Genomic DNA, 57,671 nt, shown 5'->3' with positions numbered 1-57,671 from the left:
GTAAATAAACTATCTACGGTAAAAGAGAATGTAAAATCCTGTACTTATGCCCCTATGTTATCTAGTGCAATCTTTATATTTAGATTAAGGTAACATGAGAGACATTATTTTTTTATGAAAACAATGTTAAGAATTGTCTGGTATTCTGACGATTTCTAGTTGATTTAGATTGATTTAGATTGTTTCAAAGGCTTTACAATTCCTTTAATTGACCTAAACGCATTCCCACACCCCAACATTCTGTAACTAATTGATGCCAAGGTGTTACGGTTGCCATATCAATTCCCACTTGTTTACCTGTGACTGTAAACAATATCTTGGCTGTGTTGAGTTCATTTTGTGCATTTTCAACTCGTTTTAGTAAGTTAAATTGCTCTTCTTCACTCATAAAAGGGATCTTCTCATTTTCCAGAATTTGGTGATATCGCTCAAACCAATATTGAAAATCCTCTAACAGCGGTTGTAAGACGGCTTCCAGTAAATCAGCATTTGGTAGATTTGATTCCTCCATATATGAGAAGCATATTTCCTAATTTTTTTTATATTAACGTTATTTACGATTCTTAACAATCAGTTCATAACTTCCTATCTGAAAAAATCTGTAACAATAGCGTACAGATCACAATTATATAAATTTGGCAATGGTGTTGTAAAGCCCCTTGGGAGTAACTCTAGATACCTCTAAAGGAAGAAATCAACCTGACAAAAAAAATCATCTGTCCCAAAGAGAGGACTAGAGTCCTGACTAGGAGCTAAGTGCAGTTTTTTGCTAAATTTAGGAGAAACCATGGCCAGTAGACTATTATTTATTTTGTAAAGATATTTTTTGTCAATTCTATTTTTTTTAACACTTCGCCAAAAGTTTAACAGCCAATGTCGCCAAATCAAGAAACCCCAGCAGCCGAAAAAATCTATTTACCCCGTACCAGCGAGTCAGAAACATTAAAGAAGATTCGCCACACAGCTTCCCATATAATGGCCATGGCAGTACAAAAGCTGTTTCCCAAAGCGCAAGTCACAATTGGTCCTTGGATTGAAAATGGGTTTTATTATGATTTTGATAGCCCAGAACCCTTCAGCGATAAGGATTTAAAAACCATTCAAAAAGAAATGGTCAAAATTATTAATCGTAAATTACCACTAATTCGGGAAGAAGTTAGCCGCGAGGAAGCACAAAAGCGCATTGAAGCTATTAAAGAACCCTATAAGCTAGAGATTCTGGCCGATATCAAACAAGAACCCATCACAATTTACCATTTAGGAGACCAATGGTGGGATTTGTGCGCTGGTCCTCATGTAGAAAATACCAGCGAAATTAATCCCAAAGCTATAGAATTAGAAAGCGTTGCAGGTGCTTATTGGCGCGGTGATGAGAAAAAAGCTCAATTACAGCGCATTTATGCCACTGCTTGGGAAACTCCCGAACAACTGGCCGAGTACAAACGTCGCAAAGAAGAAGCTTTACGCCGTGATCATCGTAAAATAGGGAAAGAACTAGGATTATTTGTCTTTTCTGATTTAGTTGGACCTGGTTTACCTTTGTGGACTCCCAAGGGGACTTTATTAAGGACAATTTTAGAAGACTTCCTCAAAAAAGAACAGTTAAAACGGGGTTATTTACCTGTTGTTACTCCCCACATTGCCAGAGTTGATTTATTTAAAACATCGGGACACTGGCAGAAATACAAGGAAGATATGTTTCCGTTAATGGCTGAAGATGAGGAAGCGAAAGCCATAGAACAGGGTTTTGTTCTCAAACCAATGAACTGCCCTTTTCATATCCAAATATACAAAAGTGAATTACGCTCTTACCGGGAATTACCAATGCGGTTGGCAGAATTTGGCACAGTTTACCGTTATGAGAAATCGGGAGAATTGGGTGGTTTAACCAGAGTACGCGGTTTTACTGTTGATGATTCTCATTTATTTGTAACTCCCGAACAGCTAGATAGCGAATTTCTCAATGTTGTGGACTTGATTTTGAGCGTTTTCAAAAGTCTGCAATTAAAGAATTTTAAAGCTAGATTGAGTTTTCGTGACCCAGCCAGTGATAAATATATTGGTGGTGATGAAGTTTGGGATCAAGCAGAAGGGGCAATTCGTCGCGCTGTGCAACAATTAGGAATGGACTATTTTGAAGGAATTGGTGAAGCGGCTTTCTATGGTCCAAAACTCGATTTTATCTTCAGTGATGCTTTAGAACGGGAATGGCAATTGGGAACTGTGCAAGTAGATTATAATTTACCTGAGCGGTTTGATTTAGAGTATGTCGCTGAAGATGGTTCGCGTAAACGCCCAGTGATGATTCACCGCGCTCCCTTTGGTTCGTTAGAGCGGTTAATAGGGATCTTGATTGAAGAGTACGCAGGTGATTTCCCGTTATGGTTAGCACCTGTGCAAATTAGGTTATTACCCGTAGGTGATTTGCAGTTAGATTTTAGTAAAGAGGTGGCTGGGAAGATGGTTGCATTCGGTATTCGTGCGGAAGTGGACACCAGTGGCGATCGCTTGGGTAAGTTAATTCGCAACGCAGAGAAGGATAAAATCCCCGTCATGGCTGTAATAGGTGCGAAGGAAGTGGAAACCAACAGCTTGAGTATTCGTACCCGGGCTTCTGGGGAATTGGGAGCGATATCTGTAGATGAGGTTGTGAGTAAAATCACAGAAGCAATTACTAACTTTAGTAACTTCTAAAAAAGTAGGCTGGGTAAATTTGTCGTTCCCAGTCTAGAGACTGGGAATACAATATCAGAAGTAGTCAAAGTCGTCCAAGTAGGTCGGGTAGAACGAAGTGAAACCCAACACCAGGTGAATTTCTCAATCATACTGCATATTAGCATCAGTGCGATCGCCTGATCTTGTAGGGTGCGTTAATGAAATGTAACGCACCTTATGTATGTTTATTTACTGATTTTCGGTGCGTTACGCTGTCGCTAACGCACCCTACATTTTTGTCGTGGTTGATAGCCTTTCCCTTGTTTCCTCACAAATCGATAAACCTAATTCTGTATAAACTGGGTTTTGTTACTATAATTTATCTTTCTAAATCTTTAATTGCCTTTTGAACCTTTCATCTGAGATATTATGCTATTAACAGTGGTTAAATAAGTTTAATTTATGTATGCCAGCTAAAGATTTATTTCATAATACAGTTAAAACAGCCCTGACAAAAGATGGATGGACAATAGATGTTTATGATGAGTTTTTTAGTCGGAAGTTTATTCAAAGAATAGTTGGCGAATATGACCTAAAATTACTGATTTTTAACCCAGATCAAGAGGAGATTGTGATATGGAGAGACTAAATTACAAAGAAATAGTCCAAACAATTCTGGAAGGTCACGCAAGAAATCGCCCAAATAATCAAACAGAAGTCAAATTGATATTTGATACGGATCGTGATCATTATCAAGTTATTAATATTGGTTGGCAAGAACTAACGCGAATATTTGGTTGTATTATTTACGTAGAAATTAAAGATGGCAAAATTTGGATTGAACGCGATGGCACAGAAATCGGAGTAGCTAATGAATTAGTAGAAGCTGGAGTTCCTAAACAAGATATAGTTTTGGGTTTTAAAGCTCCATACAAACGGAAATTTACCGATTTTGCTGCTAGTTGAAGCATATATAATTCTGCTAAAATACGGTAATTAGAGAAGTTACGCTATCGCTAACTTTTTTAATTACGGAAGAAAAGGCGATCGCGCCAGCATTACACACAAATGGTATAATTTTAAACTATTATCTAGACAAACCAATTTTTTAAACTTTTCAATCCTCATCATAAGATATTTTTAAGTAAATATTTTCTTATACTCACCTTGGGTAAAAACTTATAAAGAAATTGTTAAAAAGTTTAGTACAATAATCTGATTAGACAAATAAGTATATTTTCCTATTGACATGATAGCGGATCAATTTCCTTGGCTTACCGCAATTGTCCTATTTCCACTCCTGGCTTCCTTTCTTATCCCCCTATTCCCTGATAAGGACGGCAAAGTTGTCCGTTGGTACGCGCTAGGTGTAGGTATAGCAGACTTTGTTTTGATGTGTTTAGCTTTTTGGCAGCATTATGATGCCAGTAGTGCTAGTTTTCAACTCGTAGAAAATTACGTTTGGATGCCCCAATTAGGCTTAAATTGGTCGGTTTCCGTTGATGGTATTTCCGCTCCCTTGGTGCTTTTAGCAGGTTTTGTTACCACCCTTGCCATTTTTTCCGCTTGGCAAGTTGATCGCAGACCCAAGCTCTTTTACTTTCTCATACTTGTGTTATATTCTGCACAAGTTGGAGTATTTGTCGCCCAAGACTTGCTATTATTTTTCATTATGTGGGAAGTGGAACTCATTCCCGTATATCTACTAGTCTGTATTTGGGGTGGACAAAGACGACGCTACGCAGCTACTAAATTTCTTATTTACACCGCAGCAGCCTCTATATTTATCTTGGTAGCAGCGCTCGGACTGGGTTTATATGGCGGTGGAAATGTCACATTTGATATCGCTCAACTCGCACACAAAGAATATCCCCTCACCTTCCAACTAGTACTATACGCGGGTTTATTAATTGCCTTTGGGGTAAAATTGGCAATTTTTCCCCTACATACTTGGCTACCTGATGCTCACGGTGAAGCTTCTTCTCCAGTATCTATGATTTTAGCCGGTGTACTCTTAAAAATGGGCGGATATGGACTAATTCGCCTCAATCTTGACATACTTTCCGACGCTCATGTTTACTTTGCTCCTATTCTCGTTATTCTCGGTGTTGTCAACATTATCTATGGTGCTTTAAATTCCTTCGCTCAAACGAACATGAAACGTCGTTTGGCCTATTCCTCAATCTCTCACATGGGTTTTGTCCTCATAGGAATTGCATCTTTTACCGATTTGGGTATCAATGGCGCAATGTTACAAATGATATCCCATGGTTTAATTGCTTCTGTCTTATTCTTTCTCGCAGGTGTCACCTATGATCGCTCTCATACTATGATGATGGCAGAAATGGGTGGTATTGGTCAAGCAATGCCAAAAGTATTTGCTCTATTTACAATGGGAGCTATGGCTTCTTTAGCTTTACCAGGAATGAGTGGTTTTGTTGGTGAACTTTCCGTATTTGTGGGTATCACTACTAGTGATGTTTACACTACCACTTTTTGCACTGTGACGGTTTTTCTCGCTGCTGTAGGGGTTATCCTCACACCCATTTATCTCCTTTCCATGCTACGTCAAGTATTTTACGGTTCTGGTGCAGACCTGATCTGTGATATTAACAATGCAAGTATTCAAAATCAAGAAGATGAAGGGACTGCTTGTTTTGGTACAGATTGTCTTTTACCAACGGAAACTGTGTATACTGATGCTAGGCCACGAGAGATTTTCATTGCTGCTTCTTTTCTAGTGTTAATTATTGGCATTGGTTTTTATCCTAAAATTGCCATGCAAATGTATGATGCAACAACTGTAGCTGTGAATACTCATGTTCGCCAATCTTATACTATTATCTCCCAAACTAATCCCCGTGTTTATGCTGGTGGTTTGTTAAATCCCCAAGTTAATAATACTGAGTTAACTCCTGTTTTGGGAATTTTACAACAATCTTAGGCTACATCAGGGCTTTTTTTCTCACGCCAAGACGCTCTAGACGCAGAGAGTTTTATGTTGATGGTTTTGTCAAATTTTGGTGGTTTTATCGTTACGATAAATATATCGTTAATGATTGTAGCACCATGACGGCTAATTTAACTAATGGTTTAACCTCTGTTTTTCGTCTTTCTCCTCTGATTCGGATCACTTTGTTAAGTTTATATTTAGCGTTAACGGTTCCTTTACCGTTTTTAGCTCAGTTAACAGCCGCAACTATTCCTCCCTGGTTATTATGGATAGGAATTGGTTGCGGTTTTATTTTGTTATATGCTGTTTTGACTGAAAGGGTGATTTTAGATGAGGAAGGGATTAAGGTTACTTACTCGGTTTGGTTTTCTCAGTTTTTTCGTCGCGGTTGGAGTTTATCATGGTCGGAAGTAAAAGAGTTAAAGCCACGAACGACTGGACAAGGTGGTTTAGTATATTATTTTATTACTCAGGATGGTAAGGCTTATTTATTACCTATGCGAATGTCTGGATTTTCTAAGTTTATCAATATTGTCGCCGCAAAAACTGGTATTGATACTCAAGATGTTCGTCCTTTATCACAGCCTTGGATGTATTTAATTTTGTTAGCTTTGACTTTATTATTGCTGTTAGTAGATATTTGGACTATTCAAGCTGCATTAGTTATGGGTCATGGGTAATAAGTATTTGGGTGATTAAATTTCAATAAATTATTTGGCATTGTATATCTGATTTGATGCTTTAATTTAGCAATGCCAATAATTTAATTCTGTAATTATCTCAATTTGACCAAGAAAGGTTACAATATAAATTGTAAATTTTTACATTAAGAATGTATTAGGTTACATTAAGAATGTATTAAATTACATTAAAATCTTAATTACTTACATTAAAAATGTAGTTTATTATTATGCTTATACTAAAATCTGTTAGTTTATCTAGACGTTTACAGAATCAACATCAATATCCGATTTTACAGAATATTTCTTTTAGAGTATCACCAGGCGATCGCTTCGCTATTGTTGGTCCATCTGGTGCTGGTAAAACTTCTTTATTACGTCTGATTAATCGGCTAAATGAACCTACTAGCGGGAAAATATATTTTAAAAATCAGGAATATGACAAAATTCCTGTAATTCAACTTCGTCAACAGATAATGCTTGTGCAACAAGAATCTAAACTGTTGGGGATGACAGTGGGAGAAAATTTAGCTTATCCTTTAATTTTGCGTGGTTTACCTAAACCAACTATTCAGGAAAAAGTCAGTTATTGGCGGGAAAAACTGCAAATTCCTGAACAATGGTTAGGACGGACAGAAGTACAACTTTCTGGAGGACAAAAACAGTTAATTGCGATCGCTCGCGCTTTAGTTACCGAACCGCAAATTTTACTATTAGATGAGCCTACGTCGGCCTTAGACACTCCTGCAATTACTAATTTAATTAATATCCTCACTCAATCAAATCAAGCCCATTCTTCGGCAATTTTGATGGTAAATCGGCAAAGGGATTTAGTGCAGGAGTTTTGTACTCATGTTTTACATCTTCAGCAAGGTCAATTAGTGGTTAATCAACCTGCGGCTGAAGTAGATTGGGAAAACTTAGCAGTCACCCTGACAGCAGCAGAAAGCCAAGAATTAGAAGAATGGACAATTAGTTATTAATCAGTGGTCATTTTATCTGTTAAGAGTTCCCTGGAATTAAGAACTTTGAGCGGTTAATACGGGAAGTTGATTAGTAAATCTTTCTCTTGGTAATTTCGCTTGTTGTTGAGCGATATTAGCATTCAAAATTTCCATGTTAAATCGGTATCCAACATTACGAATAGTTTGGATTAAACTGGGTTGACGAGGATCAAGTTCCACCTTCTTCCGCAGCGATAAAACATGAGTATCAATGGTACGCGGGTTATCAATAGCGTCAGGCCAAGCACGACGCAATAATTCTGATCTACTTAAAGGCACTCCTCCAGCTTGTGCTAAGACGTACAATAAACTAAATTCCTGGGGGGTCAAGTCAATAAATTCCCCTTGGAAACGAACCCGACGCTGGACTAAATCAATTTGCAAACTGCCATAATCTAAATAAGCTGGTGCATTAGGTGTGCGGTGACGACGAAGAATGGCCTCAACCCTAGCCAAAAATTCCTGCATTCCAAAGGGTTTGCTTAAATAATCATCTGCTCCTGCTTTTAAACCGGCAACAATATCGGCTTCATTGGTACGAGCAGATAACATCAAAATTAAAGGCTGTTGTTGACGATGTAACCAGCGGCACAACTCCATACCATCGCCATCGGATAAATCCGCATCTAAAATGATTAGAGTTGGTTGATGGCTTTGAAATACTTCTTTTGCTTGATAAATACTGGCAGCTTGATGAACTCGGTATTCTAGTTGTTGCAAGTGCCAACCCAATAACGATCTCAGATGGGGATTCCCCTCAACAATTTCAATACAAACCGAACCCACAGTGGCAAAACCCCTTAGCGTTGATGAATCTCAAATTAACAATCTCGTGGTCAAGGTTTTGTAGTTTTTGTTACCTCAATGAAGATATTCTTCACATTTCCCTCAAGAAAACCTTGCAAAAAATTTATTTTTTACTTTATTTGCAATAAAGCAGGTGGCTTTATTAAATTATTATTACATTTACATTCTCTAAACTCAAATTGCTATTTGTCTAGGGTGGTTTAGTAATTTCTGGTAACTGGTATAAAATTGTTTACTTGCCAACCTCTACCTATGATTAAACTTTAATTTGAGTCATTTGTCCTACTCCTAAAGAGATATGATAAACTCAGATAACAATCATTTATCAAAGGGAGTAGGATAAAATTCACACCTGATTATGACTCTTAGTTAAACAAGACTTGTTTTCTATCCATGAGGTGGCTAAGAATTTATAAAACTTGATTATACAGGTTTGGACTATGGCTAAATTTGTATTCCTCAAGAAAGACGCACAAAAATTGGAGCAATATCAATTAGCCTCTGTGATTATCAATACCAGGTTAACACGACGCTAGATTGCTAAATCTAACTTTTGACAAAGAATCGTAAAAACACACTACAAAATCACCTTATGTCCAGTTTTTTGGCCTAGGATCTAATTAAGTTTTTAGCTGCTGAGGGGTTTGATCCAAAGTCAAAATATTACTTATGAGTTAATACATAAGCAGGAAGTGATACTTCATTGAGCGTGAATCATCATCTACAATTCTCATTCCCAAGAGACTAATACAGCAGTTATGCTCCAAGACACACAAACCATCCGCTACTACCAAAGACTTACCGACGCCTTCGTCGAATTATGGAATCGCGGTTATCGTATGGATGATATGCGGATGTATTTGGATGGATACCTAGCCGCACTCAGACATAGTAATATCATTGAACCCTACTGGATTCATCGCTTAGAAGAGGAAGCCAGCCGCTACTTGCATGATGTATCTAATTTTACAATGGTTCAACCGGAACCAGAAAGACAACATCGCTACTACTAAAGGTAGATTCTGATTTGATCAAGTAGCTACCATCTGACGACAGCGACTGTAGTACAATTTTTGATACTCCCCTCAGTTTGATGCTGCTGAGGGGAATTTTGCTGTTGTTGGTTACAAGTGATGGTAATTAATTGGGATATTGAGATAATTTCTCGAGAGATATTTTTTCTTGATGATATAGTTCTTGAATCTTTTTTGTGGCAGGTTCTAAAATCTCCTTTCCCCTTCTGATTTGAATATCTAATTTATTTTGATTTTGATCAAAAATCACAAATAGTGATATATTTCTGGCAATAGTTTGTTTACTACCTCGCAATTTAAAATCAGTGACAAATTTACCTGCTGTGGGGACATGAAGAGCTAAATCGGAAGATTGAATAATTTCCTGAATATCCGCAAGTTGTAAATTAGAAAGTGCTGGAGTTTCTTGTTGAATATTGATAAACTTAATTAAATCTAGTTGGTTTTGGTTAATTATTATATGATCTAATTGTTCATATTGAAATGTAATTGTTCCTAGTAAATTATCAGTAATGGCATAAATTTGGACGGAATATGGAGGTTTAGGAACAGAACCTTGTTTATAGAATAAACTTCCTTCTGGGGTGACAGTAATTTGCGGTGTATTTGCTAGAGTTTGTAAAGATTGAAGATTAGCAATGGTACTTTTAACAAATACAGAATCAAGTCCTAAAATAGATGCTAATTCATTAGCTGTAGGGGGGGGATTAAATTCCATACCAGCGCGAATAATAAACTCTTCTAAAACATTAAATTTCCGAGGTTCTTTAATAGTTAATTCTAGGAAATTTTGCGTTACATGATAGTAAAATTGACGTGCTAATAAAACCGATGAATAAGGGTTTTCAGCTTCAATTTTATCAACTAAATATTTCAAATTATTATCAATTATTTTAACTACAGAAGCAGGAAACATCAATAAAACCTCCATGATGATTAACAATGTTTGCAACCTCAGAATACATATTACCTACTGTACCAGATTTACCTGTAAATAAATCGTGACAACCGACAATAATTAACAATTCTTGAGCGCGAGAAAAAGCCACATTCACCCGTTCTGGTTTATTTGCAAATCCCACATCTCCTTGATGATTATTCCTGACCATACTCACAATTACCACTGGTCTTTCCATACCTTGAAATCTATCAACTGTACCCGTTCTAATTTGTAAAGAGGGAAAAAATTCAGATTGCAAACGTTCATCAATTTTTCTTAATTGAGCGCCATAAAATGTAATTACAGCTATTTCTTTTTTTGGTTCTCCATTCGCAACTTTATGAAACCAAACCTGCTCAAATTGGTGACAAATATTTTCAATTACATCAATTTCTTTAGTATTCACAAATGAAGTGCCATTGCGTTCTTCTTGAAATTCATTTTCTCTAGGCATTTTTACCCAACATAAATGATGATCAGGTTGAATGATTTTCCCTGCTAAATTATGAGCGCGTTTCCTATCAGGTTCTAAAATGCCACATTCTAATTTACCATGATAAAATTGATTAATTGCTCCCATGATCATGGGGTGCATTCGATATTGAGTATTCAGCATTTTCTTGATACTTTTATCAGCAATTTCAAACTGACTTTTAAATAATGATTCTTCTAAAAATTGCAATTCTTCTCTAGAATTACCCATGGATTGCGCCACTTCTGCCACTGTGCTAGTATCAAGCATAGGAGGTAATTGCCGATGATCTCCTACCATGACTAATTTTTTACCTTTCAACGCGGGAATTAGTAACTCTGGGGGAGTGCATTTACTAACTTCATCTATAATTACAACATCAAAAGATTGAAATTCTTCGGAGAAACTATAATTTGCAGCTTGAACACAAGTAATACCGACAACGTTAGCATTATCTAAATAAATTCGTCTTAAATCATTACTATCTTGTTCGGAAGGTTGACGTAATTTTGTAATCCAATCTTGAACAAAATTTTGATATTTATCTAGATAATTTTCTTCGTTTTGGAGTTGTTGTTTCCATGATTTTAATTTATTTATGACCTTGGTTAAAAACTCTAAATTAAATAAATCATGGTGAGATAATTCTGGCTTAAATTTATCTGGTATAATTTGCCAAGTTGACTCCCACCAATTCCGTTCTATAATTAAATTGTCTGATAATTGTAATTGTAATTTGTCTTCTAGATCAGATATTTCTATTTGTAATTGTTCAAGTTGCTCTTGATAAACATCAGTTTGTTCTTGCAAATTTATAAATTGCTGATTTAAAGCGTCTTTAATTGTTTCTAAAATGGTAAAGGGTGCTAATGATGAAATCAGAGTTTCTAATTCATAAATACGATTTTCCCAAAACTTAACTTGTTGAGAAAATTCCTGTGGTTGTTCCCAAATATTTGCTTGTTTAGTTAGATACTTTTCTGTGAAATTCCTTAATTGATGAGGTATATTTTGCTGTTTATGAATTGCTTGTAAATTATTAATAACTGCTGCAAGTTTTAAATTAGCAGCTTGTTTACTCTTTTCTAACTGAGTTTTAGCTTCAGATATTTGTTGGGAAGAAATTACATTTTCTGGAAGTTCTTGAAATTGCTGTTTTAAAATTTGCAATTGTTGTTGAGCTTCGGTTTTGACTTTTAAAACACATTGACGCGCATTAATTAAGATCATCTCTAGTAGTTCTTGGGTAATGCGGTTAAGAGTAGCTTCAATATTATTCCATTCAAAGGACTTACCATAAGTTTTTTCCAATCTAATTAAAAAAACTTGAATATTTTCAATTAGCAATTTCCTCTGTTTAGGGTTAAGAATTTGATAATTTTTTAACTCTTGATAGGTTTTTTGCCACTGAGTCTGATCACTTTTTGATAATACTATGGGAATTTGATTAAAACTTTGTTGTAAAAAATAACTAAAATTATGCTGTTTACCTTTTCTATCAGTAAAATTTCCCTCTATTTCATAAGCTATGGCTTTTGTTAATACTCCCCAAGCTGGTAAACTGATTTTATAATTTTTGGGAACAATAGGTAATTTTAAGTTTTGAGCAAACATCAATAAACCTAATGGTAAATTTACCATATTTTCTGTTAAAAGTAAATCAGATTGTTGACATTCTTTCAAAACTTGATATAAATTATTATAACCTGTAGATTTCCATTCTACAACTGCTTCAACAATATAATCAATTTCCCGTTGACGATTTTCCCAGATTTGGATTGTTGGTTGTATATTATTGTGAATACTAAATTTTTGCAAATCTGTTTCTAATTTCTGTAAAGATACAGAATTTTGTTGAAAAATATCAACTAATTCCGCTACTTCCGCAATAGCTAAAGCGAGATTATTAATATCTTTTAATCCAGCTTTAAATTCAGAAAGTTGAGTTATAATGGTTTCCTGTAACCAAACTGCTAAACCAAATACACCAAAATCAGGACGGACAAAACCAAGTTCCTCAATACATTTAATAGCTTGAATTACATTTTCTCGGAAAATCTCTACTTGTTTGTTATTTTCTGTATAGGGTTGAATATGGGTTAAGAAATCCTTGATTTCTAGAGATTCCCAGTCTATATTTTGGGAATTTTTTAGTATATTCCCTAAACCAGTAATTAAGGATGCAATTTCATTTTTATTTAATAAAATTTGATCATATTTAGTTTTTTGGTTTTGATAAATTGTCTTTAAATTCTCTTTTTCTGCTTTCAGTTCATTTTGTTGCTGATTAAACTGTTCTTCAAATATATAATAGTTTGTAAATCGTGGTAATAATGGTAATAATTGAGTTAAAATTGTAATATTTCCCTGACGTTGACTGAGATTATTTTCGCAGTCAGTAGCGGTATTTTGTAACCATGTACTAATTACTTGATCTTCTAAAAATGGCTGTCCTTCTTCTCCAACTTTTTCGGCTCTTCCCTTTCTAATAGCACGAATAAGGGGATTATGAACTAAGCGACTGAGGGCGTTATCAACCGCTAAATTCGCTTGTGAGGTAATTAATGTCCGTCCCCCGCGTAATGCTACCTGATAGCAAATTTCTGCAATTACTGTTGTTTTTCCTGTACCGGGTGGTCCTTGAATTAAAACTAAATCTTCTGCGGAAAGTACCTTTTCCACTGCGGTTTTTTGTCCAGCATTAGCAGAAGACAACAATAAATCTTGTGATTTCAGTTTCACTCTTTTTGTAATAGTTCTCGCTTGAGAAGCGTCAAATAGAAAATTACCTAAATAGGGGTTTTGAGTCCTTCCTTGTCTTAACTGTTCTAAAGCTTTTTCTTTACGTTCGATTTGTTTGATGTCTCCAGCAGCATCAAAAAATATGTAACCATTATTGGGAAGTTGATAATTACCTTTGGCTATATATTCAATTAATTCTCTTTCTAGTCGAATATTAATAAGATTATGTTTTTGATCAATTTTTTCAATAGTTCCTAATTGACGACTGTTACGGCGATTTTTTTCTGTGGGGACAGAATCTAAAAATTTAACTTCCTGATTTTTGGCTTTTTTGACCCGTTCCCAAAAGTTTTCTAAACCTAAAAAATGTTCTTCAGAACCATCTAAAGTAGCCGAATTAATTTTAATTTCTAAAGTGATTTGTCGAGAATTTGAGCGGTTATTATTTTTATTGATAAAAAATACGCAAAATTGACGAGATTTAGCAATATTTTCTTCAACCTTTAAAAAAGCTTTCCATGCTTGAAGTTGATCTTCTGTAGGAACATGATTTCCGCAAATTGGTATATTTTTTATTTTTGCCAATAATGGTGTGGGAATATCAAGACGCTCTTGATAATTAGGAATTAAACATAACCAATAAAGTACAGCATAACCGTCAACAATTCCCCGCAATTCTGGTAATAAATAAGCTGATAAAATTTTAAAACCTCCAGATCCGTCTTGACGAACAGCAGCTTTAAATCCTAAAGTCTTTCCTAATTTTTTCAGTCTTTTTGGTAATTGAAAATTATCTTGGTCTGTGGCTATAATTAATTCCCAAATTTCTTCTCCTGGTTCTTTTCCAGTCCCTTGACGACGAATATAAAAACAACCAGGTTGTTTACCAACTAAATCAAATAATAATTCATTTGCACGTTCTCGCCGTTCTCGAAAATCAGGATATAATTGTACAGATGATTGACCCTCAAAATGGCGAATTAAATTATCAACCGCTGTACCTATGAATGTATAACCACAGTCTTCTATATTTGTTTTATTATTCATAGTTTTCATCAAAAATGTGGTAATTTAGGCATAAATAATTTTCAACTTATGAGCATTAATTTAAAATTGCAAATCTAATAAAAATAAGGTGTCGGGTTGCGTTCCTTAACCCAACCTACACCTAATAGTTGATATTAAGAAGCCAGGGCTACTTCTACCATTTGTTGTAATTCACCTTTGTTGTACATTTCGATCAAAATATCAGAACCGCCAACGAATTGGCCATTAATATATACTTGGGGGATTGTTGGCCAGTTGGAATATTCTTTGATTCCTTGACGAATGTCTTGATCTGCAAGTACGTCAAGAGTTTCAAAGGGAACTCCTAATGTATTGAGAATTTGCACAACGTTATTAGAGAAACCACATTGGGGCATTAATTTGTTACCCTTCATGAAAACCATAATTTTGTTTTCTTCTACCAAAGTATCAATTCTTTCTTTAAGTTCTGGGGTCATGATTAGTTATTTCCTGCGTTGTTAAAAGTTAAAAGTCAAAATTCAAGGCAATTTTAGATTTTGTTCAAGGCAAAATCCTAAATCTCAAATTAGTTTACTACTTGCCAAGCTTCGGGAGTGTAGGTTTTCAGAGCTAAAGCATGAATAGCTTCGCTGGACATGGCTTGTTTCAATGCGCCATAAACTAGCTGGTGTTGTTGCACTAGTCCCTTATCTACAAACTGCGATGAAACTACTGTCACCTGATAGTGATCACCACCACCCGTCAAGTCTTGTACTTGCACTTGGGCATCTGGCAGTTGTGCCTTGATCATTCCCTCTACCTGTTGCGGACTCATCATCGCAATTCCTGAAAAAACTTTACTTCTCTATTATTAACAGATATCTAACTCTTGGTTGTTGCTAATTAACTTATGCTGATTATTTTTTGTTTGGACGAGAATAGGGTGCATCCACAAAACCTAATTCAAATAATTGTTGATAAGCTTTTCCCCCCAGTTCCCTCGTGGGGTTTTGACTTTTAATGATTTGCACTAGCAAAGGTATGGCTAGTTCTGGCTGATTTTGCGCTCGATATACTAAGGCTAACTGGTAGCTGGCTTCATCTCGCTTTTGGGCAGTTGCTAAGGCTTTTTGGCGCTGGGAATCGGATAAACGAATGTCAATACCTCCAAAACTAGAATTTAATTCTTGATAAAAGCTGGATAACTGATTATAAACCTGGCGTGCTTCTTGGAGTTTTTTGGCTGCTAAAGCGTAGTTTTGACTAGAAATCGCTTGATCTGCTTCTTTCATTAAGCGATCGCCTGCCGCTATACTCAAGATATTATTACCCTGTCCAGCGGGACTGAGGGTGTTAGTCTTATCCCCAGTCGTCGGTTTAGTTTCACTAACAGGATTAATAGGAACTGAGGGCTTTTTTACCTGAGCTTCAGCAGATGATGATATGCCTAAGAACGCTATAAATGATAAGCAGCTAAAGCGAATTAATAGATCCGTAGCAACATTCATGAGGTTAATTAGTAAAATAATTATGGAAAAAATTTGAAAAACTTGATGTATTTTAACTCTCTTTGTACCGATGATAAAGTCAAGTGACTGAAAAAATTTCTCTGGCAAAGGACTAAACAGGCAAGAGCCAAGAGGCCAATTAATTTTCAACTAATCCCAATTTTTTATGAGTGATAATATTAATTCTCCAGATTTTCTCGAACCAGATGTCACAAATAGCGACGAAGCATTAATTTTACAACGCAGTGGCGAAGAATTGATACTAGAAAAAACATTATATCGCTTCACTATCCGTCCTAATGCTAACTTTACACGTGAGCAAGTATCACAAATACGTGGATGTGTATGGCGGCGCAGTATATCCCAGGCAAAGTTAGAACTGTATACGGTTTTTCCTGAGCAGCTAGAAACAGTAATGTCTCAAGTACGTGCTGATAAAAATGTAGACTTTGTGAGTCATGTTTATAAACTTGAAAATAATCCCGGTAGTTTGGTTTATCTAAGTGATCAAATCACAATTCAATTTGCTACTTGGGTAGATATGAATAAAATTAATATTATTGCCAATAGATTTAATTTAGTTCAAGATCAACCAGTTGTAGGAATGTCGAATACTTTTATTTTTCTGGTGAGTAAACAAGCTAAACAAAACCCAATTAAAATCACGAATCAATTACAAAAACTGTCAGAAGTTTTAGCCGCAGAACCAAATATTATCATTCAACAAGAACCTCATTATCGGCCCAAAGATTCCCTTTATCCTCAACAGTGGTATCTCAATCACAATGGGGGGAATCAATTGGTAGCTGGTTCTCACATTTCCGTAGAACAAGCTTGGGATACTACTCGCGGTGTTCGTTCTATTATCGTCGCTGTAGTAGATGATTCCTTTGACTTGAATCACCCAGATTTTCAAGGTAATGGTAAAATTGTTGCTCCTAGAGATTTAAAAGAAAATGATTTTTTACCCTTACCAGGAGAAAAAGAAACTAGTCATGGTACTGCTTGCGCGGGACTAGCTGTAGCAGAAGAAAATGGCACGGGAATTGTCGGAGTTGCTCCTGGTTGTGCAATGATGCCCATTCGGACTACCGGTTTTTTAGATGATCAATCAATTGAGGATGTTTTTAATTGGACGGTGGAAAAGGGAGCAAGTGTAATTTCTTGTAGTTGGGGAGCTTCTGCTGTTTATTTTCCCCTTTCTATCCGTCAAAGGGCAGCTATTAGTCATGCTGCTACCAATGGACGCAATGGTAAAGGATGTGTAATTGTTTTTGCAGCCGGAAATACTAACCGTCCGATTAATGGGACTATCAATGAACAAAATTGGCCGAAAAATATTGTGAAAGGTAACACAAATTGGTTAAGCGGTTTTGCAGTTCATCCTGATGTAATTACCGTGTCGGCTTCCACTAGTTTGAATAAAAAAGCTGCTTATAGTAATTGGGGAGATAATATTTCTGTTTGCGCTCCTAGTAATAATGCTCCTCCGGGAATGTGGTTTCAAGAAACCGGTTTTGTTTATACACAACCGGCAATTGTCTCTTCTCTGTTTGGGTTGGGAATCTTGACTGCAGATCAATTAGGAGCAGCAGGTTATGATGCTGGAAACTTTACTAATAACTTTGGTGGTACTTCTAGCGCCACTCCCATAGTCGCAGGAGTAGCAGCTTTAGTATTATCAGCTAATCCTGATTTAACGGCTCAACAAGTTAAACAGATTCTTCAAGATACTGCTGATAAAATTATTGATAATAGCCCTGATCCTCAATTGAATATTGATGGGGGTACTTATGATAGTAATGGTCATAGTCAATGGTTTGGTTATGGGAAAGTCAATGCAGCTAAGGCTGTGAGACTAGCAAAACAAATGGGTGTCGTTGCCCAAATTACTAATGAACAAACACAGGTAAAAAATACTCAAGTTGTGAATATTCCTGATAATGATCAAGAGGGAATTAAAAGTGCGATCGCTATTAATGAAGCTGCTAATATTGGTGATATCCAAGTTACGGTTAATATCACCCATGATTTTTTAGGAGATTTAGAAATTTATTTAATTGCTCCTAACAATCAGCGGATTTTATTGCAAAGTCGCACATTAGGCCGTCGTAACCAATTACAAAATACTTACACAGTGCGATCACATCCAGCCCTGAAACAATTACTTTCCCTACCCGCACAAGGTAACTGGGAATTACAAGTTATTGACTACGCTGCCCTGGATGTGGGCAAACTTAATCACTGGGAATTGGTAATTGGATTGGACACGGGAAGTAGTTGATGTATAGCAGGGGGAGGGAGGAGAAGCAGGGGAGGAATTTTCTGGTTCTATGTTCCTTCTGACTCCTGACTCCTGACTTAATTGTTTTAATTGATGGGTTAAATCTGCTGTGAGCCTTTTAGCTTCCAGCTTGAAATTTCCATTTAGATAATCTGTGACTTTGATAGGTTCATCAATGCGAATGTTGACATCTGCACCCCAGTGAGGATAGGATTCGCTGTATTGGATGCTAACAGGTATAACTTTAATCCCCAGCCCTGGGTATTTAGATTCAGCATTTAAGGCTAAACGGGCTATTCCTGGCTTCAGCAGGTGAACTTGACCATCACGATGGATATCACCTTCAGGATAAATAACTAACATTTCCCCTTGTTGCATTAACTCTATTGTATGACGGAGAGTAGCGATCGCTGGACGTTGAGTATTGACCGGGAAACCGCCCATTCTGAGAATAAACCAACCTTGTAACCCCTGACATTCATCAATTGTCACCATAAATCGCATATCTCTACCTGTGAGATGACGACCAGCAGCGTAGGGTAAAACTAATGAATCCCAGCGAGAACGATGGGTAGGAGCAAGAATTACCGGACCACTTTTGGGGATATTTTCTAGTCCAGTAATTTTAATCTGCCTAAAGAAAGATGGCAGAATGATATAACGTCCAATAAAATACCCTAAAGGAATTAACCAAGGGGAAATCCCTGGTATACTGTGAGCTATCAAAGGCCTCCGAGCGGAGTTGAGGTGAGAACTTACAGACTTATTTATGGTTTGTGAATGACGGGTAGTAGAAGCAGAGTCTGATTTAATCATTACGGTGGCTAGTTTTTAGAAGAATAAAAAATTACACAAATTGCTTATGTCCACCGTATATTTTCTTGGGTAGTTTTTGTTTTCCCATCTGGACAGTTTTATCTGTGTCTGTTATTTTTGCTGACGTTGGGTAGCAAACCAATTTTGTAATTGTTCTCGACAGTCTGATTCCAGAATACCTCCTAGCACTTTTAGACGGTGATTAGACGCAGGGTGATCAGGGATGTTGAGAACAGTCCGAATTGCGCCAGTTTTGGTATCGTCCACTCCATAGATCAATTTTCCCAATCGTGCATGAACTATAGCACCGGCACACATCGGACAGGGTTCTAGAGTGACATATAATGTACATTGATGCAAGCGCCAACTTTGTAAAATTTGACTAGCAGCGCGAATCGCCATAATTTCCGCGTGTGCGGTAGGGTCTTGATCCCGTTCTTTCCGGTTTTCTCCTACAGCAATCAGGTGGTTATTTGTGTTAACAATTACAGCACCAACGGGAACTTCACCCGCATCACCCGCTGCTCGTGCTAATTCTAGGGCGTGATTCATCCATTTTCTATGTATTAAATATTCTGGTAATTCCAGCATATATTTATATTTATTATTGATTTATATTTATTATTGTGGTCAGTTATTATTGATTTCAATTAGGTGCGTTACGAAGACAGCTAACGCACCCTACTATTTAAGGTAAATTACTCGGATCAATCCCCTGGGATTTTAAGTACGCTATTAGCCGTTCTTTCTCTTGACGTTCTTGTTCAGCCCGTTGACGTTCTTGTTCAGCCCGTTGACGTTCTTCTACAATCTTTTCTACAGACCAAGGTAGTAAATTACCTGCTTCATTCCACCACCTTAACCAATATCCAGTTCTAGCTTCTTTTTCCCCCCACCAAGTTCCCAAAAATAAGCCCATTGCGTCAATCCAATGTAGACCATTTTCATCGGGTTGTTTTAACTCGTAGCGACCATTCTCCAGTTGATATAATTCCAATAAACCGCCATCTGGATCAAAAATTACATAGATGGGAACTTGCAAAATTTGCTCGTAAAAAAACCATTTTCCCGGTGGATATGTGCGTTTAAAAGAATATTCTCCACCTTCCTGATCTGATAAAAATTCTATAACTATAGCGGGAATATCTCCTTCTAAATTCGGTGTGTAGCTTTTGCGTTCAGGTAAAATTTCTTTGACTGCGGGAATATATAACCAATCAGGTGCTTTAGCAATAAATTTACCGTCTAATGTCGCACATAAACCAAAATTCGAGGCTATCAACATCTGCGGTTGAATAAAACCCCCAATTTCTAAACTTTCTCGCAAAGCACCAGCCAAAAGTGGCTGTCCTGTATTTTCCACCGGTTCGTCCTCTAACTGAAAATCATCGGGTAAGGCTTCCCAAGAGATTACCAGTTCAGTGGGAGATTTGATTTCACTGATTTGGGTGATCATAATCACTGCCTCTGGTTGATTTGTTTTTATTTTATCTGATACAATATTAGAACAGCTAAAAATCAGGCGATCGCTATGATTATGATATAGCTATAAACTGTACTACATTTAAGTATAATTCTAGCGGTACTACATTTAAGTATAATTCTAGCGGGCAAGATGCCCGCACTACAACATCTAGTTAAATTTGGGTGATTTGGTTTATTTAAACCAAGTCATCATCAGTGTAAATAAAGAAGATCATCCAGTTGACCTTTCGTATCTAGACGATACAGATCATCACAACCGCCAATGTGTTGATTATTAATAAATATTTGGGGAACGCTGCGGCGATTATTAGCGCGTATGGACATACTTTCCCTGGCTATTTCATCACCGTCAATTTTGTATTCTGTAAAATTAACACCTTTCCACCATAGTAGCATTTTCGCACGGATGCAGTAGGGGCAAGTTTGCCAAGTATAAATCTCTACATTGGCTTTGACGCGCTCTGGATGACGACCGAGAAAGGAATTGAGAAAATTTAGCATATTGTTAATTGGGAAGTTTGGTTTTAATTAAATGTGATCCTCGATAGATCTTTGATATATCTTGTGCTTTTTTGACGTTTTTGTGCAAAACTTAGATTAGATCGGGATTAAATATCGCTCATTGCTTACTTATGAAGTCTAGGAAATTATTTACTATTGGACCTATTATATCTGGTATTGTCACACTGAAGTTAATATTTTCTCTAACTGCTTGTAGTGATCAACCGCAAACGCCAGGGGGTAAGGTTAATACTCCCCAAGGACAGGTTACTCGCGTGATCGGTCATCGCATTAAAAGCCGTGGTCAGCTTGTTTGTGGAATTAGCGGTGAATTACCGGGATTTAGTTTTGTGGGGACTGACGGTAAATATAGCGGTATTGATGTTGATATTTGTCGGGCTGTAGCAGCGGCGATATTTGATAATCCAGACGCAGTAGAATACCGTCCCCTTAACGCTAAAGAGAGATTTACAGCTTTACAAACTGGAGAAGTAGACATTTTGAGTCGCAATACCAGCTGGACTTTTAGCCGTGGGACTGCTCAGGGTTTAGAGTTTGCACCTGTGGTATTTTATGATGGTCAGGCGGTTATGGTGCGCAAAAATAGGAATATTAAATCTATTAAAGACCTGAAAGACAAAGCTATTTGTGTCCAAACAGGGACGACAACCGAACAGAATTTAGCAGACCAAATGCGGAAACGGGATTTGACTTATAAACCCGTTGTTTTTGAGGATGTAAATGTTACCTTTGCTACTTATGTAGAAGGACGTTGTGATGCTGTCACCACAGACCGTTCTGGTTTGGTTTCCCGGTACGCAACCCTACCGAAACCGGAAGATAACATCATTTTAGATGATATTCTTTCTTCTGAACCCCTGGCGCCAGCAGTTGCTAAGGGTGATACTCAATGGAGTGATATAGTTAAGTGGACTGTTTATGCTTTGATCAAAGGTGAAGAATTGGGAATTAATTCTCAAAATTTATCACAGTTTGCAAATAGTAAAGATCCCGATATTAAACGTTTTTTAGGAACAGAAGGAAACTTGGGAGCAGGAATTGGTTTAACAAATGATTTCGCAGCCAGAATTATTAAACACGTTGGTAATTATGGCGAAATTTATGAACGCAATTTGGGAACCAAGACAAAACTAAATCTCCCTCGTGGTCAAAATCAATTAGCGACAAAAGGAGGATTACTCTATTCCCCACCCTTCCGGTAATACTATAATACTAAATTAAAATAATGACTAATTCTAAACCTCCTTTATGGCGTGATCATCGTTTTTGGCAAAATGCTATTCAGTTAATTTTTGTATTTTTAGCAGTATTTATAGTCGTGATATTGTGGAGTAATGTCAGACGGAATTTACAGCAATTAGGAATTCAATTTGGATTTAATTTTCTCAAGCAACAAGCATCTTTTGATATTGGTGAAACTATCGTTAATTATCAACCAACGGATACTTATAATTATGCTTTATTAGTGGGATTAATTAATTCTTTACGAATAGCAATAATGAGTATCTTACTAACTACAATTGTGGGAATTACTGCGGGAATTTCTAGACTATCAGATAATTGGTTAGTCAGGAAGATTAGTTTTGTTTATGTGGAGATTTTTCGGAATACACCATTATTATTACAATTGCTATTTTGGTATTTTGCAATTTTCTTGAGTTTCCCCAAAGCCGAAAATAAAATTTCTGTTTTCGGTTTCGCTAACTTTAGTCAAAATGGCATTGAATTTCCTTGGTTTACCTTGTCTCCAGAGTTTTCTAGTTTGTTATTAGGGTTAACTTTTTACACGGGTGCGTTTATTGCGGAAATTGTGCGGGGGGGAATTAAATCAGTTCCTCAAGGACAATGGGAAGCAGCAACATCTCTGGGTTTAAAGCCAGGTTTAGCAATGCAATTGGTAATTTTTCCCCAAGCTTTAAGGGTGATTATTCCCCCATTAACTAGTCAATATCTCAGTTTAACAAAAAATTCCAGTTTAGCGATCGCTATCGGTTATCCTGATATTTATTTTGTTGCTTCTACTACTTTTAACCAAACTGGAAAAGCCGTGGAGGTAATGCTATTGATTATGATTACTTATCTGATTTTGAGTTTAGTTATTTCTCTAATTATGAATTTATTTAATCGTTCTGTTCAAATTCAGGAAAGATAAAAAATAGCAATTTTATTTGATTTGTGAACAGGATTTATTTTTTATCGAACCACAGAGGCACAGAGGCCACAGAGGAAGAGAGGAAGAGATTTTATGTTTATGGTACGCTATAGGAAAATATTTTATTTAGGATCTCTATGATGATTAAGTTTATTTGGTTAAGAGAAAATCTGTTTAATAATTGGTACAATTGTTTATTAACTGTTGTTTGTTCGATTTTTCTATTTTGGCTATTTCAAGGATTTGCAATTTGGTTAATTACTAAGGCACAATGGCAAGTAGTTGCAGTTAATTTACATTTATTTTTGGTGGGAAGGTTTCCCCAGAATTTATATTGGCGAATTTGGCTGGTTTTGGGAATATCTACAACTTTAACCGCAATTACTGGGGGTGCTTTTACTAAAGAAGCAATATTCACAAAACGTAATTCTCTAATTTTTGGTTTTATTGTTGGGGTTTTATTATTAATTTTACCTCTACCATTAACTAGTCGTTTGTCTTTATTATTAATTACAGGTTTAATAATTTTAGGTGTGATAATTGGTCAAAAATTTGCTCAAATTATCACACCTTGGCTTTCCCTAATGTGGTTATTATCCTTTCCGATAATTATCTGGTTAATTGGTGGTGGTTTAGGGTTACAAGCTGTATCTACAAATTTATGGAATGGTTTATTACTAACCCTATTAATAGCAATAATTAGTATTGTGCTTTCCTTCCCCATAGGAGTTTTACTCGCATTAGGAAGAACAAGTAATTTACCTGTAGTGCGGTGGTTTTCTATTCTTTATATTGAAATTGTCAGAGGATTACCATTAATTGGTATTTTGTTTTTAGCCCAAGTTATGTTACCTTTATTCTTACCAGCAGATTTGCGTTTAGATAGATTATTCAGAAGTATTGTGGGACTAATATTATTTAGTGGAGCATACATGGCCGAAAACGTGCGTGGAGGACTACAATCAATTTCCAGGGGACAAATAGAAGCAGGAAAAGCATTAGGATTAAATACACCCTTATTACTCACATTAGTAATATTACCTCAAGCATTACGCGCAGTTATTCCTGCAATTGTGGGTCAATTTATTGGCTTATTTAAAGATACATCTCTTTTATCATTAGTGGGATTAGTGGAATTAACAGGAATGGCACGTTCTATATTAGCACAACCGCAATTTTTAGGAAGATATGCAGAAGTATATTTATTTATTGGTTTAATTTATTGGCTATTTTGTTATTCAATGTCCTTAGCTGCTAAAAAATTAGAAAACCAATTAAATAACTAATTTTAATGAAACTTAATAAAACATCTATTCCTTTCTGACTCTGAGTCCTCTGTGCCTCTGTGGTTGGTTAAAAAAAATTCAAAAAAAAGTAAAATATGACAGAAAAAAACCCGATAATAATTGCCGAAAATACCCATAAATGGTATGGTAAATTTCATGTTCTCCAAAGAGTAAGCTGAACGCTTCTTCCTCTTTTACTCTGAGTCCTCTGTGCCTCTGTGGTTAGTTAAAAAAGATTCAAATTCAAAAAAGAGTAAAATATGACAGAAATAAAACCGATAATAATTGCCGAAAATGTCCATAAATGGTATGGTAAATTTCATGTTCTCCAAGGTATAAGTTTAAGTGTAGAAAGAGGAGAGGTAGTTGTTTTAATGGGTCCTTCTGGTTCAGGGAAATCAACTTTTATTCGTACGTTTAATGCTTTAGAAGCATATCAAAAAGGAATTATTAGTATTGACGGAATTATCCTCAGTCATGATTTAAGAAACATTGAAACAATTCGTCGAGAAGTGGGAATGGTATTTCAGCAATTTAACTTATTCCCCCATTTAACAGTTTTACAAAATATCACTTTAGCGCCAATATATGTCCGCAAAATATCCAAAGTAAAAGCGGAAGAATTAGCAATGCAATTATTAGAAAGAGTGGGAATTTTAGCACAAGCACAAAAATATCCCGGACAATTATCTGGTGGACAACAACAGCGAGTGGCTATAGCGCGTGCATTAGCAATGCAACCTAAGATTATGCTATTTGATGAACCGACATCAGCATTAGATCCAGAAATGGTGAGAGAAGTTTTAGATGTCATGGGAAATCTCGCTAGTGAGGGAATGACAATGGTAGTTGTTACCCATGAAGTGGGATTTGCGCGAGAAGTTGCTGATAGAGTGGTACTAATGGATAGCGGTTTATTAGTTGAATCTTCTACCCCCGACACTTTTTTTACTAATCCCAAAGAAGAGAGAACTAAGAAATTTTTATCACAAATTCTCTAAATTATCTCTACATTAATGAATGTGTTGGGTTTTGTTCTTCAACCCAACCTACACAATTTCAGGGTTAAATTTTTAATTCCCCAAAGAAGTCGACAAAATAATTAATTCTCCTTGTTCACCACCTGCGGCTAATAATTGTCCTTGGGAATGCCAAGATAGAGTAGAAAAACCTGCTTCTGTATCGGTAAAAATCTGTGATACTTCCCTATTTTCATCCCATAAACATAACCAACCGTCAGCACCAGCGGAAGCGAGAATCAAGCTTTGGGGTGCAAAAGATATTGCTTGAATAATATCTACGTGATTGGTTAATACTTGGGCTTCCCAACCCACAGATTCATCTACGGACTTCTCCCATACTACTATGCCTTCAACGCTGGAAGCAGCCAAAATTGGCGCACCTGTGGGGGTTTTGAGGTCTGACCAAGCTAGTTGACGAATTTTACCGGGAAAGCCGCGCATGACCCAAGGATCAGGATTTTCCCATTGTAAAACGGTGAGAGTGCGATCCATATTTCCAGAGGCTAAATATTCACCATCACCTGACCAAATTGTTGTTATACTAGCGGTAGGCATGGAAAGGATAAATGGTTCTGCATTCCAATCTTGAGTAGACCAAATTTTTACACCTTTATAACCATTAATAGCCAAATATTTGCCATCTTTACGCCAGTCAATTCCTAAAATAGAGGAATCATTAAAGTTAAGAGTGACAACGACTTCTGATGTGTCTGCATCCCAAATTTGCACATAACGTCCTAAACTAAAAGCTAGTTGATTATTGGTATAACTCCATGCTAATTGATCAACCCAAACAGGTGCATTTTCTAAAGTTGTAATTAATTGATTTTCGCACCAAATTTTTACTTTTCCATCTTGTCCGCTAATGGCTATATATTTACCATCATGGGAAAATGCTAGACAATTTACTGCTTGATTTGTAGCTGTTTGTAAGGTAATTAATTGGTGATTTTCCCATAAAACAATTTCACCAGCAGCGGAACTAGCAGCCAGTATTTCTACTTGAGAAGACCAAGCTAAAGCGGTGACATAATCTGTAAGTTTTGTGGAATAGTGTTGAGTAAATTCTGGAGATTTGCTGGTTGTTAGGTTCATATTTGTTATCTTTTATTGATCAGAAATACTAGGCGAATAGAAGTAGCTACTACACCATCAAAGTCCACCGAGGTGGACTAAGTTTACTAGATTCACAACCCACTTATGTGGGTTTTGTCTGTGTAGCTGTGAATTTTATTCACCTAACTCATACAAGCAAAGAAATCTTTTTTTAACTGTGCTTCATCTAAATTTCTCCCAATAAATACAAGTTCATTTTTGCGAGGTTCATTTGCTTTCCAAGGTCTATCTGCTTTACCTTCAAATATCATGTGTACTCCCTGAAAAACAAAGCGGTTATCTTCATTTTCAATATTCAAAATTCCCTTCATTCTGAAAATGTCTGTTCCTTGATTTCTGAGTAATTCTGATAGCCAAGCATTTAATTTTTCACCATTGATAGTCCCTGGTGATACTATAGAAACTGAATAAACACTTTCATCATGAATATGAGCATCTTCTCCTAAGAAATTAGGATCAATTTCTAAAGCATGATCTAAATCAAATGCTTTTACTCCTAATAAAGCTGACATTGCTAATTGAGAATTATGAGTGCGGTAAATTTTTGCCATTGCATTCATTGACCGAATCCGGGTTTCTAATTCATCTAAAACTTCTGCTGTAACTAAATCGGTTTTATTCAATAAAATCACATCAGCAAAAGCAATTTGTTCCTGGGCTTCGTCTGCTTCCCAATGTTGCCAAATATGCTTGGAATCAACAACTGTAACCACTGCATCTAATGACAATTGACTTTGCAAATCTTCGTCTACAAAAAAGGTTTGAATTACAGGTGCAGGATCAGCTAATCCAGTGGTTTCAATTACTAGATGATCAAATTTATCTCGGCGTTTCATCAAGTTGCCAATAATGCGAATTAAATCACCTCTAACTGTACAACAAATACAGCCATTATTCATTTCAAATATTTCTTCATCCGCATCAATTACCAATTGATTATCAATACCTACTTCTCCAAATTCATTGACAATAACGGCGACTTTTCTATCATGTTCATAGGTAAGAATGTGGTTTAATAAGGTGGTTTTACCAGCACCTAAATAGCCAGTTAAAACGGTTACTGGTATTGAACTAAATGTTTCTGAATTCATCATAATGTCAAAGCAACTTTGATAATCTTGCCTATGATAACCGATTTAAAAATGGTAGTATAAACTGAAAAACCTCTGCTGGAAATTCTTCATGAAGTCCTAAAGAACCAGGAACTACCACACTCTCTATTTTTGGTAAAGCTGCTAATGCGTCCATTTCCTGACGTGATTTTGTCGGACTAGATGCGCCAATAACTGCCATAATTGGTACAGACAAAGATTGAGCTAGAGAAAGAAATTCTGATTGAGTGTAAAATGTGTCAATATTACCTGTGACAAAAGCCGCTGAAGCAAATCTTGCTCCTGTTTTTTGGGTAGTTTGCCATTTATTGGCGATAAAATTGGGTGTAAGTTTGTCAGCATTACTAAAAACGTGACGAGTGTACATCCATCTTAAAAAAGATGGTGTTGTGTTGAGCTTATACAGGAATTGACCAATAATGGGAAATCTGATAATTCCCCGTACCATAGCCGCTATTTCCTGAGTTGCGCCCATTGTTGGTAAAGGTCCACGCCAAGTTGGGGCTATTAATACAACTTTGTTAAGTATTTGCGGTTCTTTAAACGCTAGTTCTAGAATATAACCAGCAGCATGACCGGCACCAATTACGGAAACTGTCGTATTAAATACAGATTTGACAAAATCCGCCAAAAATTGCTGATATATGACTGGTCTGTAATCTAAACCGAGTCGGGAAGAGTCACCAAACCCAGGCCAGTCTATGACTGTGACTTGAAAATGGGGTGCGAGTAGTCTGGCTAATTCTGCCATTTCTGCCCTGGTAGAAACGCTGCTAAAGGCTGGTAATAATAGAATGGGTGAACCTTGGCCAATGGTTTCATATACTATTCGTAATTCCTGATTTTCCCATTGCCAAGGATATTCCTGTACTTTACCACCAAATGCAGCAGCGGGATTTGTTAATAAATTAGTAGACATCTGATTAAGTTCATAATTAAAAAGAATTTACTTATTTCCTCATCTCTAACTTTCTAACTTACATTCTAAAGCTTTTTTTTGCATAGTTTTAAAAATGTTGTAAAAGCCATTAGCGCGAGAAGGCGTTAAGCTAACATTTAAGCCAGTTTCTTGAATGAAATCGGGAGTAAGTTGGACTATTTCTGTAGGTGTTGATCCATTTAATCCTTCTATCAATAATGCTAATAATCCTTTGGTTAATTGGGAATCAGAATCACCCTGAAATATTACTTTATCATCTGCTAAAGATGCGGTGACATATACTTGAGAAACACAACCGGGAACTTTGTTTTCTGGGAGTTTGTCAATTTCAGGAAACTCTTGCAGTTTTTGAGCGTACCATATTAACTGTTCATAGCGTCTTTTGGGTTCTGTAGCCCTTTGAAAGCGTTCGACAATTTTTTTCAGCGCAGGTGGTAAAGAGTTAAGAGTTGAGGACATGATCAAGTTCAGGAAGTAATTACTCTTATCTTACCAATTATCAGCCCTTCCAGATACCATAAGTATGATCAAACACTAAAACTGGCTATTCAGTACAAGGATTGTTTCTATTGTGAATTGCAAACAAATGTTAAATTTCGCTACAAAGTAAGCAATGATATAGATTTTTATTACCGAATATTTAGATGATATTGTTAAGTATCCCCAAATATCAGGAGTAAATTTAGATGTTAACTTCAACTTTGTTGGCTACAGCTACAACAACGTTAGAATGGAGTCCCAATATTGGCATCATTATGATTGTAGCCAATATTTTTGCGATCGCTGTGGGCAAATTTACCATTCAGCAGCCTAACGCTAAACCAGAATTACCAGCGCCTCAATTTTTCGGTGGTTTTGGTTTACCCGCTGTATTAGCAACTGCTTCTTTTGGACATATCTTGGGAGCCGGTATTATTTTAGGACTACATTACATTGGCAAAATCTAAATTTTGCTAACTGGAAATTAGAGGAAGGAAAATATATTTCCTCTCTCTTTTTCTCGGTATTACAGTGGTGCGGGCATCTTGCCCGCATTGTAGCTCATTCAAGCTGAACTTGCTGTATTTTTCGCGCCAAGCTGCAAGGTTGCAAAGTCGCAAAGTTTGAGATTTCAAATCTTGGTTTTTTCTAATTTAATTCAGTCACACCTAAATATTTAGTCAAGAACTTATGAGTACATTATCAAAAATACAAAAATTACCATCTCAATTAATTACACCAGAGAATTTTCAACCCTATGGACAGGTAATATATGTAAGTAAAGATGGCAAAAATTTTGATCAAGAAGATGCACAATTAAATTTACAAAATGGTATTCCCCGTTTTTATATTATGCGGTTACAGGAAAAAGGTAGAAAATTTCACCACATTACTCGTCATGTCAAATGTACTCAATGTTTGGGTTCTTTAGATGGTAAAGATTGGTTCATGGTAGTTTGTCCACCAAATAATCATATAAATGAGCCTGAATTATCAAAAATTGCGGCTTTTCAGATTCCCGGTAGTTGTTTTATTAAATTAGATGTGGGAACTTGGCACGCAGGACCATATTTTGATCATGAGTTTGTAGATTTTTATAATTTAGAATTAAGTGATACAAATTTAGTAGACCATTTTACCCATAATTATCTCAAAAGTCATAATTTGTCCTTTGAGATAATTTAAATACTCTTTTATTGGTTCATTATTAATGAAGTCTGAATAATTCTTTTTAGTGAATTTTCCTTCACTAATTCAGCAGCTTGGTTAACTTCTAACCATTTTCTTTCTCTTGCAGTGGCTTCTGGCCAATCTTCTAATACTTCTTCTACAGGTAATAAAAATAAATTTACTCGATAGATATTCCCCCGTTTTCGATATTTATAATTACCCAATTTTTCCGTTGTGACTCTACCTAAAACTCCCGCTTCTTCCCATGCTTCCTTTGCTGCTGACTCATGAGGACTCATACCTTTACAAAGTCCCCCTTTAGGAATCACCCAACCTTGACGTTTACGAGTTGTAATTAATAAAATTTCTACTTTTCCCTCTATTATTCTATAGGGAATAACTCCAGATTGTTGTAAAACTTTGCTGGTTTTCTGAGCCATGGTGGTAGATTCCTTTTCAACTACTATTTTCTGTTTTATGCGGATATTTGATGTTGATTTGATCCTAAAATAATCTTCAGGATAATTAACCTGATTATGGGCAATCTTTACTATAAATTCATCAATCTTTCACAAAAATCCGGGAAAATATCTGGCAACACCCTAATTAATCCTAATTAATATTTACTTGTTTTCATCACTTGATCACCCAAAATATGTTAAAATTCAACCAGAGTAAGCATTTTTTACTTAAACATACTCATGTTAGAAATTCTAGAAACCCGAATTTACGAACTGGAACAATTTGCTAATACCCTGGTTACTAACCAACTCACCCACTTAAGTATTGTGAGTATTGGCATTATTTTTACTGCGGGCTTGCTTACGAGTCTCACGCCCTGTATGCTGTCTATGTTGCCCATTACTATTGGCTATATTGGTGGTTATGAAGCTAAAACCCGCTTGCAAGCAGCAGTTCAATCAACTTGGTTTGCGTTAGGATTAGCAACTACACTGGCAGGAATGGGCATTATAGCAGGTTTAATAGGTAAAGTCTACGGTCAAATAGGAATTGGTTTACCAATTATTGTCAGTATTATTGCTATTATTATGGGATTAAACTTATTAGAAGCATTACCCATACAATTTCCTTCTTTAAATGACACTTGGATTTCTGAAGATTTGCCACCCGGAGTGCGTTCCTACTCCATTGGGTTAACATTTGGGTTGGTTGCTTCCCCCTGTAGCACACCAGTTTTAGCGAGTTTATTGGGTTGGGTTGCTAATAGCCAAGATTTAGTTTTAGGTGCTGTTTTACTACTTGCTTATACAGCGGGATATGTAGCTCCATTAATTTTAGCAGGTACGTTTACTGCTAGTATTAAAAAACTATTAGAATTGCGCCGTTGGTCTGGCTGGATAAATCCTGTTAGCGGGGCATTATTAGTAGGTTTTGGTGTTTTTTCCTTAGTTTCTCGTATCCCTATTAGTAGTTTCTAAATAATGACTTTAGATCAAACAACATCCACAGAATTAATTTGGTGGTTAATACCTGGGAAATTTATGCGGCGAAAAATTTTACCCATATTAACTGATTTACGTTTGGCAATTATCCTCTTATTAGTAATTGCCTTATTTAGTGTTAGTGGTACTGTCATTGAACAAGGACAATTACCTGCATTTTACCAATCTAACTATCCAGAACATCCCGCTTTATTTGGGTTTCTCACTTGGAAAGTTATTCAAGTAGTCGGGTTAGATCATGTATATCGAACTTGGTGGTTTTTGAGTTTATTAGTTCTATTTGGAACGAGTTTAACAGCTTGTACTTTTACTCGTCAATTACCAGCCCTGAAAGCTGCTCAAAAATGGAAATATTACGAAGAACCTCGCCAATTTCAAAAATTAGCTTTGAGTGCTGAATTAGATGGTGTTTCCCTACAGTCAATTACGCCAATTTTGCAGCAAAAAAGTTATCGTATTTTCCAGGATAAAGATGATATTCTTTATGCTCGTAAAGGTATAATTGGTCGTATTGGTCCGATCATTGTTCACATTGGTATTGTTGCCATTTTATTAGGCGGAATTTGTGGATCAATGACGGGATTTATGGCTCAAGAAATGATTTCTAGTGGGGATACATTCCAAGTAAAAAATATTGTTGATGCTGGTGCTTGGTCTTCTCAAGATGTGTTAAAAGATTGGTCTGTGCGTGTCAATCGCTTTTGGATTGATTACACACCAACGGGAGGAATTGACCAATTTTATTCAGATATGTCTGTGCTGAATAATCGGGGTGAAGAAGTTAATCATGAGAAGATTTATGTTAACAAACCTCTGCGTTATCATGGTGTAGTTTTCTATCAAACAGATTGGGGAATTTCCAGCGTTCAGGTAAGATTAAATAAAAGTCCAATTTTCCAATTACCAATGGCACAATTAGACACCAAAGGTAAAGGTAGAATTTGGGGAACTTGGATACCAACAAAACCTGATTTAAGCGAAGGTGTTTCCCTATTAGCCAAAGATTTACAAGGAATGGTATTAATTTATGATGCTCAAGGTAAATTAATTAATACTGTGCGTGCAGGAATGTCTATCCCTGTAAATGGAGTCAATTTAAAAATTATTGATGTCATTGGTAGTACAGGTTTACAAATTAAATTTGATCCTGGTATTCCCATTGTTTATACTGGCTTTGGTTTATTAATGTTGGGTGTAGTCATGAGTTATTTTTCCCATTCCCAAATTTGGGCTTTACAAAAAGGTGAGACTTTATATATTGGGGGTAAAACTAACCGCGCTCAAGTTGCATTTGAACAAGAAGTTTTGACAATTTTAGATCAACTTAGTTCGGTCAGCAAAATAGAAAAAGGTGAATAATTTTGTAGGTTGGGTTGAGGCTTTGGGAAATCCAAAAAAATCTCGAAAATGTTGGTTTTTATTCTTCAACCCAACCTACTAATTGCTTATACTAATAAATTAAACTGGGTTGAGTATTTCTAACCGCATTTGTTCAATTAATTGATGTAAATTACCTGTATTCAAACGGTAGCTTAAAGGGTGAACAATTAACCGCGCTGTACTTTCATACAAAGTGGCAATTTCAATTAAACCATTTTCCTTTAAAGTTTTGCCTGTGGAAACTAAATCAACAATTGCTTCTGACATTCCCGTAATTGGACCCAATTCCACAGAACCATACAAAGGGACAATTTCTATGGGTAAATCTAAACCTTGGAAATATTCTCGCGCACAATTTACATATTTAGAAGCAACCCGACCATGTGCGGGTAAATCTAAAGGAGATTTGTAAGAACTGTTTGCTTTTACAGCCACAGACATTCGACAATATCCAAACTTTAAATCTACTAATTGCGCTACTTGGGGCTGTTTTTCTCTAATAACATCGTAACCCACAACTCCCAACTGTGCTTGACCATATTCTACATAAACAGGCACATCTTGCGCTCGGACTAACAGCCCTTTGGCTTGTCCACTAGTATCAGGAATTTGCAATTGACGGTTTCCTGATTCTAAGAAAGCACTAAAATCTAATCCCACAGATTGTAATAGCTGAAGAGTAGGTTTAAGTAATACACCTTTTGGTATGGCAACAGTTAACATTCTTTTTTTGATGTCCTTAATGTGTTTATAATTCACTATATTGAGAATATATCTATATTGTCCATTACCAACAAAATGAAAATTTTATTAGTTGATGATGAAATTGAACTAACTGACCCTTTAAGTCGTCTTTTAACCCGTGAAGGTTACAGTGTTGATACTACTTATGATGGCATCAGTGGCAGCAATTTGACAAAAATAGGCAGTTATGATCTACTGATTTTAGATTGGATGTTACCAGGAAAAACGGGGTTGGAGATTTGCCAGGAATTACGTTCTCAAGGTAAAACAACTCCTGTGTTATTTCTGACGGCCAAAGATACTCTTGATGATAGAGTTCAAGGTTTAGACGCGGGTGCTGATGATTATTTGGTAAAACCTTTTGAATTGCGGGAATTACTAGCAAGAGTTCGGGCTTTATTGCGTCGTGGTGGTACAGAATCTCATAGCAATATAACGGGAAAATTAATTGTAGGAGATTTAGAACTTGATATCCAAAATCAAATAGCTTATCGTCACGGAAGAATGATTGAACTCTCGCAAAAAGAAAGTCAGTTATTACAATACTTTATGGAAAACACTGGACAATTATTAACTCATGCCCAAATTTTACAGCATTTATGGCAACATGAGGAACAACCTAATAGTAATGTTGTTCCCGCTTTAATTCGTCTGTTGCGTCGTAAGGTAGAAGTAGGGAATAAAACTCAACTTATTTATACTGTTTATGGGAAAGGTTATCGTTTTGGAAGTATTTTCATTGAATGAACTGAGAAGTTTTGGCGGTTAGAAACCGCGTCTACATAAATAAAACCCCCTAACCCCCTTGACTAAGAGAAAAGAGGGTATTTAAAGGTCTCTCCTCTAAGCCAGGAGAGGTTTACAAAAGGGTTTTATTTATACATTTGATGACTTTTCAAACATCTATTAAGACCAAGAATCTAAATCTAGAGATTGCATGCCTTGACTTTTCACATAATCTAGCAAACCTCCTAATTGCCACCAAAGAAATACACAAGTTAACAAACTTATTGGTAAACCCACACCCAAAGCCAGTTCAGAGGGAAAACCGAATATCTCTAAACCGCAAGCAAGAAATAAACAAACACCACTTGTAATACCAATAAATGGGACTAATAATTGTTTATAAAAAGAACGAGTATTAGTATTTTCTTGAGTAGACTTATCATCAGGCCATTGCTGGACAATTACTTTTAATGTCCCAGATAGAGCCAGACCAGAAGTTAAAGCCGTGAGAAAACCAACTAATAGTAAAAAGTAGGGCGGTTGTAAAGGGTAATAGTACATGAAAACTCCTGGTTGTTATTAAAATTCGTTTTTATTTGGTAACAAATTACTTTGCTAAAATAGCTGCTACACTTTCTTTGGAAAACTCTGTTAACAGGCTAATTGCCACATTTAGTAAGCGATTTGGTGGTAAATCATCCTTGACCAAATCCCATAAGCGTTGGACTTCTTCCGTGTGTAAACGGTCATCTTCGGTCAGGGCTAATACCAACTGACGACGTAAGAATTTACCTTCTTCTGAGAGTATAAATTCCAGACCCATTCGCGCTGTTGGTAAAACATCAAATTGACTATCAGTACGAGCAATGGTAATCAGGTTTTCTAACCGTTGCCATTGAAATTTACCATCTTTAAACAATACATTCAATAGCCGCCGCCGTAGTGCGGGAGATTCTCCAGTTAATAACCGCCGTGCTATGTAAGGATAACCAACTTCTACGATTTTGAAATTGGGGTTGAGACTTAGCGCAATACCCTCTTGTGTCACGAGAGAACGAATAATTAAAGCAAATTTCGCCGGGACACGGAAAGGATATTCATACATCAATTCCGAAAACTCATCAGTAATGGTTTTGAAGTTAAAGTCATTGACATTTTTACCAATAGCGTTTCCTAGTACGGCTTCCAATGCTGGTACAATGGGGGCAATATTGGTATTTGCAGTTAAAAAGCCCAATTTGACAAAATCTGCTGCTAAATCGGCGTAATCCTTGTTTACTAAATGCACTAAGGCATCAACTAAACTTTCTTTGGTTGTTTCCTCCAATTGATCCATCATGCCAAAATCAATGTAAGCCATGCGACCATCGGACATGGCGAACAAATTACCTGGATGAGGATCAGCATGAAAAAAACCATGCTCTAATAGTTGTTGTAACCCAGTAGTTACACCTATTTGAATAATTGCTTCTGGGTCTAAACCTACGGCTTGGATATTTTGAGTGTCTGTGAGTTTAAAGCCGTTAATCCATTCCAGAGTTAAAACATGATTACTGGTATAATTCCAATAAATACCTGGAACTTTTACTTGGGGGTCATTACGGAAATTATGGGCAAACTTTTCCGCATTGCGCCCTTCATTGATGTAATCAATTTCCTCAAATAACTTTGTGCCAAACTCGTCTACAATTAAAGTTAAATCGTGACCGAGATTCAGTGGTAGCCAGGGTGCGAGCCAACTGGCAACCCAACGCATGAGGTACAGGTCTTTTGTCAGTAAGGGGCGTAAATTGGGGCGTTGTACCTTCACAGCCACTTCTTCTCCACTGACCAGGCACCCGTGGTAGACTTGACCTAAACTGGCCGCTGCTACCGGCTGAGGGGAAAGATCGCGGAAAATCTCGCCAATGGAGCGATCTAACTCTGTTTCAATAATCTGATATGCTAGAGCATTATCAAAAGGTGGTAACTGGTCTTGTAGCTTTACTAGTTCTGCTAAAAAGTCTTTGCGGATTAAGTCAGGACGGGTTGAGAGAGCTTGACCAACTTTAATAAATGTCGGACCTAAACGGGTGAGTAAATTTCTTAACTCAATAGCTCTTTGTCCTTGATTTTCTTCGATTTGTTCTTGCCATTCGTCCCACTTGAGACTAAATACAAATCCCGCAAAAGACCAGATGATGCTCAGTAGTCGTCCCCAAACCAGCCAGGGACGGTAACGAAAGTAACGAGCGATCGCTTCTGGATTATACTGTTTTAATTCAGTAGATTGATACTGACCCACGCCTTTATTTGCCTCTCCAACTGGGAATTTTACACCGTCGCCATGATCCCGTGCTAACTTAGTTGTTTGTACAGGATCACGGTAGTTTTCTCTTGAGAAAAAAACTTTAACCGCATCTAGCAGCAGTAGCTAACTAACTGAGCCTCTTGAGCTAGATATATTGATATTTTTCTTAATTATACTTTATAAAAGTACAAACTTTTTGTGTATATTGGTGACATTTTATCATTTCTTAATGACTAAACCTTTTCTATAATGTAGTTAATTTTGTCACCACTCAGTAAAAAATCTGAATTAGTTATGCAAATCACTAATAGTGAAATCCAAGCTATGCGGGAATTAATGCCCGATTATACCCCTGGACCCCGAAGCAATGGATCATTTAGAAAGGCACAATGGCGACATGGAAAGGGCTTTTCAAGATTTATGGCAGGCAAAAAATGGTCAAGCTATGATGGGGAGAGATAAGTCACCGTTACAAATCACCCTCAAAGCCTTGCGAAATGAACTTTGTGGTGATGACGGGTTTCGTGGTCAAATCAAAGAATATACCAAAAATCCCAGTAGTTCTCCTTTACTCACTGGTGTGATAGTTTTCTGAGTGGGTTTAGCTTCATCCAGTGGTTTACCTCTTGATCCGGCGATCGCCACTGTGATAGTTTTATATATCCTGAAAATAGGGGTCAATATCTTTTGCGATTACACAGAACCGCCGGCTGCTAGTGGTGGAACTTTACCCCCAGCCAAATAATTTATGATGTAGAGGCGGGATTTCCCCGTCCTGGAAGTTTAGGAATTTAGGTTAGGTAAAAATATTCACAAATAACTCAAGTTATGAATACAGACGTTTTGCATTTTTTACAAGAATCACATAAACAGGATTTGGAAACAATCACTCAAATTTTGGTTGATATAACTAACCGTAATCCTGAAGAAATTAAACCATATTTAGATAGAATACTAACGCAATTGGTAAAACCGCAACAAGAAACTCAGGTTGATGAAACTGCTACTCCAGAACAAAAGATAGCTGCATTTCAAGCATGGGTAGAGAGTCACAAAAATCTGAATTTCCCAAACCTTTCTGATGAAGCAATCAGCCGCGAAAGTATTTATGGTGACAGGGGTTAAATGCCTTATCTTATAGACACAAATATATTATTACGTAGCGTTGATTTATCTCATCCCATGAATAGTGATGCTGTCAATGCTATCAATAAATTGCTAGGCCAGGGAGAAACATTACATATCGTCCCGCAAAACTTAATTGAGTTTTGGAATGTTTACACTCGTCCCATTGAGAGAAATGGATTAGGACGTACAGCAATAGAAGCAGAAGTAGAAATAAAACGATTAAAAACTATTTTTCATCTTGCTTTAGACACCGAAGCAGTTTATTCAGAATGGGAAGGGCTTGTTATTACTCATTCTGTTATTGGTATCAATGTGCATGATGCGAAACTTGTAGCTGCAATGCTTGTTCATGGGATAACTCACATTCTGACATTTAACACCAAGGATTTTGCTCGTTACTCGGAAATAATAGCTGTTAATCCCACAAAGATAGCGTCTGAATGAATCTGAAAACTCTATCTTTTAGCATCACTCTGGTAATCTCTCTAAATTCTCCCTCGCAATATTCCCCCAATATTCATCTTTATATTCAACAAATATCTCTAAGGCTGTTTGTAAATTTACCCTTGCTTCTGTATAATCTTCCTGTGTCTCTGCAAGTGTGCCTAAACAGTGGTAAGTTAAGGCTTGAGAATAGCGATCGCCAAATTCGATATAGATAGCTAAAGCTTTTTGATAAAAGTCCCGTGCTTGGGCATATTCTCGCATTTCTTGGGCTAATATTCCTAACTGGTGGTAAGTTGAGGCTTGAGAATATCTATCCCCAAATTCGATATAGATAGCTAAAGCTTGTTGATAAAAGTCCCGTGCTTGGGCATATTCCCGCATTTCTTCGGCTACTCTTCCCAATTGGTGGTAGATTCTAGCTTGAGAATAGCGATCGCCAAATTCGATACAGATAGCTAAAGCTTGTTGATAAAAGTCCCGTGCTTGGGCATATTCTCGCATTTGTTGGGCTAATATTCCTAACTGGTGGTAAGTTGAGGCTTGAGAATATCTATCCCCAAATTCGATTTTGATAGCTAAAGCTTGTTGATAATAGTCCCGTGCTTGGGCATATTCTCGCATTTCTTGGGCTACCATTCCCAAATTGTGGTATGTACCAGCTTGTTCATAGCGATCGCCAAATTCGATTTTGATAGCTAAAGCTTGTTGATAATAGTCCCGTGCTTGGGCATATTCTCGCATTTCTTGGGCTACCATTCCCAAATTGTGGTAAGTTGAGGCTTGAGAATATCTATCCCCAAATTCGATATAGATAGCTAAAGCTTGTTGATAAAAGTCCCGTGCTTGGGCATATTCCCGCATTTCTTCGGCTACTCTTCCCAATTGGTGGTAGATTCTAGCTTGAGAATAGCGATCGCCAAATTCGATACAGACAGCTAAAGCTTGTTGATAAAAGTCCCGTGCTTGGGCATATTCTCGCATTTGTTGGGCTAATATTCCCAAATTGTGGTAGGTTGCGGCTTGAGAAAAGCGATCGCCAAATTCGATAAAGATAGCTAAAGCTTGTTGATAATAGTCCCGTGCTTGGGCATATTCCCGCATTTCTTGGGCTAATATTCCCAACTGGTTGTAGGTTCGAGATTCGTTATCATGATCATCTAACTCTTGATAAATTGCTAAACACTGTTGATAATATTTCCTAGCTTCTAAAAATTGCCGTAAATTCAAATAAGCATTACCTAAATTAAACAAAGCATAACCTTCATAATCACGGTTATTTAATTTCCGCGCAATATCTAAACCCTGTTGATAATAATCAATCGCTGTTTCAAACTGCCTTTCCTCACTATAAGTATCACCAATTTTATTTAAAACCTGACGTTTAAAATTAACATCTGCTAATTTTTCCGCATTTTGCAAAGCTTCTGCTAAATATTCCCTCGCTGTTTTCGGTTGATGCTGACTAATATAAGCTGTTCCCAATTCTAATAAAATATTGCTATACCTGCGTAAATTACCATCATTCGTTTGCTCACCAGTAGGCTTATATTCCATTAATAAACTTTGTAAAATCTCAATTCTTTCTTGCTTTTCCTGTGGTTCTACTCTATCAATTTTTATATGAGATTCTAAAGTTTGAGTAATCGCTTTTTCTCTAGTTTTTTCTAAAGTTTTGAATCTAAATACACCAGAACGCCACGCCCAAAAATCAGGGGCAAATTTAGCTAAACGGTTAATAGCGTAATCTGGTAAAATAAATAATATAGGATAAGGAACGGTTTTTTTATAAGCGTCTCTGACAAAATTCAAATCTTGTAAAAAGGGTGGATATTCACCAAACACACCAATAGATTTTTCTAAACCTTGAATAATTAATATTAACTTTTTATTTGCTTCTTTCTCAATTTTTGCTAATTCCTGAATAATAGCATCACGTAAAAAGCGCAAATTAGGATCAGCAAATTTGAGAATTACAAATTGAATTTCCTCACATGGGGAATTTGTTTTTAATGCCTCAATTAATAACTCTCCATGAGGAGGGAAATTAATCTCAATAAATCCCAAAGTAAACTTTTCCGAAAAATCTATAAATGTCAATAATTCCGCCAAAATATCTTGATTTAGAGCGATAAATTGCCCCAATTCGGCGTTAAAATCATGTTGTAATTTCTGCCAGTGCTTTTCGGAATAATTCATTTTGCATCACCACTGGGTTAGGATAATTCCATCGGTTATCGCCATTGTATTCTAAAACAGAAGTATTAAACAGCATTAACTGTCCATTATCATCTTTACTGACATCTTTATTCAGATAAACTTGCGCTAACACTGGATAATGTTCTTCAGGAATAAACCTTTCAAAACTAAATTGTTGTTGTTTGATAGCATAAGTCACATCTTCTGCTAAAATTTTAGGATGCTTCTTCGTGCTTGCTGTGAGACAAGCTGACCTCATCATTTGCATTAGTTGACGCACATGACCACCACTGGCTTGAGCTAATTCTAGCAATTCCTGACGGGAATTAAACACAGCATCAACATCTACTCGTTTTTCAATTAAACTTGCTATGGCATCTAATCCAATTTGATTATAGTTTAAATCACGCCTATTTCGCTCAAATTGGTATATATTCACCATTGACACAGTGTGAGGATTACCATTAAACAATGCTAGGGGATTTTTCGGCGAACACAAAACAGAAATAGGAACTGTATAAATAATTGTACAATGCAGTTCTTGTAGTTGGGTTGCGTAATCAAAAAACAAATGGTTTGCAACTTGAGGAGGAGTGCGATCTAAGTTATCAAAAATAATTAATAATCCCTTATAGTTTGGATATTTTTTTCTCAATTTATTAGAAGCGTCATCTAACAATAGGTTGATATCTGCCTTGAGTCGAGAAATATCTTTTTCTAAAGTTTGGCGAATTGTCGTTTTTTGTTTATCAGAACCTTTGATTTGTGCCAATAACTTCACCATTAATTTTGCAATAAATGGCGCACCACCTTCTAAACTGGCTTCTGCTTCTACACTAACGGATTTTTCTACACTTTCTTCATTTTCTTCGGTAATTTCCTTAAACCAATTCTCAAAACTATTTAATAATTTTTGATCAAACTTTAACCCTAATTTTCGCAAAGTAAATTCAACTTGTTTGATGACAATTAAATATAAATCTGTATAGTTAGCATCATTAATATCTGTTTCTTCATTTACTTCTAAATAAATTACATGATAGTTTTGTTCCCATTGACTTTGAATCTTTTTTAATTCTGTACTTTTGCCTGAACCTCGATGTCCAGTAAATAAAATAGTGGTATAATCTCCAGATTCTTGAAAGTCTAAAGTTGTGCTTACACCCTCAACGGCTGAAGATTTACGTACTGCTGATAAATCAACATAGTATTTTGAAATTTCCGCAGGTTCTAGTGGTTCTAAAGTGCAAGCATTATAAGCAGATTTTAGAGTATTGGCACGTGGAAAGTTAGATTGATTCATAGATAAAGTAATATATTTAGGAATCTCAAGGAGTCAAATTGAATTTTAGTTGATTCCTTGCCATTTTCGTGATCCTGATTAAGAAAAAGAAAGTTACACTACTTGAAGTAATAACTACCTAACGATAATTATAGCGGGCAGGATGCCCGCACCACAAGATTTAGCCACGTCAGGATTGTAGAATTTAGCTGGGTAACAGCTTATTTACTTTGATTTGGCTTCTAGATTTTCCAAACGGCTTTTCAATTCCTGATTTTGCTGTTTGATTTGATCTAGTTCCTCCCGTAATTGCTTCAGGGTTTTGTCTGTGCCAATATTCTTTTGCACTTTGGCTATTTCTTCTTCAGCGTAGCGACGGACACGCCCATCTGCGGTTTGATTCGCTAAAGATTGCAAAATGGCGATCGCTTTTGGGGTTTCCATTTGTCCCAAGGCTGTCAAAACTGCTACCTGAGTTAAAAAGAATGTTTCCCTGGCGATTTCCGATAATCGATCTAAAATCCTTTCTATATTAGCAGGAGTTTGGCCAGTGGAAATTTTCCCGACAGCGCGAATTGCGGAGAGCCGTAAGGGTTGTGGTACACCTATTTTTGTGTATTCTAGTATTAAATTTAAAGCTGCTTCCGAGGCTTTAAATTCAGCTAAACCAGCTATAGCTCCACTACGAACTACTTCATTCCAACCCGCTCTTTCCTCTAATACAGATTTTAGCAGTTTAATTACTTTATCTTCATGGGGTTTATCTTCTAAATGCGCTGCTGCTATAGCCCCAACAGTTCTACAAGCGGCAGCTTCTACATAATAGCTCTCATCCCCATCCTGGACAAAACCCTTTACAGCCTTATAGCTATTATGAGTTTTTATTTGTGATAAAGCACTAATCACGGCTCGACGCACAAATGGACTAGGATCATTTAAGCCAACTAGCAAACCATCAAAGGCTTGATCTAGTTTAATTTCTGCTAATTGTTTAGCAGCTTCAACACGCACACCCCAGAATGTATCATTTTTCAAAGCAGAGGATAGAGCTTGAGTTGCTTCTAATCCGCCTTTTTTCGCTAAAGCTTCTGCTGCATAAATGCGAGAAATGGGGTGGGGATCAAATTCTAACTGGGCTTTCAATTCAGAAATTGGGTATTCTAAAGTAACGGTTTTTAAGTAATTATTCCCCACATCAAAACTAATAAAATCGGGTTTTTCTGTTAAAGGAAAGTAAAAACTTTGTTCTTTGTCATGTACCCGCACGGTAAAAGTTGTTAGCTGTGGATTTTCCTTATATCCAAAACCAATAGGAATTTTGAGATTAAATAAATCCTTACTTTCGGCTTTAGCTTGGGTTTGGGTGACTGTCACCTTAGCCAAATTTGCATCACTATCCCAGGAATAAGCTAGTTTAAAGTCAGGATGACCACCGCGAAAGACATATTGATCAAAAAGGAAAGCCAAATTCCGTCCAGTGGCTTTTTCAATGGCTCTTAATAAATCTATAGTTTCCACCGTGCGGTGAGCATTGTCCTGGACAAAAGTTTGGATAGCTGGCCAAAATAACTCATCTCCTAATTCTGCCCGAATCATGTGATAAACACAAGATCCTTTTTCATAAATATGGCGGTCATAAAGTTCGATGGCTTCTCGGTAAACATGAGTTACCATTGGCCTACGGTAGCGACTGCTATCTTCATTGAAATAACTTCGCGCTTCCGATAAGCGGTAATATGCGGCTTCTTGGGGACCATATTCCTGTTCTGTCCACATTACCTCGGAATAGGAAGCCATACCTTCCTTAATCCAAGCGTGAGACCAATGTTTAATGACTACCAAATCTCCAAACCATTGGTGTGCGAGTTCGTGGACGACTAAAGTTTCAGTATTACGGTTGTCTAATATGGCTCGTTCGTCTAGTAAGCATCTGTCAGTTAATAGAGTGGTGGAAGTATTTTCCATTCCTCCAAAAATAAAGTCATCTACACAAACTTGAGCATATTTGGGGAAAGGGTAAGGATAACCATACTTTTCGCTTAAAAACTCAATCATTTGGGGAGTTTTACCCATGCTGCGTCGAGCGTCTGCAATTCGTCTCTTTTCGACGTAATAGGTAACGGGTTTATTATGCCACTCATCCCGAATTTCCGCAAAGTCACCAACGGCCAAAGTCATTAAGTAAGTAGGATGAACTTGTTGTTGTGACCAATGGTAGCTGTTATGTTTTCCTTCTTCTACCATGTCAATTATTTCCCCGTTGGAGATAGCAACTAGGGGTTTAGGAACACAAACGCGAATTTCTGAAGTTGATAACTGTCCCGGGTAGTCGAAACAAGGAAACCAGTAGCGAGAGTCTTCGTCTTCTCCTTGAGTCCAGACTTGGGTGGGTTTGTCGGGGTAGTGTTTGTCTGGTTGAATAAAGTAAATTCCCCGCTGGGGTTTTTCAGCACAGTAATTAATCGCAATTATCAGACGAAGACCGATTTTTGTAGGTTGTGATAGGTGAATACAGAGCTTTTCCCCATCATATTCAAAATTTTGCTCAACTTCATCCACTTGTACCGATTTAATCTGGAGATTGACAGCATCCAAAGTTAACCTATCAATACCATTACGAATCGGTAATAAGCGAATACTACAAGTTCCGTAGCATCTTTGGTTGGGGATATCCAAACTCAGATCCAAAAAAATATGTTCTACCTGTCCGGGTCGGTCAGGGTTATAGTGTGGTTTTGCTCCTGGTAACTCAAACCGTTTATGTCCGGTTTTTTCGATATCAAAATGAAACTGCGACATTGATTATTACTAGCCTTATAGTCCTGAACCGTCTAGAGGAATGTGAGTTGTTGCTAAAGCAATAAGATATCATTTGCGGATTCAATTCTAACCATAGAGGAGTATTATTTAAAGCTAATTCCAATTTATTGGTGAGCATAAACTCCAGATTTTATCGGTAAATACGGTTAATTTAACGGAAATTAGTCATAAAAAATGGTTAAAGCTTGAAAACCGATGAGTTAAAGTTTTTCTACCACTTGATTGTAAACTGTGTTTATGATCGGGGTGTGTTTAACTCTTTTATACTCAATATACCATATCTGCTGGCATTAAGTAAACTGAGAAAAATCTGAAAATATACTTGATTTCCATCTGTTCTGGATTGGAGGAATCTCCAGCCACCCATTAGTATTTCATATCATCTGTCACAAATTTCAATAAAATCAGGATAGTTCACCAATGTCTGACAAGAAATCATCGTTTTTAATTCCTGTAATTGGTACTGCTGTAATCTTAGCAGGGGGTATAGCAGCTTATATATATCTTAAGAGTAATACAGATAGCTCTAGCCCTTTAGGCAGTGCTAAATTAGTACCACAAACCGCATTAATGGCAACTTATATTGACACTAATCCTGAAGCCTGGAATAAGTTGCACCAATTCGGTACACCTGAAGCACAGAAATTACTGACAAAAAGGTTACAGGCTTTTAACCAACAAATATGGAATGATAGTAATATCTCCTACGAAGCAGATATCAAACCTTGGGTTGGTGGTGTGATGATTGCGGTACTACCACCAGATGAAAAAAAGACACCTCCTATTAACTTAGGCTCACCCCCTGCACCAAATATTTTATTAGTAGTAGGTATTAAGGACAAAATAGCTGCGCTGAAATTTGCTAATAAGTTAAAAGATCAAAAAAACATCACAGCTAAGGAATCAGACTATAAAGGTGAAAAAATTATCGAAACCAAAGGTCAAGGTCAACCAAAATATACAACCGTTTTGAATAATGACCACTTACTGTTAACAGTAAATAGACAAACTGTAGAAAAAGCCATTGATACCTATAAAGGTGAACCTTCCTTTGCAACTAAGGAAGGTGCATACGATATTCTCAGCCAAGGTGTGGATGTTAAAAATAGTCTGGCTCAAATTTATGTCCCTGATTATGCCAACATGATACAAAAATTAAATTCCCAGTCTAAACAATTACCTCCCCAATCTCTGGCACAAATTAAGCAGGTGAAATCATTGGTAGCAGGTATGGGAGTAGATGATGCAGGACTGAGATTAAAAGCAACTGTGAATTTAGATCCCCAACTGAATAAATTTGAATATCAAACTACTTCAGCAAAAATTGTGGGACAATTTCCTAGTGAAACCTTCGCTTTAGCTAGTGGACAAGGTATTAGTAAAAGTTGGCAAACTTTTGTGCAACAATCTCAAGATTATCCTGAATTAAATCAAGGAATCCAACAAGCTCGGACACAACTAAAAACTGCACAAATTGATTTAGATAAAGATATTTTTGGGTGGATGAATGGAGAATTTGGCTTAGGTGCTGTAAAATCTAATCAAGGTTTATTAGCTAATGTCGGTTTTGGAGGTGCATTAGTATTAGATACAAGCGATCGCAAAACTGCTGAAGCCACTCTCACTAAACTTGATAATCTTGCTAAACAACAATCTCTCAATATTGCCCAAAAAAATATCGGTGGTAAAAACATTACAGAATGGCAAATTCCCCTACAAGGCGCTCTTGTTTCCCATGGTTGGCTAGATAATGATACTGTATTTCTAGCTATTGGCGGACCAATTGCGGAAACTCTAGCAAATCGTCAAGGTACAGCACTTGATCAGACTGATACCTTTAAAACTGTTACGGGTTCTTTGCAAAAACCCAATGGTGGTTATTTCTATTTAGATATGGACAAAACCACCGCCATAATTGAGCATTTATCCGCCCAAAGTCAACCCCTAACTCCAGATGCTACTGCTATCTTAACTTCTATGCGTGGCGTTGGTGTGACTGTGAATAGCCCTAGTAAATCAAAGACTGAAATGGAGATGTTATTTTCTCTCAAACCTGCTAAAGAGAAATAATACTCATTTTATCTAATTCATACGCGTAATCATGAATTACAGAACTTATACAAAACAGTGGGGGTAATTCATGAATTACCCCCACCAAGAAATAGAGAATAGGAAACAGAGTTAAAAATCTTTTGGTGTATGTTGACAATTTTATTCCTGAAACAAGATGACTAAACCAAGCGCACTACGTTTAAATGCTCAACTTCCAGAAATATCTCCCCAAATTCATTATTTAGTGGCAATGTCCCAACCAGAAATCCATCTGTTTGAAGTCACATTACACATTATTAATTATCCTTCAGAAATTCTTGATTTAAAAATGCCAGTGTGGACACCTGGATCATATTTGGTGCGGGAATATGAAAGAAATTTACAAGATTTTACCGCTTTTGCTAATACTGAAAATTTACCCTGGCGAAAAGTTAGTAAAAATCATTGGCAAGTAGAAAAAGGTGATATTTCTCAGGTAACTATATCTTATCGTATTTTCGCCAATGAACTATCAGTAAGAACAAATCATTTAGATGCCACTCACGGTTATTTTAATGGTGCAGCACTGTTTTTCAGACTCCCTAATTGGGAGAATTTACCCTTAAAAATAACTGTGATTCCCCCTCACCCCCAATGGCAAATAACCACTGCTTTACCAACTGTTTCAGAAACAAAAAATACTTTCTTAGCCGCAGATTTTGATACTTTAGTTGATAGTCCTTTTGAAATTGGTTGTCATCAATTATATAAGTTTGAGGTTTTGGATAAACCCCATGAGTTAGCAATTTGGGGAAAAGGTAATTTTCAACCACAAACAATGATTAATGATTTCCAAAAAATCATTGAAGTAGAAGCACAAATGTTTGGTGGTTTACCTTATGATAGATATGTGTTTTTACTGCATTTATTTCAGCAAGCTTTTGGTGGTTTAGAACATAAAAATTCTTGTTCTTTAATTTATCAAAGATTTGGATTTCAGACTCCAGATAAATATGAGCCGTTTTTACAATTAGTTGCCCATGAATTTTTTCATTTATGGAATGTGAAAAGAATTCGTCCCCAAGGTTTAGAAATATTCGATTATGATCAGGAAAACTATACACCATCTTTATGGTTTTGTGAGGGAACAACCAGTTATTATGATTTAATTATTCCTTTACGGGCAGGTATTTATAATACTCAGACATATTTAAACTATTTGAGTAAGGAAATTACCAGATATTTAATGACTCCCGGTCGCAAAGTACAACCTTTATCGGAGTCAAGTTTTGACGCTTGGATTAAACTTTATCGTCCAGATGCTAATAGTGGTAATTCCCAAATCTCCTATTATTTAAAAGGGGAAATGGTATCACTTTTGTTAGATTTATTAATTCGCGTTAATCATGAAAATAAACGTTCTTTAGATGATGTCATGCGGCAAATGTGGCAGCAATTTGGCAAGGCAGAAATTGGTTATACTCCTGAACAATTAGAGGAGGTAATTGAATCTGTAGCAGGTATGGATTTAGGAGATTTCTTTAAACGTTATCTTCATGGACTCGAAGATTTACCATTTAATCAATATTTGCCACATTTTGGTTTACAATTAGTAGAAGAAAAGAACGAAGAACCTTATTTAGGTGTGAGGATAAATAGCGAAAATGGTCGAGAAATAATTAAATTTGTGGAAGCAGATTCACCAGCACAAAAAGCAGGAATTGATCCGGGAGATGAATTATTAGCTATTGATGGAATTAAGGTAGGAAATCAGTTAAATGCACGATTGAAGGATTATCAAGCAAATGATTTGATCCAAGTTACTGTTTTCCATCAAGATGAATTGCGGACTTATTCTATCACCCTAGCAGCACCAATTCCTGGTAAATATCAACTTAAATCTGTGGAAAATCCCTCTTCTAGGGAAATGGAGAACTTTGTCGGTTGGTTAGGTGTACCGCTGTCAACTATTCAGTAATATCATAGATAAAAATGTCTGAATCAGGATATCCAGGATTTCAGAATGATCAGGATGAAAAAATATAGATAATTAAATCAAATCCCGGACATTCTCAAATCTTGTAAATCCCAATTCAGATCAATTAATTCTTGAGAAAAAATAATTTTTCGGTTACTGATTCCAACTTTTTAAAACACCTGGTTCTTGCTGAATTGGCAAAACATCTAAAATGTCGGTTTGGGAACAATATTTCAGGTCTTCTAAACATTCCAAACGCAATAATCGTTGACCATGACTAGCTTGATGTAGTAGTCCTAATAAGTCATTTTGCCATTGGGAATAAAGACCGATTGCACCAATCAATTCATCATTACCACTGATTTCCTCCAGGGAAGAATTAGTTTTTTGCCAAATACTATGAGCGATCGCACCAGCACATACTGTATCCTCTAGAGAATAACTACCCTCCCAACCAGAACCAACAATCCAAACTGTTTCCGGTTGCTTTTCCAAGAGAAACTTCACCACCGCTGCCCGATTAATCAAAGCCGCTGCAAGAACAATGGGGGCGTTCTCTATCCTTTGTAAAGCCCTTGTACCATTCGTGGTACTAATAAATAACCGTCGTCCCGCCACTAAATCTGCTGTACAATCCAAGGGTGAGTTACCTAAGTCAAAACCAGCCACTTTAGCACCACCCCGTTCTCCGGCTCTTAATCGTTTTTCTGGAGGCCATGCTTCACTCACCGTCATGAGTTTATTTAAATCGCTGAAAACCTGCACAGCTTCACCTCCAGCGGCTAAAACTGTTGCCATTGTGCTAGTTGCCCGCAGAACATCAACAGCGATCGCGCATTCTGGTACTGTATCAATGGGGGTCAATTCGGGGGTGTGATATACGAATATCTTCACGTGCTGGCTATACCTACTTTATAATACTGTTGTCATATTCTACCCATTTGATGCCACTAATTGGTAATACTAAATTCTACCTCTTTACTAGTAAATAAATACTAATAAATCATCAAAAGCCTATTCAGTAAGCTTTTAAGCTTGGTATTGCATCTTATAATCGAAAATATAGAAAAATGGCAACAATGAAATCAGAGAAATAAGAGGAAATAAGAGGATGTTTTAACACTATGAGATATTCGGTTTCTGTTTCTAGCATTATTGAATTAGGGCGTTGCTGATTAAGAGTATGATTTTATTTCACGCAGAGGCGCTCCAGTCTCAGAGGGTAAGAGTTTCATTTTTTTGATTTTTCAATTTCATACCCCAATTCAGCAACGCCTGAATTAGTTGCGAAAATCAAAAATTCCCCTTCTCAAATTCTTACTCTTTGCGCCTCTGCGCCTTTGTGTGAGGTAAATTCATCCTTTTATTCACCAAGGCCTCAGTATTCTAATACTTTTTATCTGATCAAATCTGCTGTAATTATTAAAAGCGGGCGATGGGACTCGAACCCACGACGTTCACCATGGGAAGATGACATTCTACCACTGAATTACACCCGCATACAGTCTTCATGATACCATAATTTATCAGGAGATAGATCATAAATTTACATATTGTTACATATTGATCAATTCTCCAGTTTATCCATTAGCCACTCCCTTGGATCATGAAAAATATAATTAATTTTGCGGTTACAGGTACTTCCATATCCTCTAAATTATTGTTAATTTAAAAGGATGTTAATTAATGCTCAACTTTTACTACAATTTCAACGCTGTCAGCGACGTTCTTTTTTAGACACTCACGGTGATTATCATCAGCGAGATATTCGCAATGAGTTGGTATTAAAGTTACAACAAGACAAAAACCTGAATCATCAGCGAATAGTCACAAAATTAAGTTACTATGAGCCTGATTATCCTTCAGGAAATTGGCAAGCGGGAGCAGCGGCTACCGTAGAATTAATGCAGCGAGGTGTAAGTTATATTCATCATGGTGTACTATTAACCACTTACAATGAAAAATACACCTTACTTAGTCGCCCGGATTTACTTGTCAAACAGCCGGGAAAGTCTCGGTTTGGAAACTGGAACTATGTGCCGGTAAATATTGAATTGGGTAAACGTCCTAAACAGGAATATCAAGTAGTGATTGCTTTTCATGCCCAAGTTTTAGCCACGGTTCAGGGTATAATTTTGGAGAAAGCAGGGTTGATATTGCGAAATAAAGACAAAACACATTTGGTGGATTTAGATAAATGGATACCACAAATGTTGGATATTCTCACTGAATATACTCAAGTAATTGATTCTGTAAATCCGCCGGAAGTTTTTATTTCCCGGCAAAAATGTAACCTTTGTCATTGGTACAATCACTGTTATGGAATCGCTCAAGCTCAACAACACCTTTCTTTATTACCAGGTGTAACACCTATTCGCTACACACAACTACAAAATCTGGATATTACCAGTTTAGAAGCACTTGCTTGTACCCAGCCCAGCACCTTAGAAAACCTGACAGGGTTTGATAGTAATATAGCTGGTAAATTAGTTATTCAAGCCCAATCTGTGTTAACTAAACAACCTTTAACCCTTCCTGATCCTTGTTCTCCAGAATATCTGACTTTTGTAGCCCCCATTGAACTTTATTTTGATATTGAAGCCCAGCCAGATTTAAATTTAAATTATCTTTTAGGTGTTTTAGTTGTGGATAGAATTGCCAACACTGAACGATTTTACTCCTTTTTAGCCGAAACACCAGATCAAGAACAATTAATTTGGCAGCAATTTTTAGCTTTAGTCAGTCAATATCCGCAAGCACCAATTTATCATTTTTGTGCTTATGAAGTGGATACAGTTCAACGCCTTGGGAAACTTTACCATACACCCTATAGCGAAATCCGTCCCGTCCTCAATCGGTTTATTGACATATATGAACAATTAACTCAAAGCTTAGTTTTGCCAATAGATAGTTACGCGTTAAAAACTATCGCTCGTTGGTTAGGTTTTGAATGGCGTGAACAGGAAGCTAATGGAGCTAAATGTATTTATTGGTATGATCAGTGGTTAGAAACAGGCGATCGCACGTTATTATCAATAATTCAAGAGTACAATGAAGATGACTGTCGCGCCACCCGTACCGTCAAAGATTGGCTAGTTAGTTTTTTTTCCAGGTGATTGTGGTAATGTGGTAATAAACCTATAAAAAATTTTACTTCTATTATTTTATGTTTATGATACGTCTCCCCAAGCCCCAGAAACTGTTCCTCGTGATCATTCTTATCGGTTCTTTCTTTAGTCATTTCCCCTCTCCCTCTTTAATCGTCAGTAGTGTAGAATTTATTGGAGAAGCCACCCTACCCACAGGCTTATCTTTCCAAAAAACTGAAATTGGTGGTTTATCGGGAATTACTTATGATGCTAAAAATAATTTATATTACGTAATTTCCGATGATACAGGAAGAAAAGCACCTCCTCGTTTTTATACATTTAAAATTGACCTTAGCGAAGGTAAATTAACTGATAATGGCGTTACTCCCGTAAATGTAACAAAATTATTAAATAAAAATAACCAACCATTCTTACCAGACACTAGTGATACGGAAGGAATTGCATTCACTAGCAAAAATACTATATTTGTCGCTTCTGAAGGAAATATATACAATCAAGTAAATCCCTTTATTGATGAATTTTCCCTGGCGTCTGGACAAACAATTAGTACCCTACCCATACCAGATAAATTTTTACCAGATCCACAAAAGAAAAAAGGTATCCGCAGTAACTTAGGTTTTGAGAGTCTCACCATAACACCTGATGAAAAATTTCTGTTTACAGCGACTGAAAACGCTTTAATTCAAGATGGTAAGGAAGCTAAAAGCGGTATTGGTACTTCTTGTCGGATTTTAGAATATAACCTCTTAACCAAGCAGCCAGAACGGGAATTTCTCTACCAGACGCAACCCGTCAAACCTTTCTTTAATCCCACTCGTAAATTTGCTAGTGGTTTATCAGATTTATTAGCACTTGATAATCAAGGACATTTTATCAGTATAGAAAGAAGTTTTACAGGTTTCGGATTTACAGTTTTCTTATTTCAGATTTCCTTAAACAAGGCTACGGATATTCGTAATTTCGAGAGCATTGCAAAAGTTGACACCTCTGAAATTAAACCAGTAGAGAAAGAACTATTATTAGATTTACGGAGATTAGATGTACCATTAGATAATATTGAAGGGTTAACCCTGGGAGCAAAATTACCCAACGGAGAACAATCACTAATTCTGATCAGCGATAATAACTTCAGAGGGTTACAGCAGACTCAAATTCTAGCCTTTAAACTCAAACCCGAACCACCACTGACTAGATTATTACGACGGTTGAGAATACTTAACCCATAACAGGGAACAATGTTAGAATAGAGGGTAATCATTGTTTATCTTGATAAATTATGCGGATCTTATTCAATCAAAAATTCAAAATTACAGCATTTATTACCACTTTATTGGTAGTTGGTTTCATGAATAAACAGCCAATTCAAAAACAACAGACTACAGAAAATTTATCATTGTCCCCAATAGTAGATTCTCCAATTGTAGGATTATCTAATAATTTATTGACTCAAAAACCATCTAATAAATCTATATTGTATTCAGTTATCAATGAATGGCAAAAATATCAATATAGTATAAATTCTAATCAGGTATTAACGACGGTAAAATTACCAAATAATCAAATAAATTTTCATCAGGGTGATTTATTATCCGTACTCACAAATACCAGAGAATATTTTGAGAAATATAGTTCAGAAGATCCAGATATTCAAAGAACGGGAATATTAATAACTCAAGGAGTTACCGTTAAAGATATTCTGAAAACATTAGATTTCATGATCACAGTTTTAGAAGAAGATATTGCTAACAATCACACAACTAGGTTACAAGATCCAAATTTTATTAACGCCAATTTTCGCGTGATTAAATGGTCAGCGCATAACCCAGAAAATCCTCAGCAGAAACAATTAAGAATTACAAAATATGCGGCTTTTATCCATCCTGGTTCTCGAGAAAAAACCTCTGAATATAATACACCAATTTATGCTCTTAAAGAAGAATTAAGCCAGGATAAATTTTACACTAATTATACAAAACAAGATGTTTTGTCAGGTATTTATGAACCAGGAGGTAAAGAATTTGGTAAAGTTAAACCTATTGCTTATTTAACCAGAAATGGTTTAGAAGCAGCACTAATGCAGGGAACAGTATTAGTTAATTTTACTGATGGAACTAAAGAATTTTTAAATGTAGATAAAAATAACGGAATGTCTTATATTCGGGGAGTAAAAGCAACTTCACAAAAGCGGTACTGGTATTTTAAAGAAGTTGATGCAATTAAAGGCTATGGATATAAAATAGAAGCCAAAATATCCATTAAACCAGGAGTAACATTTGCTGGAGATGTTCTGAATATTGGTTTAGGGAGAATAATTGTGATTGAAGATAATCAGAGTGGGAAAAAACGGTTAAAAATGGGCGTAATTGCGGATACAGGTGGAGCATTTTTACCAAACCTTTATCAACTTGATTTTTTAGCGGGAACTTTTGCGAGTGAAAAAGATTTTCAGCAGTACATTCATAAATTACCTGAATATACAAATGCTTATATTTTAGTAAAGAAGTGAAAAAGTGATATAGATCCCTGACTTTTCATAGAAATCGGGGATTTGAGTATTTAATGAAGCTAAACATCAGAGTTTTCGTGATTAGGCCAAAAACATAGTTAAATAAGGAAAGAAGAGGTAAAGGAAAAAGTATATTCTGTCCCCAGCCTCAATTCCTAGAAATTTCAGGAAATTAACCCTTGATTTTGAGTTTTTGGGATAGAAAACAAGGAACTACTAACAAGTGAATTTTAAAATGCTGGCTCTTTTCAGAAATTTCCGAGATGAATTTGCTTCAGGTGTATCAAAAGCGATCGCTAATTGGTGGTCAGAGTTCACGCTTCAGACCAAACTTCTGGCCGTCGCTACCTTGACGGTTTCCCTGGTCATGAGTGGTTTGACTTTCTGGGCTGTGAACACAATTCAACAAGATGCACGTTTTAATGATACCCGCTTTGGCCGTGATTTAGGGTTATTGTTAGCAGCTAATGTAGCTCCCCTAATTGCTGATCATAATTTGACTGAGGTAGCCCAATTTTCCGAACGCTTTTATAGCAGCACCACTAGCGTCCGCTATCTGCTTTACGCTGACGAAATTGGGAAAATTTTCTTTGGTATTCCTTTTTGGGAGCCAGAAGTGGAAGATTCCCTGAGTATTAAGCGCCGGATACAATTACCAGAAGATTATCCCGGTGATGAATATCAGCCTCTGGTTAGACAACATAATACTCCTGACGGGATAGTTACAGATGTATTTGTTCCCTTGATAGTCAATAAAAAATACTTAGGTCTGTTAGCGGTGGGTATTAATCCCAACCAAACCGCAGTCATATCCACTAATTTCACCCGTGATGTTACCCTGGCGGTTTTTATCACCATTTGGGTGATGGTAATTTTAGCGGGGGTAATTAATGCTTTAACTATTACTAAACCTATCAAAGAATTACTCGTAGGTGTCAAACAAATTGCTGCTGGTAATTTTAAACAACGCATAAATATACCATTAGGAGGTGAATTAGGTGAACTAATTCTTAGTTTTAATGAAATGGCCGAGCGTTTAGAAAGCTATGAAGAACAAAATATTGAAGAATTAACCGCAGAAAAAGCTAAGTTAGAAACCTTAGTTTCTACCATTGCTGATGGTGCAGTTTTGATTGATAATAATATGCAGGTAATATTAGTCAATCCCACGGCCAGACGTATTTTTAGTTGGGAAAATGTCAATGTTGTTGGTAATAATATTTTACGCCATCTACCCCAAAGTGTGCAAATGGAAATATCCCGGACTTTATATGAAATGGCTGCGGGTGAATGTGAAAGTGCTGAATTTCGTATCCCACTTAAACAACCAACTCAACGCACAGTTCGCATTCTTTTAACAACTGTTTTAAACCTACAACGGGAAAGTATTAAAGGTATCGCTATTACTGTCCAGGATATTACTCGTGAAGTAGAATTAAATGAAGCCAAAAGCCAATTTATTAGCAATATTTCCCACGAATTACGAACACCATTATTTAATATCAAAACCTATATTGAAACCTTACATGATTATGGCGAAGATTTGGGAATTGAAGAACGACAGGAATTTTTACAAACAGTTAATAATGAAACTGACAGACTTACCCGTTTGGTTAATGACGTTTTGGATTTATCAAAACTTGAATCTGGACGGACTTATAATTTTGATAAAGTAGATTTACCACAAGCACTAGAACAAACATTACGTACCTATCAACTTAATGCTAAAGATAAAGGTGTGGAATTATTCCAGGAATTAACTCCTAATTTACCTTTAGTTCTAGGAAATTACGATTTATTATTGCAAGTTTTTGGTAATTTAATTGGTAATGCTCTCAAATTTACTCCCGCAGGTGGTAAGGTAGTTATCAGAGCTTATCAACTAGATGATAATTCTAATTCTCATCATCAACCTGGTAAAGTGAGAATTGAAATCAGTGATACGGGAATTGGGATAGCCCCAGAAGATCAACAAGCGATTTTTGACCGCTTCTTTCGCGTGGAAAATAGGGTTCATACCTTGGAAGGAACAGGTTTAGGTTTATCAATTGTCAGAAATATTATTGACAGACATCACAGTCAAGTTAATTTAGTCAGTGAGGTTGGTATTGGTACTACTTTTTGGTTTGATTTAGAATTATTTGAGGAAGAAGTTTTATCAACTCTAGAAATCACTCCAGAAAACTTAGAAGTGAAGACAGTTTGATATTTAACCTTGCTGATACTCACAGTCATCATGATTTCAACCTGAAACCACTCTGTGTCAGATAAATCCAGATCAATTCATATTTATGGAAGAAGTTGGGTATCTATGTTTTTTTGTCACTTCCAGGTTTATACTGGAATAATAACGATATAATTGGAGTTCATAATCTCATGGCTAAAAAAAATATCTCTAATTTAACACAGGAAGAAAGCAAGAAATTTATACCCCTTCAAGGTGAACCAATAATTGAAATTATTGCTGAACCAGTATTAGAACCACAAATACAAACTCCTGAGACTCCCATTACCAGAATTAATCATCAGTCGGAACTAGAAGCAATTATAAAAGAATTGCAAAAAACCGTGGATACATTAAAACAAAAAGAATCTACTCTCATTCAGAAAATTAATGCTTTACAAATGGTAATTTCTGAAAAAAAAGCATTAACAGAACGCTTAACAGAAGAACTTTATGAAACGAAACAAACAGCATTACAATTAGCAGATTCTAATTCTCAGTTGTTAGAAGAAATCAAAGTTTTTAAACAACCTAGTCAACAAACTAGTCAAATTTCTAAATCCATTCAATACAAAAAATCCCATAGATCCATAGAAAGACTTCAAGAAAAACCAAATCAAGATAGTGAAGATTTTTCTAAAAATACTTGGTTATATGATTAAAATTAGGAATCACATCCCGGACTTCTTGAAGAAATCTGGGATCTTGTTAATCAGATTATTTCCGAAATTCTAACATAAGTTGACTGACAATTTCTGGTTGTTCTAAATGGGGAATATGCCCACAATTTTTAATCCAAATTAGCTGACTTTGAGGAATGGCTTTAGCGAATTTATTAGCGTCCCCAGTTCCTAAAATTTTATCACTATCACCCCATAAAATTAAGGTTGGTTGTGCAATTTTGGCCAGTTGTGGAAATTTAAAAGCACCATAACCGCCACTTTTCGTAAAAGCAATTAAAGCCTGAGTCCAATTCGGCATTTGTAAATGTAAGGCTCCGCAACATAAAGTATCCGCAGAGATTAGACTAGGATTTTTATAAGCAGTTCTACAAATGCGATCGCGTACCTTCGGATTTCGTAAAAATTTCGTAGCCCAATAATCCAAAGGAGGAAATATATACTTACTTAATGGGGAATTAGCTTTCAACCCCGCGCT

General features: G+C 36.4%; 50 protein-coding genes, 1 tRNA gene and 2 pseudogenes (1 of these 53 only partly in view). 28 read left to right on the top strand and 25 right to left on the bottom strand.

Annotated elements, in window-relative coordinates; genetic code table 11:
• Positions 1-193: 193 nt before the first annotated feature.
• Complete coding sequence (locus H6F62_RS00865; RefSeq protein ID WP_190371091.1) at positions 194-511, bottom strand: DUF2605 domain-containing protein; 318 nt, start codon at positions 509-511, stop codon at positions 194-196.
• Between the two features lie 362 nt (positions 512-873).
• On the opposite strand from H6F62_RS00865, the gene thrS reads away from it, so the two are divergent.
• From thrS to H6F62_RS00835, 6 genes are all read left to right on the top strand, one after another.
• Positions 874-2,694: a threonine--tRNA ligase gene (gene thrS / locus H6F62_RS00860; protein WP_190371090.1), complete on the top strand. Its 1,821-nt coding sequence runs from the start codon at positions 874-876 to the stop codon at positions 2,692-2,694.
• A gap of 427 nt (positions 2,695-3,121) precedes the next feature.
• Complete coding sequence (locus H6F62_RS00855; RefSeq protein WP_190371089.1) at positions 3,122-3,304, top strand: element excision factor XisH family protein; 183 nt, start codon at positions 3,122-3,124, stop codon at positions 3,302-3,304.
• Entirely contained in the window at positions 3,292-3,621 is a 330-nt protein-coding gene (locus tag H6F62_RS00850) for a XisI protein (protein ID WP_137906510.1), read from the top strand. The genes H6F62_RS00855 and H6F62_RS00850 overlap by 13 nt, the downstream gene beginning before the upstream one ends.
• 283 nt (positions 3,622-3,904) lie before the next feature.
• A complete protein-coding gene (locus tag H6F62_RS00845) occupies positions 3,905-5,599 on the top strand; it encodes an NAD(P)H-quinone oxidoreductase subunit 4 (RefSeq protein ID WP_190371088.1) in 1,695 nt (564 codons plus the stop codon).
• A 125-nt stretch (positions 5,600-5,724) separates the two neighbouring features.
• A complete protein-coding gene (locus tag H6F62_RS00840) occupies positions 5,725-6,288 on the top strand; it encodes a hypothetical protein (RefSeq protein ID WP_137906508.1) in 564 nt (187 codons plus the stop codon).
• Positions 6,289-6,518: 230 nt separating this feature from the next.
• Positions 6,519-7,271, top strand: coding sequence for an ATP-binding cassette domain-containing protein (locus tag H6F62_RS00835; protein WP_190371087.1), 753 nt, complete (start codon positions 6,519-6,521; stop codon positions 7,269-7,271).
• Between the two features lie 36 nt (positions 7,272-7,307).
• Here H6F62_RS00835 and H6F62_RS00830 read toward each other — a convergent pair whose 3' ends face one another.
• Positions 7,308-8,078, bottom strand: a complete 771-nt coding sequence (locus H6F62_RS00830) for a response regulator transcription factor (protein WP_137906506.1) — start codon at positions 8,076-8,078, stop codon at positions 7,308-7,310.
• A 779-nt stretch (positions 8,079-8,857) separates the two neighbouring features.
• Between H6F62_RS00830 and H6F62_RS00825 the strand changes: the two genes are divergently transcribed.
• Positions 8,858-9,112, top strand: a complete 255-nt coding sequence (locus H6F62_RS00825; protein ID WP_028083035.1) for a DUF6761 family protein — start codon at positions 8,858-8,860, stop codon at positions 9,110-9,112.
• 127 nt (positions 9,113-9,239) lie between these two features.
• On the opposite strand, the gene H6F62_RS00820 is transcribed toward H6F62_RS00825, so the two are convergent.
• The 5 genes from H6F62_RS00820 to H6F62_RS00800 form a co-directional block, all read right to left on the bottom strand.
• Positions 9,240-10,049, bottom strand: a complete 810-nt coding sequence (locus H6F62_RS00820; protein ID WP_199290942.1) for a hypothetical protein — start codon at positions 10,047-10,049, stop codon at positions 9,240-9,242.
• Positions 10,027-14,334, bottom strand: coding sequence for an AAA domain-containing protein (locus H6F62_RS00815; RefSeq protein ID WP_190371086.1), 4,308 nt, complete (start codon positions 14,332-14,334; stop codon positions 10,027-10,029). Before H6F62_RS00815 ends, H6F62_RS00820 begins: the two co-directional genes overlap by 23 nt.
• Before the next feature lie 134 nt (positions 14,335-14,468).
• The gene (grxD, locus tag H6F62_RS00810) at positions 14,469-14,792 is read right to left on the bottom strand and encodes a Grx4 family monothiol glutaredoxin (protein WP_137906504.1); all 324 of its coding nucleotides are present in this window, start codon (positions 14,790-14,792) and stop codon (positions 14,469-14,471) included.
• A gap of 89 nt (positions 14,793-14,881) precedes the next feature.
• Entirely contained in the window at positions 14,882-15,133 is a 252-nt protein-coding gene (locus H6F62_RS00805; protein ID WP_137906503.1) for a BolA family transcriptional regulator, read from the bottom strand.
• A gap of 79 nt (positions 15,134-15,212) precedes the next feature.
• The gene (locus tag H6F62_RS00800; protein WP_137906502.1) at positions 15,213-15,803 is read right to left on the bottom strand and encodes a hypothetical protein; all 591 of its coding nucleotides are present in this window, start codon (positions 15,801-15,803) and stop codon (positions 15,213-15,215) included.
• Positions 15,804-15,969: 166 nt separating this feature from the next.
• On the opposite strand from H6F62_RS00800, the gene H6F62_RS00795 reads away from it, so the two are divergent.
• Positions 15,970-18,087 (top strand): S8 family serine peptidase, encoded by a 2,118-nt coding sequence (locus H6F62_RS00795; protein WP_137906501.1) that lies wholly within the window; start codon positions 15,970-15,972, stop codon positions 18,085-18,087.
• Here H6F62_RS00795 and H6F62_RS00790 read toward each other — a convergent pair.
• The 4 genes from H6F62_RS00790 to grxC all read right to left on the bottom strand — a co-directional run bounded on the left by H6F62_RS00790 (position 18,001) and on the right by grxC (position 20,889).
• Complete coding sequence (locus tag H6F62_RS00790; RefSeq protein WP_137906500.1) at positions 18,001-18,903, bottom strand: 1-acyl-sn-glycerol-3-phosphate acyltransferase; 903 nt, start codon at positions 18,901-18,903, stop codon at positions 18,001-18,003. The genes H6F62_RS00795 and H6F62_RS00790 overlap by 87 nt on opposite strands.
• Before the next feature lie 111 nt (positions 18,904-19,014).
• Positions 19,015-19,455: a tRNA adenosine(34) deaminase TadA gene (gene tadA / locus H6F62_RS00785; protein WP_206753555.1), complete on the bottom strand. Its 441-nt coding sequence runs from the start codon at positions 19,453-19,455 to the stop codon at positions 19,015-19,017.
• Between the two features lie 136 nt (positions 19,456-19,591).
• On the bottom strand, positions 19,592-20,359 hold the full coding sequence (locus tag H6F62_RS00780; RefSeq protein WP_137906498.1) for a Uma2 family endonuclease: 768 nt from the start codon (positions 20,357-20,359) through the stop codon (positions 19,592-19,594).
• Between the two features lie 221 nt (positions 20,360-20,580).
• Positions 20,581-20,889, bottom strand: coding sequence for a glutaredoxin 3 (grxC, locus tag H6F62_RS00775; RefSeq protein WP_137906497.1), 309 nt, complete (start codon positions 20,887-20,889; stop codon positions 20,581-20,583).
• 131 nt (positions 20,890-21,020) lie between these two features.
• Here grxC and H6F62_RS00770 point away from each other — a divergent pair, with 131 nt between their 5' ends.
• From H6F62_RS00770 to H6F62_RS00755, 5 genes and pseudogenes are all read left to right on the top strand, one after another.
• Positions 21,021-22,112 carry an amino acid ABC transporter substrate-binding protein gene (locus tag H6F62_RS00770; RefSeq protein ID WP_137906496.1) on the top strand — a complete coding sequence of 364 codons (1,092 nt, stop codon included), beginning with the start codon at positions 21,021-21,023 and terminating at the stop codon, positions 22,110-22,112.
• A 23-nt stretch (positions 22,113-22,135) separates the two neighbouring features.
• On the top strand, positions 22,136-23,062 hold the full coding sequence (locus H6F62_RS00765) for an ABC transporter permease subunit (protein WP_137906495.1): 927 nt from the start codon (positions 22,136-22,138) through the stop codon (positions 23,060-23,062).
• A 140-nt stretch (positions 23,063-23,202) separates the two neighbouring features.
• Positions 23,203-24,348: an amino acid ABC transporter permease gene (locus tag H6F62_RS00760; RefSeq protein WP_137906540.1), complete on the top strand. Its 1,146-nt coding sequence runs from the start codon at positions 23,203-23,205 to the stop codon at positions 24,346-24,348.
• Positions 24,349-24,443: 95 nt separating this feature from the next.
• Positions 24,444-24,524: pseudogene (locus H6F62_RS20765) on the top strand (amino acid ABC transporter ATP-binding protein); the annotation flags it as partial.
• 84 nt (positions 24,525-24,608) lie between these two features.
• Positions 24,609-25,349, top strand: coding sequence for an amino acid ABC transporter ATP-binding protein (locus H6F62_RS00755; protein WP_137906494.1), 741 nt, complete (start codon positions 24,609-24,611; stop codon positions 25,347-25,349).
• A 72-nt stretch (positions 25,350-25,421) separates the two neighbouring features.
• Here H6F62_RS00755 and H6F62_RS00750 read toward each other — a convergent pair whose 3' ends face one another.
• The 4 genes from H6F62_RS00750 to H6F62_RS00735 all read right to left on the bottom strand — a co-directional run bounded on the left by H6F62_RS00750 (position 25,422) and on the right by H6F62_RS00735 (position 28,997).
• Positions 25,422-26,465 carry a PD40 domain-containing protein gene (locus H6F62_RS00750; protein WP_190371085.1) on the bottom strand — a complete coding sequence of 348 codons (1,044 nt, stop codon included), beginning with the start codon at positions 26,463-26,465 and terminating at the stop codon, positions 25,422-25,424.
• A 143-nt stretch (positions 26,466-26,608) separates the two neighbouring features.
• Positions 26,609-27,580, bottom strand: coding sequence for a GTP-binding protein (locus H6F62_RS00745; RefSeq protein WP_190371084.1), 972 nt, complete (start codon positions 27,578-27,580; stop codon positions 26,609-26,611).
• Between the two features lie 28 nt (positions 27,581-27,608).
• A complete protein-coding gene (locus H6F62_RS00740; protein WP_190371083.1) occupies positions 27,609-28,517 on the bottom strand; it encodes an alpha/beta hydrolase in 909 nt (302 codons plus the stop codon).
• Between the two features lie 45 nt (positions 28,518-28,562).
• Positions 28,563-28,997 carry a SufE family protein gene (locus H6F62_RS00735; RefSeq protein ID WP_137906490.1) on the bottom strand — a complete coding sequence of 145 codons (435 nt, stop codon included), beginning with the start codon at positions 28,995-28,997 and terminating at the stop codon, positions 28,563-28,565.
• A 227-nt stretch (positions 28,998-29,224) separates the two neighbouring features.
• Between H6F62_RS00735 and psaK the strand changes: the two genes are divergently transcribed.
• Positions 29,225-29,485: a photosystem I reaction center subunit PsaK gene (gene psaK, locus H6F62_RS00730; protein ID WP_028083052.1), complete on the top strand. Its 261-nt coding sequence runs from the start codon at positions 29,225-29,227 to the stop codon at positions 29,483-29,485.
• 223 nt (positions 29,486-29,708) lie between these two features.
• Positions 29,709-30,203, top strand: coding sequence for an ureidoglycolate lyase (locus H6F62_RS00725; protein ID WP_190371082.1), 495 nt, complete (start codon positions 29,709-29,711; stop codon positions 30,201-30,203).
• Between the two features lie 8 nt (positions 30,204-30,211).
• Here the strand turns inward: H6F62_RS00725 and H6F62_RS00720 are convergent, their stop codons facing one another.
• Entirely contained in the window at positions 30,212-30,628 is a 417-nt protein-coding gene (locus tag H6F62_RS00720) for an NUDIX hydrolase (RefSeq protein WP_137906488.1), read from the bottom strand.
• Between the two features lie 261 nt (positions 30,629-30,889).
• Here H6F62_RS00720 and H6F62_RS00715 point away from each other — a divergent pair, with 261 nt between their 5' ends.
• Both H6F62_RS00715 and H6F62_RS00710 read left to right on the top strand, forming a co-directional pair.
• Complete coding sequence (locus H6F62_RS00715; RefSeq protein ID WP_137906487.1) at positions 30,890-31,627, top strand: cytochrome c biogenesis protein CcdA; 738 nt, start codon at positions 30,890-30,892, stop codon at positions 31,625-31,627.
• Between the two features lie 3 nt (positions 31,628-31,630).
• Positions 31,631-33,010, top strand: coding sequence for a cytochrome c biogenesis protein (locus H6F62_RS00710; RefSeq protein WP_190371081.1), 1,380 nt, complete (start codon positions 31,631-31,633; stop codon positions 33,008-33,010).
• A gap of 99 nt (positions 33,011-33,109) precedes the next feature.
• Here the strand turns inward: H6F62_RS00710 and hisG are convergent, their stop codons facing one another.
• Positions 33,110-33,754, bottom strand: a complete 645-nt coding sequence (hisG, locus tag H6F62_RS00705; RefSeq protein WP_137906539.1) for an ATP phosphoribosyltransferase — start codon at positions 33,752-33,754, stop codon at positions 33,110-33,112.
• A gap of 75 nt (positions 33,755-33,829) precedes the next feature.
• On the opposite strand from hisG, the gene rppA reads away from it, so the two are divergent.
• Positions 33,830-34,522, top strand: coding sequence for a two-component system response regulator RppA (rppA, locus tag H6F62_RS00700; protein WP_137906485.1), 693 nt, complete (start codon positions 33,830-33,832; stop codon positions 34,520-34,522).
• A gap of 159 nt (positions 34,523-34,681) precedes the next feature.
• Here the strand turns inward: rppA and H6F62_RS00695 are convergent, their stop codons facing one another.
• A complete protein-coding gene (locus tag H6F62_RS00695) occupies positions 34,682-35,062 on the bottom strand; it encodes a hypothetical protein (protein WP_137906484.1) in 381 nt (126 codons plus the stop codon).
• Positions 35,063-35,108: 46 nt separating this feature from the next.
• Entirely contained in the window at positions 35,109-36,785 is a 1,677-nt protein-coding gene (locus tag H6F62_RS00690) for an AarF/UbiB family protein (protein WP_190371080.1), read from the bottom strand.
• Between the two features lie 300 nt (positions 36,786-37,085).
• On the opposite strand from H6F62_RS00690, the pseudogene H6F62_RS00685 reads away from it, so the two are divergent.
• The 3 genes and pseudogenes from H6F62_RS00685 (at position 37,086) to H6F62_RS00675 (ending at position 38,363) form a co-directional block, all read left to right on the top strand.
• Positions 37,086-37,536: pseudogene (locus H6F62_RS00685) on the top strand (hypothetical protein).
• An 83-nt stretch (positions 37,537-37,619) separates the two neighbouring features.
• Positions 37,620-37,916, top strand: a complete 297-nt coding sequence (locus H6F62_RS00680) for a hypothetical protein (protein ID WP_051347516.1) — start codon at positions 37,620-37,622, stop codon at positions 37,914-37,916.
• The gene (locus H6F62_RS00675) at positions 37,917-38,363 is read left to right on the top strand and encodes a type II toxin-antitoxin system VapC family toxin (RefSeq protein ID WP_137906482.1); all 447 of its coding nucleotides are present in this window, start codon (positions 37,917-37,919) and stop codon (positions 38,361-38,363) included.
• Between the two features lie 24 nt (positions 38,364-38,387).
• Here the strand turns inward: H6F62_RS00675 and H6F62_RS00670 are convergent, their stop codons facing one another.
• From H6F62_RS00670 to H6F62_RS00660, 3 genes are all read right to left on the bottom strand, one after another.
• Positions 38,388-40,562 (bottom strand): tetratricopeptide repeat protein, encoded by a 2,175-nt coding sequence (locus H6F62_RS00670; protein WP_190371079.1) that lies wholly within the window; start codon positions 40,560-40,562, stop codon positions 38,388-38,390.
• Positions 40,522-41,865 carry a P-loop NTPase fold protein gene (locus tag H6F62_RS00665; protein WP_137906480.1) on the bottom strand — a complete coding sequence of 448 codons (1,344 nt, stop codon included), beginning with the start codon at positions 41,863-41,865 and terminating at the stop codon, positions 40,522-40,524. Before H6F62_RS00665 ends, H6F62_RS00670 begins: the two co-directional genes overlap by 41 nt.
• 204 nt (positions 41,866-42,069) lie before the next feature.
• Entirely contained in the window at positions 42,070-44,643 is a 2,574-nt protein-coding gene (locus H6F62_RS00660) for a M1 family metallopeptidase (RefSeq protein ID WP_190371078.1), read from the bottom strand.
• A gap of 441 nt (positions 44,644-45,084) precedes the next feature.
• Between H6F62_RS00660 and H6F62_RS00655 the strand changes: the two genes are divergently transcribed.
• Positions 45,085-46,734, top strand: a complete 1,650-nt coding sequence (locus H6F62_RS00655) for a DUF3352 domain-containing protein (protein ID WP_137906478.1) — start codon at positions 45,085-45,087, stop codon at positions 46,732-46,734.
• 157 nt (positions 46,735-46,891) lie between these two features.
• Entirely contained in the window at positions 46,892-48,673 is a 1,782-nt protein-coding gene (locus H6F62_RS00650) for a M61 family metallopeptidase (RefSeq protein WP_190371077.1), read from the top strand.
• Positions 48,674-48,826: 153 nt separating this feature from the next.
• Here H6F62_RS00650 and H6F62_RS00645 read toward each other — a convergent pair whose 3' ends face one another.
• Together H6F62_RS00645 and H6F62_RS00640 are read right to left on the bottom strand one after the other, a co-directional pair.
• Complete coding sequence (locus tag H6F62_RS00645; protein WP_137906476.1) at positions 48,827-49,567, bottom strand: 2-phosphosulfolactate phosphatase family protein; 741 nt, start codon at positions 49,565-49,567, stop codon at positions 48,827-48,829.
• A gap of 533 nt (positions 49,568-50,100) precedes the next feature.
• Positions 50,101-50,172, bottom strand: a tRNA-Gly gene (locus tag H6F62_RS00640).
• A gap of 177 nt (positions 50,173-50,349) precedes the next feature.
• Here H6F62_RS00640 and H6F62_RS00635 point away from each other — a divergent pair.
• From H6F62_RS00635 to H6F62_RS00615, 5 genes are all read left to right on the top strand, one after another.
• The gene (locus H6F62_RS00635) at positions 50,350-51,789 is read left to right on the top strand and encodes a TM0106 family RecB-like putative nuclease (protein WP_137906475.1); all 1,440 of its coding nucleotides are present in this window, start codon (positions 50,350-50,352) and stop codon (positions 51,787-51,789) included.
• Between the two features lie 50 nt (positions 51,790-51,839).
• The gene (locus tag H6F62_RS00630; protein WP_190371076.1) at positions 51,840-53,009 is read left to right on the top strand and encodes an esterase-like activity of phytase family protein; all 1,170 of its coding nucleotides are present in this window, start codon (positions 51,840-51,842) and stop codon (positions 53,007-53,009) included.
• Between the two features lie 50 nt (positions 53,010-53,059).
• On the top strand, positions 53,060-54,289 hold the full coding sequence (locus H6F62_RS00625; RefSeq protein ID WP_137906473.1) for a hypothetical protein: 1,230 nt from the start codon (positions 53,060-53,062) through the stop codon (positions 54,287-54,289).
• A 235-nt stretch (positions 54,290-54,524) separates the two neighbouring features.
• Positions 54,525-56,495: a two-component system sensor histidine kinase NblS gene (gene nblS / locus H6F62_RS00620; protein WP_137906538.1), complete on the top strand. Its 1,971-nt coding sequence runs from the start codon at positions 54,525-54,527 to the stop codon at positions 56,493-56,495.
• A gap of 170 nt (positions 56,496-56,665) precedes the next feature.
• Entirely contained in the window at positions 56,666-57,175 is a 510-nt protein-coding gene (locus H6F62_RS00615; protein WP_137906472.1) for a hypothetical protein, read from the top strand.
• A gap of 55 nt (positions 57,176-57,230) precedes the next feature.
• Here the strand turns inward: H6F62_RS00615 and H6F62_RS00610 are convergent, their stop codons facing one another.
• A protein-coding gene (locus tag H6F62_RS00610) for an alpha/beta hydrolase (RefSeq protein ID WP_137906471.1) crosses the window boundary here: on the bottom strand, positions 57,231-57,671 show its final stretch. The gene runs 447 nt beyond the window's last position; 441 of the gene's 888 nt are visible here — the last part of the coding sequence; its start codon lies beyond the right edge, outside the window — the gene reads right to left on this strand; the stop codon is at positions 57,231-57,233.

It is taken from the genome of Anabaena sp. FACHB-1391 (assembly GCF_014696755.1).
GTDB lineage: Bacteria > Cyanobacteriota > Cyanobacteriia > Cyanobacteriales > Nostocaceae > Dolichospermum > Dolichospermum planctonicum.
This window is presented reverse-complemented; position numbering and strand designations above follow the sequence as displayed.

Bases quoted from the DNA above. Each gene is read 5' to 3' on its own strand.
- H6F62_RS00720 (WP_137906488.1), bottom strand. From the start codon at position 30,628: ATGGCTCAGAAAACCAGCAAAGTTTTACAACAATCTGGAGTTATTCCC.
- H6F62_RS00735 (WP_137906490.1), bottom strand. From the start codon at position 28,997: ATGTCCTCAACTCTTAACTCTTTACCACCTGCGCTGAAAAAAATTGTC.
- H6F62_RS00635 (WP_137906475.1), top strand. From the start codon at position 50,350: ATGTTAATTAATGCTCAACTTTTACTACAATTTCAACGCTGTCAGCGA.
- H6F62_RS00770 (WP_137906496.1), top strand. From the start codon at position 21,021: ATGAAGTCTAGGAAATTATTTACTATTGGACCTATTATATCTGGTATT.
- H6F62_RS00765 (WP_137906495.1), top strand. From the start codon at position 22,136: ATGACTAATTCTAAACCTCCTTTATGGCGTGATCATCGTTTTTGGCAA.
- H6F62_RS00615 (WP_137906472.1), top strand. From the start codon at position 56,666: ATGGCTAAAAAAAATATCTCTAATTTAACACAGGAAGAAAGCAAGAAA.
- H6F62_RS00655 (WP_137906478.1), top strand. From the start codon at position 45,085: ATGTCTGACAAGAAATCATCGTTTTTAATTCCTGTAATTGGTACTGCT.
- H6F62_RS00670 (WP_190371079.1), bottom strand. From the start codon at position 40,562: ATGAATTATTCCGAAAAGCACTGGCAGAAATTACAACATGATTTTAAC.
- rppA (WP_137906485.1), top strand. From the start codon at position 33,830: ATGAAAATTTTATTAGTTGATGATGAAATTGAACTAACTGACCCTTTA.
- H6F62_RS00665 (WP_137906480.1), bottom strand. From the start codon at position 41,865: ATGAATCAATCTAACTTTCCACGTGCCAATACTCTAAAATCTGCTTAT.
- H6F62_RS00715 (WP_137906487.1), top strand. From the start codon at position 30,890: ATGTTAGAAATTCTAGAAACCCGAATTTACGAACTGGAACAATTTGCT.
- H6F62_RS00725 (WP_190371082.1), top strand. From the start codon at position 29,709: ATGAGTACATTATCAAAAATACAAAAATTACCATCTCAATTAATTACA.
- psaK (WP_028083052.1), top strand. From the start codon at position 29,225: ATGTTAACTTCAACTTTGTTGGCTACAGCTACAACAACGTTAGAATGG.
- H6F62_RS00865 (WP_190371091.1), bottom strand. From the start codon at position 511: ATGGAGGAATCAAATCTACCAAATGCTGATTTACTGGAAGCCGTCTTA.
- grxC (WP_137906497.1), bottom strand. From the start codon at position 20,889: ATGCTAAATTTTCTCAATTCCTTTCTCGGTCGTCATCCAGAGCGCGTC.
- H6F62_RS00805 (WP_137906503.1), bottom strand. From the start codon at position 15,133: ATGATGAGTCCGCAACAGGTAGAGGGAATGATCAAGGCACAACTGCCA.
- H6F62_RS00825 (WP_028083035.1), top strand. From the start codon at position 8,858: ATGCTCCAAGACACACAAACCATCCGCTACTACCAAAGACTTACCGAC.
- nblS (WP_137906538.1), top strand. From the start codon at position 54,525: ATGCTGGCTCTTTTCAGAAATTTCCGAGATGAATTTGCTTCAGGTGTA.
- H6F62_RS00850 (WP_137906510.1), top strand. From the start codon at position 3,292: ATGGAGAGACTAAATTACAAAGAAATAGTCCAAACAATTCTGGAAGGT.
- H6F62_RS00750 (WP_190371085.1), bottom strand. From the start codon at position 26,465: ATGAACCTAACAACCAGCAAATCTCCAGAATTTACTCAACACTATTCC.
- H6F62_RS00675 (WP_137906482.1), top strand. From the start codon at position 37,917: ATGCCTTATCTTATAGACACAAATATATTATTACGTAGCGTTGATTTA.
- H6F62_RS00710 (WP_190371081.1), top strand. From the start codon at position 31,631: ATGACTTTAGATCAAACAACATCCACAGAATTAATTTGGTGGTTAATA.
- H6F62_RS00755 (WP_137906494.1), top strand. From the start codon at position 24,609: ATGACAGAAATAAAACCGATAATAATTGCCGAAAATGTCCATAAATGG.
- H6F62_RS00800 (WP_137906502.1), bottom strand. From the start codon at position 15,803: ATGAATGTTGCTACGGATCTATTAATTCGCTTTAGCTGCTTATCATTT.
- H6F62_RS00625 (WP_137906473.1), top strand. From the start codon at position 53,060: ATGCGGATCTTATTCAATCAAAAATTCAAAATTACAGCATTTATTACC.
- H6F62_RS00780 (WP_137906498.1), bottom strand. From the start codon at position 20,359: ATGATCACCCAAATCAGTGAAATCAAATCTCCCACTGAACTGGTAATC.
- H6F62_RS00835 (WP_190371087.1), top strand. From the start codon at position 6,519: ATGCTTATACTAAAATCTGTTAGTTTATCTAGACGTTTACAGAATCAA.
- H6F62_RS00680 (WP_051347516.1), top strand. From the start codon at position 37,620: ATGAATACAGACGTTTTGCATTTTTTACAAGAATCACATAAACAGGAT.
- H6F62_RS00845 (WP_190371088.1), top strand. From the start codon at position 3,905: ATGATAGCGGATCAATTTCCTTGGCTTACCGCAATTGTCCTATTTCCA.
- H6F62_RS00650 (WP_190371077.1), top strand. From the start codon at position 46,892: ATGACTAAACCAAGCGCACTACGTTTAAATGCTCAACTTCCAGAAATA.
- H6F62_RS00740 (WP_190371083.1), bottom strand. From the start codon at position 28,517: ATGTCTACTAATTTATTAACAAATCCCGCTGCTGCATTTGGTGGTAAA.
- hisG (WP_137906539.1), bottom strand. From the start codon at position 33,754: ATGTTAACTGTTGCCATACCAAAAGGTGTATTACTTAAACCTACTCTT.
- H6F62_RS00815 (WP_190371086.1), bottom strand. From the start codon at position 14,334: ATGAATAATAAAACAAATATAGAAGACTGTGGTTATACATTCATAGGT.
- H6F62_RS00630 (WP_190371076.1), top strand. From the start codon at position 51,840: ATGTTTATGATACGTCTCCCCAAGCCCCAGAAACTGTTCCTCGTGATC.
- H6F62_RS00790 (WP_137906500.1), bottom strand. From the start codon at position 18,903: ATGATTAAATCAGACTCTGCTTCTACTACCCGTCATTCACAAACCATA.
- H6F62_RS00695 (WP_137906484.1), bottom strand. From the start codon at position 35,062: ATGTACTATTACCCTTTACAACCGCCCTACTTTTTACTATTAGTTGGT.
- H6F62_RS00745 (WP_190371084.1), bottom strand. From the start codon at position 27,580: ATGATGAATTCAGAAACATTTAGTTCAATACCAGTAACCGTTTTAACT.
- grxD (WP_137906504.1), bottom strand. From the start codon at position 14,792: ATGACCCCAGAACTTAAAGAAAGAATTGATACTTTGGTAGAAGAAAAC.
- H6F62_RS00840 (WP_137906508.1), top strand. From the start codon at position 5,725: ATGACGGCTAATTTAACTAATGGTTTAACCTCTGTTTTTCGTCTTTCT.
- H6F62_RS00795 (WP_137906501.1), top strand. From the start codon at position 15,970: ATGAGTGATAATATTAATTCTCCAGATTTTCTCGAACCAGATGTCACA.
- H6F62_RS00660 (WP_190371078.1), bottom strand. From the start codon at position 44,643: ATGTCGCAGTTTCATTTTGATATCGAAAAAACCGGACATAAACGGTTT.
- H6F62_RS00820 (WP_199290942.1), bottom strand. From the start codon at position 10,049: ATGTTTCCTGCTTCTGTAGTTAAAATAATTGATAATAATTTGAAATAT.
- tadA (WP_206753555.1), bottom strand. From the start codon at position 19,455: ATGAATCACGCCCTAGAATTAGCACGAGCAGCGGGTGATGCGGGTGAA.
- H6F62_RS00760 (WP_137906540.1), top strand. From the start codon at position 23,203: ATGATTAAGTTTATTTGGTTAAGAGAAAATCTGTTTAATAATTGGTAC.
- thrS (WP_190371090.1), top strand. From the start codon at position 874: ATGTCGCCAAATCAAGAAACCCCAGCAGCCGAAAAAATCTATTTACCC.
- H6F62_RS00855 (WP_190371089.1), top strand. From the start codon at position 3,122: ATGCCAGCTAAAGATTTATTTCATAATACAGTTAAAACAGCCCTGACA.